Origin of the sequence: Legionella pneumophila subsp. fraseri (assembly GCF_000586315.1) — a bacterium.
GTDB classification, from domain to species: domain Bacteria; phylum Pseudomonadota; class Gammaproteobacteria; order Legionellales; family Legionellaceae; genus Legionella; species Legionella pneumophila_B.
In genome coordinates, this window is record NZ_JFIM01000034.1 from 1 (window position 1) to 44,880 (window position 44,880).

Genomic DNA, 44,880 nt, shown 5'->3' on the forward strand with positions numbered 1-44,880 from the left:
ATGCCTAACGGAATTAGTGATCAAGTCCTCCGGAATACGCACTCAAACAAAAAGCCATTAAAAATAGAGTAATCCTAAGCCTATTAAGGTCGCTATATATGGATGATGTTTTATGGATAAACTTAATCTCAATTTATTACGCGCTCTGTATGCGCTATTAACCTGTCGTCATCTAACTCTTGCTAGCAAAAAAATGGGCATAAGCCAATCCTCAATGAGTATTTATTTGAAGCAACTTCGTGAGCATTTCCATGATGATTTGCTTGTACGTGGCCAAGGCAGTATTATGCAATTAACTCCTTTAGCTAACTCATTGATCGGTAAAGCCCGACAAGCTCTCTCACTCATTGAAACATTATTTAATACTATAGAGACCTTTAACCCCTTAATTTCAGAAAGAAGTTTCTCAATTGGCATGACTGATTTGATGTCTATTTTGTTGACTCCAAGTTTAATTAAACGATTGGAACAAGAAGCTCCAGGAGTCAAGTTAAATATCAAACATCCCAGTTATTTAAATACGGTGGAAGTGTTTGAGTCCGGTGATATTGATTTAATGATTGGTATGTTTGAGAGAGTTCCAGAAAGCTTAAAGCAACAAAAATTGTTTCAGGATGAAGCCGTCATCGTTGGGGGAAGCAACCATCCAGGAATCCAAAAAGGGAAAATTTGCATTGAAGAACTATTTAAGTACCCATTAATTCAATTTTCATTAAGAGAAACTCCTTTTTACAATTATTTCGATCGCTATTTACGTCAACTAGGACATGACAAACGAGTTTCTATTAGCTTAGGACAGGGGATCATGCCTTTATTTGTTCTTACTGACTCTCATTATCTTACATTAAGTATTCGAAAAGTAGCTGAAAAGCTTTCCCATTTGATACCATTAAGTATTGCCTCTGTACCCTTTGAGGTTGACAGTTTTAATTGCTATCAATATTGGCACCAAAAAGATGATGCTGATCCTGGCCATCGTTGGTTACGGGAAATGGTTCTCAGTATAGCTAAGAAATCTCATCTGAAATAATCAGTTAAAACCTACTCTACGAACTAGCTATAGATTGATATAAAACACAAATCTTAATTAGAAAATCACAGAAAAGGTCTCTTTTAATAGGCCATGACCAGGGGGTATTACTCGCAAATCGCGAATAATAAAAACTAAATGGCGATAAAATGCACCATGAAACCCACATTATAAAATGTCCCCAGTGCACTAAACAGGGAAATTGAAGGTGGGGACAGGGCTGGACCTATGACTTTTTTGTTATCCTCGAATAAATTTACCGCCATAACAGTAATTTTATAAATTTAACATAAATAAATACACAGAAAATTAGAAAATCGAGTAAATTTACCGCCATAACAGTAATTTATGGTGAATTAATGCAAAAAAATGCAATAATAAATTTATTTTAATCATTTTTACTGCTATAACAGTAATATATGATTAATTTATGGTGTTCCATGCGCACACACGAGATAGCCAATTTAGTCCACTACTACCGCAAACAAAGCGGCTTATCGCAACAAGAATTAGCCCGGTTAGCGGGTGTCGGCAAGACGGTTATATATGATATTGAAAAAGGGAAAGAATCAGTACGGTTGAACACCTTGCTAAAAGTGTTAGATGTTTTAAATATCCAAATGAAATTTGAAACGCCTTTTCCTCAAACAACGGATAATAATTCATGAGAAAAGCATACGTATCAGTGAATGGCATTAAGGCTGGAACATTAGAAGAATTACAAGGTGGAAAATATCAATTTACCTACTTTGATGATTATCAGGGCGCGCCTGTTTCTCTCACAATGCCGTTAACCAATAAGGTCTATTATTTTGACGTATTCCCTCCTTTCTTTGAAGGATTACTTCCTGAAGGCATTATGCTTGAAGCACTATTACGTAAATATAAAATTGATAGAAATGACTATTTTGGTCAATTGGTAATAGTTGGCCAAGATGTCGTAGGCGCAGTGACTATTGAGGAACTAAGATGAAACGCTGTCCTATTACTTATGAAAGGATTAGTGACCAGGAAAACTACTCGCAACGTGGATTGCATTTGCTTTCTCCTCAATTAAAAAATCTTAGCCCATTAGATTTAAGTGCTGATGAGCAGCGTCAGGAAGCAATTGCTCGAGTAGGAAAGATGTCTATTCAAGGTGTCCAAAAGAAACTAAGCGCAAAACTAAAGATTAAAGAGGGATGTTTTGAAATTGTGGATCAAAATGGCCACTATATTTTAAAACCACAAAGTGATATTTATCCAGAATTGCCGGAAAATGAAGCCATTACTATGACCCTAGCAAAAACCATTGGCCTTGAAGTTCCGGTTCATGGTTTAGTTTATTCTAAAGACAACAGTTTGACCTACTTTATTAAACGGTTTGATCGAATAGGCCATAATAGAAAGTTAGCTTTAGAAGATTTTGCACAGCTATCAGGTGAAGATCGACATACAAAATATAAAAGTTCTATGGAAAAAGTCATTGCAGTCGTAGAACAGTTTTGTACATTCCCCAAAATTGAATTCGTGAAATTATTTAAGTTGACGTTATTTAATTTCCTGGTCGGCAATGAAGACATGCATCTAAAAAATTTTTCCCTAATTACTAAGGATAGAAAAATTTCCATATCACCAGCCTATGATTTACTTAACTCAACTATTGCTCAAAAAAACACAAAAGAAGAAATAGCCTTGTCTCTAAAAGGGAAAAAAAATAATTTAACAAAGAGTGATTTTCTTAAATACTTCGCCATTGAAAAATTAGGATTAAATCAGAAAGTCATCGATGGGATCGTACAAGAGTTCCATCAAATAATACCTGAATGGCGAAAGCTGGTTGGTTTCAGTTTTTTATCTCAACAAATGCAGGAAAAATATCTCCAATTGCTAGAGCAACGATGCAAGCGATTAAATTTTTTTGATTAACTTGATATCAGCCGTCTTCCTCATATGCTCAAGTATAAAATTAGCTACTTGTCGCATAGGTTTCCTCAGCCGTTCAACATCTTTCATGATATATGCGGCTACATCGTTATTCATTTTATGATTGAGCAAACGCTTTAACGCATAGGCTGGTAAATCAAGGCTTAGCTAGATCCCACTTCGATTTTTTTGGTCGCTGGACATAGTGAGATAACCAAGATGGCACTTCTTATTAATTGATTTGCGAATGCAACATATGTACAATATGGGCGACTTTGATTCATTGGATAAATAAATTGTACTCCCTCCCCCTTAAGTCCAAATCCTTACGTTTTTTTAATCTTGTTTTCATTGCTCTGGTTCTATCTTTCTATTTATTAGCTAATGCCAATGCAGCAGGAATTAAGCGTTATGATTTTGGGGAGATGTCCTCAAAAGTGACTAAAGCTTGGGATCAAGATGTTGCGCTTTATGTTGCCAGACGTTTTGCAGCAGAAAATGGTTTTGATGAAAAGGAGATTACGGTCAAAAAATTAGAAGCAGGAGCGACCAACCATTTTATCTATTTGATGTTTATCAATAACCAATTGAAATTTGTTCTCAAAGGCCTGGGCACGGAAAAAGAGGCAGAAGCATTGTTTGCTTTACAAAATTACTCAAAAATTCCTGATATTCAAAATAATCCACAAGCGGCTACTGTTACATTAAGTAAAACCATTAATTCATATGAGGTTAAGAATGATCGGAAGACTTATTACTTTGCAATTTTAGAAGCAGCTCAAGGAAAAGAATTATTTAAGATAATGACTTATGAATTACTACAACATAAAGATATTAACACCTTAAAAGATGTTTTTTATCGAATAGGTCAACAGACGAGTGAATTACATAAAACGATTATTGGGCATGATCAATTTATAACACCAAGAGATTTAGTGACCGTTATTCATGATGATTTTCACCCTGAAAATACGTTTTATAATCTTGAAACCAATGTATTCTCATTAATTGATAACGAAAGCATGGGAGATAGTATTACAAATCCTTTACCGATTATTAGAGAATTGTATGGGTTTTATGAAGTTCCTATCATTCGCTGGCCCTCAGAAAAAATAACTGTTGACCTCTTAAAAGACGCGGATCCTCATGATATAGCCAGTATCTATTACGACTTTGTGCTCGGCATGGCATCGGTGTATCACGATTCCCAAGATGCAAAACGAGTGTTAATTGCGGCTATTATTGATTTAAATAATATGGCCATTGCCTTTCTGAAGGATAGATATTCCGAGCCATGGATGCTTAACCCAAGCGATAAAAATGAAGCACATATTGTTTGGGGCAAGTTAGCAAAAGTCGCTGATAACCCGCAGCTGGCAGAACTCTACATCAACAAATTAGCCATTATTAATACTGACTTGCAATCCCTTTCGGGACTTTGGTTGCAGCAGTTACACTGATGAGCCATCTGTGCCAATTAAAACGTAGCTTTTTAGCCGCAGAGAAAATTGATGCAATACATCCAGGCCTGATTGTTCCGCCTTTTTGCACCATTGGTTTAAAGATTCAATTAACTCCTTTTGAGAGGATACTTTTTTTAACCAAATCTGTTGCAATGATTGGCGATAATTATAGACAAGCTGTAATTGCTCAAAACGATTGAGCAAGACTTGCAAATGAGCATTAGCTTTTGTAGTTTCTTGGCGTAATAGGCGTTTAGCCTCTTTAAATAAATGCCATTCTTTTCTATTTTTAATATAGTTACAGTTGCGTTTTTCATTTTTCAAAATAGGAATAGTTACCCTTTTGTAGTAATCGGACATAATTTGAAAACGGTTACTAATGATGGCTTTTACAGTATTTAAATCAACACATTGTTTGGTATCTTCCCTGGCCAATTTGGGAGGTAATTTTTTTACCTTGGCAAGCCCTAGAAAGGATAGACAACGTATATAAAACCAACCCAAATCGAATTCCCACCATTTCACAGAAAATTTAGCAGACGAAGCGTAGGTATGATGATTATTATGAAGTTCTTCTCCACCTATTAGAATGCCCAAAGGAAATACGTTAGTTGACCTATCAGGGCATTCAAAATTGCGATATCCCCAATAATGACCGAGTCCATTCACTACACCTGCTGACAGTGGAATCCAAATCATTTGTATTGCCCAAATAGTAATTCCAGGAAAACCAAACAGCAGCAAATCAATTAGAAACATAAGCAGTATACCCTTGCTGGAATAACGAGAGTACAGTTTACGTTCAATCCAGTCGTTTGGAGTGCCATGAGAATACTTTTCAATCATATCTTTATCTTTTGCTGCTTCCCGGTACAATTCAGGAACTTGCCAAAAGACCTTTTTAATACTAAAAATTTGGGGGCTATGAGGGTCTCCTTCAACATCTGTCATTGCGTGATGTTTACGATGGATAGCAACCCATACTCTTGTCACCATACCTGTTGTTAACCAAATCCAGAATCGAAAAAAATGGCTTACTATTGGATGCATGGTTAAAGCACGGTGGGTTTGATAACGATGCAAATAAAGAGTCACCGCGGCAATGGTGATTTGAGTTAAAACAAAGGTTGCTAAAACATATCCCCAAAGCGTTAGGTTTAAAATGCCAAAAAACATGAGAGCCTCATTATCTGTGCTTAAGCCAACCTCTTTACCACATTACTCTCCTGATTGGATACTTTGCTTTCCTACAATTTTATTGATTATATGGCATATTCTGGTTGTTTAAGGCTAATTCCAATTAGAACCCAATAGGTACTTTACCTAATAGAACAAGTATCAGATAGATAACCAGGATAAGTCCAATAAGACCCATCGGTGTATATCCCCAGCTCCTGCTATATCCCCATCGCGGTACGCTACCTAAAAGCAACAGGATGAGCAGAATTAGTAAAATTGTTCCTAACATGATGGTTTTCCTTAAAGAATCAGTTCATACTTTAATTATAGTTTAATTTATGCTCAAAAAAGATAATTATTGATCTATAATTAAATGAATGGGTGTAAAGGTCGATAAATCATGGAAAATGAACAAATAAGGGAATCTCTTCAAGAGATTATTAGGTATTTGGAGAATTATGAAGAGATGGAACACTTACCAGTAAATCCTTCTCACCCCCCTAAACAAACCCGATTTTCCTCAATAAGAGATGTCGTACGTAAGTTAAATGAAATACTTAATTCCATCCATTAATTTTATGTGCTCTCGTAACTCCATGAAAGTGTCATATTCATTTACCTTATCAGTTCGCGAACAACTAAAAAGGAGACTGTTTGTATGGGAGTACTGATGATGAATAGGCAAGAGCGCCAAAGAAAGGCTGTGTTAGAGATGGTAAGGCAAAGACAGATTAGTCTGGTGCAAGCGTCACAGCAATGGATTCGATATTTTTATACTATAATTTATTTAAACTCAAACGGAGAATGTCATGCCTTTTCAACTTCCTTTTGAAAAAAAGAAAAACCCATTAAATCCAGAGAGGCTCTGTCCTTCGGATATTTGTTTCGTGAACCTGTCAGTATTTTCTGCTTCGGAATTATTCGCAGGGGCAGACCCTGAAAAGGTCATACAAGAATTAACTATGGTAAGCAAATCATATGGCTCAGCAATAAGCTATCATAGATTGCCCGCTGGCTCTACAAAAGATCTGTCAGAGCATTCAAAATATTACCTTAATCTTATCGATAAGGCTATTGAGGATGTCAATTTAAGTCTGGATGACAATAGCAAGGCAACGTATTCTCTCAGATTTGCTCTATTACAACCATTACTTGTGAACCTGGTAGCGGCTGCGGAAGTATTGAAAAACGAAAAAACTCAAGAACAGGAACAAAAATCAAGTCATTCTGTAAGATTCATGTAATTCCTACCTTTTCAGCCAGAGTTGGGGAATTCATAGAAAATTATTGGGCATTTTTCATTGGACGACTGAAATTTTCTTGTGCGATTTGATTAGCTTCTTCTTCATTACATAAACAGGAGTCTCGAGTTAAGCCAGCAATTATTATGCGTAATTCTCTAGGCATGGCCTCGCTAAAAAAGAATTGTCCACTATGAGTGCGTTCCGCTTGAGCAAATAAACGCGCGTTTTTTCTAATTTCCGCACGAGGAGCATTTGCCAAATACAATTGGCGGTTTTTTTCATTTTCATCAATAGGTACATTGTTGGCAAATATTTTTTCGTACTTGGATAGCAAGCAATGATATGGACTCATCTGGCATTTAAAAACACTATCCAGGCTTCCTTTTGGAATGGTTAGTGATGCATACAGAAATAGAAATGATTGAATGATGAAGCTTATCAGAATGAATCTCATAGTTGACATTAAATTGATCTAATTCTGAAGTGATAAATGTTTTTGGTGCACGTAATACAATTTTATTGAAATGATCAAGCACATAACTGATCAATTTACTTCCATTCGGATTAAAATGCTGCAAATGAAATTCTTCTATCTTTCTGTAACGAGGCCATCCCCATGGCGGGTCGATAAGGACAGCATCCGCTTTTATCTCAGCAGCAACATCGAAAAAATCTCCATGAACAAACGTGATAAGATGTTCAACACCATAAACACGAGCATTATTTTTAGCCATTGCTAAACGGACGGAATCCATTTCGATAGCAATGACTTTTTTACCTGTTCTTGCAAGAGCAATAGCCGACCCGCCAATACCACAAAAACCATCTACAACAATCTTCTCATTATTGAATAATTTGGCTTGAGTAAGCGCAGCCTCTTCAGGCATAACGGTATGCAAGCCTTCAGAGTCTGTCTGAATCCCCTCATCAAAGCGATGAAAATAATCGTATCGCTTATCCCAATATTGTTGTAATTTAGGGCCAAATGGGCAAATTTCAGATGATTTCATTTTTTACCTGTATCAAGCAAAACCGGCAGTGCACCCCATATAGCAAGCCTGCCTGCATAATCGAGGATTGAAAATTTTAGAGTTTCCTTGTTTGTATGGAATAGAGTTGTTTGATTGACGTTCTGCATAGAGGATACCTCAATATTGTTATATTTAAGTATCCCTCGACACATAGCCACTTATTACATCAGCATCGGAGGGATCGAGAGTTGCTGATTAAGCTAACTATTAAGCTTTGATAGGCTATCGTGCCTTGTAACATAATTCAAGTAGAGAACAGATATTTATTTTGTGGATGCAACAGCTATTGACGTAAACCATTTAAATTTGAACGGATTGCAAAAAAGGGAAAATCGTCAATGGGGTAGTTTTTTGTCTTCAAGCCTCATCTGGTAATTTATGATTATGGCGAGTTAATAGCTTTTAAGCTGAACGGAGTCACTGTGTATGACCATATACCTATTGAGGCTATCAGTCAGTTAATGAGCAGCTTAAAAAGCCTTCACTCGACCTTGCTCGGCAAGACTCATTCTTGCCAAGCGCTTATTTACTACAATTTGAAAAGTACTTAGAGTATCGCTCATCGATAACACTACTTTTTTCATTATTATCAACAGCAGTAAAAAAAGGTATTTTACTGGTGTTTTTTTGATTAGATGGTACTAATATCTTTGCCAGTTTAGGGATTGGGTTTTGATCAAAAGGATTTGCCCATGAGTCACACCATGATTCCACTGCATCAGCATTGTCTAGTGCTTTTTCGAACTCTTCCCGTGTTTGCCCGAGATCTTCTCTGGAATAATAGTTATCGCTAAGAAATGCTGGTCTTAATTTATCACGTTCCCAATAGTAAAGATCTTGTGATTTAGACACACGGCGTAATCTGAAAAGTTGATGCAGTTCCTCTTCGCTAAGCCAATCTTTATAAATTGCATCTTGTCTTCTATTTTCCAGATACAATTCTTCCTTGTCAGAATAACACCACACTACTCTCAACATTGGATATTTTTTACATTTTTTCTCAAAAACCGCTTTGAATTCTGCTTGATTTTTGAATGGGATCATATACGACTGATTAATTTTCACTAATTGTCGTAATTTTTCCAAACCATTTAAACTAACCATCATATTAGTCAAGTTGTGTGAGTTGAAATTAAGAGGAGCTTTTAATAAGTCTAATCCTCCGCAAACCAAAGTTAACATCATTCGGCTTCCAATGTTTGATAGACGATTATCAGAAGTGAAACTGACCAGGCTCACAATCCTCGCCAAATCGCGATCAGTGAAACCTGCCGCTTTAAATCGTTCATAATAGCCTGCTAACATTTCTATATTTTTAGTCAACTCTATAGAAGTGGCGGCTCGCTTTTTAAGGCGCTCCAGGTAATCCGGGTTAAAACCAAGTTTTTCTAATTCGGACCAGGGATCTTGTAGTGGAGGAAACATTTAATTCACCTTAAATTAATTAAAAAGGACAAAAAATATATCACATGGTTATTTATTTTACTATTTCTAATTTCGAAACCGTTTTTTTCCAAATGAGCACATTCTAAAAAAACCCAATATGTGTAAAATACACACACTTAGATTTAAATTAGGTTTTTAATATGAAAAATAAAACAAGGGCGCTAAATTTTCTTAACCGTATTGAGCGATGTATTGTACCCCAATCAAATCCTCAAATAATGAAGCAATTATTATCAGCGCTTGGGCTGGATAATATAAACACTGGTAATGAAGAATATAAATTTTTTATCCAAACAATTAAAAGAAAAGCAATTGATCTGAATCCGTTAATTAATAAGATCAAATCAGATATTTTAAAAAATAAATCTTTATGTACTTTACTTGCCTATATCGAAGAAAACGAATTAATTGATGACGCTGAAATCGAAAATGCTTCTTCTACGATACAGCTACAAATTAATTTATTATGCCTTTTAGAGGCAATAACCATTACTATGGCTAATAGTAACGATTTCGCTCATGATATTTATAACCATATGATGAAGCAAAGGGGGGGAGGCGCCACAGGCAATCCTTTCTACAATTTTTTATTTGGAATACCTTCTCGTGCCACCTTATTTGAAAGATTAAAACTGATTTCCATAGATCCTGGTTTGACAAGCATTATATTTCATCGACAGATGGGTGCAAATCCGGAAACTCAGGCTGATCTCAATGATTTCGTAAGTCAAAATCGTTTATCTGGATGGAATGCTGATATCGAATTGGCTAATTTTGATGTTGCATCAACAAGCACTTTACCTGCTATGGGGGTTAACATTTTAGAAGCAGTATGGGAGGACTCTACAGGCCACAATAAAAATACCAGTGGTATTCCAAACGCGCAAGCTGGTTTGGGATTAATTGCTATAATGGAAGAAAAAGAATACACCACTTCTTTTAAATTAGCTGAAACTACTTTACCTCAAGGTACTAAGCTTGATTCAGATTTAGGTTATTCACTGATACCTGAGTTAAAAGTTGATAACTCACCAAAGAAAGTATCTCAGTTTCATATCGATGAACAATGGATGAATTTATACAATAGCTGGAATTTATGTTTTGTGATTGCAAATATAGATCCTGTATTCGTACCACTTAAATTGTTAATACCCAGTGTTTTTTCAGCAGAACCATCCAATTATAAAGAAACGAGAGTACTCACCTTATTTCTTGTTGCCAATCTCTTTTTAAACCAACAAACTCTTAATAACCCTCTCTTTTCCAATAAATTTTCCTTTCAAAATGGTGCTGCCATTCTGAAAAAATGGGGTGAAATCAATAGAAATCATGCCAGTGAACTAATGCAGCAATGTTCTCCAAAAACAGGCAAAGAGCCCGAAGCTTTATATAATCGTGTACTCGGTAAGCACGCTCACTTAAACTTTGGATTAAAACTTCTCTCTTATTTTCAGGATTCTCATCAGTTTAGACTCACTAAAAAAGCAAAACAAAGTGCCTTGAATGATCATTCATTTTTCTCAGGCACTGCCGCATCTGCGGATAATTCAGATCAATTGAATTTAGCCTCTCAACCTTCTTTGAATAAGGTATAAAAATTTTATGCTTTCATCTCATTGAATAAGTACTTGGAACCGGAGACTTGTTATAGCTAGTCTCCGTTAAAAAAATTTCCTTTTGGAATCGCTCATGAGGTAATGTGACTAGAACAGGACTTACGAAAAACTCCAAGGTCAAGGCAAAAAATGTTTTTAATGAGGGAGTTTAGATAAACTAAATGACCGAATTAAAAACCTTTTTTAACGATGAGATTGGAGTTTTTCGTAAGTCCTGCAGAATTTTAAGCTGCTGTTTTAAAGATAATATCAGCTTTCTCTGTCGGAGAAATCATTGTTGTTGATTTACAAAACCGTCATCCAGGTCTATACCATTTAAAAAGAGTTCAATTAAGAAAATTTCAAGATGAATATTTTATCCTGTTTGAAAGGCTTTATTGCAACCGTTGATTGCAAAAGTTTTTCAAAGGCAGCACAAAAATTATACATATCCCCCTCTAAATTGAGTAAGCAAATAACCTGGCTGGAGGAGGAATTAAAAGTTACCTTGTTGATACGCTCTACAACACGATTAATTGTGACTGAATCAGGCCATAGGCTGTATGAAAAGGCATTAGATCTTTTCGAGCAACTAGAAGTAGTCAAGGTCATTGCAACACCCGATCAGTTCGAATTAAACGGTGTAATCAAGCTCTATCTTACTGTTACTCCGGCGATTCCCTACTTAACCTCATTATGTGTTCAATTTATGCGCAAATCCCCCAGGATTGCAATAGATATTATTGTAGGTTCGGATACAAAAGAGCTCTATTCCTCTACCTTTGATCTGGCCATTTCATTTGATGATGTTAAACATGCAAAACTGGTTTGCAAAAGATTATTTTCAATCAAGAGAAATGTCTTTGCTTCGCCAGGGTATATTACTCGATATGGACTTCCTCAGACAATCGACGAGTTACCAAAGCATAATTGTTTGATTAACACTCTCTATGGTCTTCAAAATAAATGGGTTTTTAATAAAAAAATCATTCATGTATCGGGAAATTTAAAAAGCAATAATGCTGGTGTTTTAAAGCAAGCTGCAGTTGCAGACGTAGGGCTTCTGTGGGCTCCTTATTTTTCAGTTTATGAAGAAATAAAAAATAAAGCATTAATTCCAGTATTACCCCATGAATCCTCACCAGATATTAATCTTTACGCAATCTACCCAAAATCTATGGCAGATGAACAAAAAATAAATTTACTTTTGAGCTTTATTTGCGAAAAAGCCTTGTCAGAAAACATTGCGACATCCTTTATTTATAAAAATAATTAAAGATGGATAGACACTTTAATCTATTTTCTATTGCAAATTCAAAGAATTAGATTAATTTATCTAATATCAAAGTGCCACCTATTGGAGGTAGCCCCTCCTTTTAGGTTGAGCCAAACTTAATAAGAGAGCCAACTCAATGCCCTCAACAAAAAACATTGAAAAACAGAAAGACTCAAATCCTACATTGCGAGCATTGAGTCTGTCAGCCTTAGGCATAGTTTACGGAGATATTGGAACAAGTCCTCTTTATACTTTTAAAACAGTGATATTGCTGGCTGGAGGGGGAACCCCAGACGTAAACACCATAATGGGTTCCGTATCATTGATTATATGGACTCTGATAATCATTGCTTCGGTTAAATACATCCACTTTGCTTTACGGATTGACAACGATGGAGAGGGAGGGATTCTCGCGCTAATGTCCCTTTTAAGTTTAAAGCTAAAGCAAAGACCTTTCATTATTGCAGTGGGACTTATGGGAGCCGCTCTAATCTATGGAGATGGTACAATTACCCCGGCTATATCCGTGCTCTCTGCTGTAGAGGGACTGGAGATCTTTTCCCCGTCACTTAAGTATTATATTTTGCCTACCGCAATAATCATTCTCATTATTCTTTTTGCTATTCAACCTAAAGGTACCACCACTATTGGAAAAGCATTTGGTCCAGTGATGGCCTTTTGGTTTTTAACCATTGGTATTTTAGGGGCAAGAGGGGTTATCCAACACCCTTCTATATTAGCGGCGATTAACCCCATCTATGGTTTAAGTTTTTTATTTTCAAATGGCACAACAGGATTTTTTATTCTATGTGGAGTCTTTCTTTGTGTCACTGGGGCAGAAGCTTTATACGCCGACCTGGGACATTTTGGTACTGCTCCAATTCGCTGTGCCTGGTTTGGCCTGGTTTTTCCAAGTCTTATCTTCAATTATCTGGGACAAGCCGCTTTGGTTTTGGAAGGAGCATCCACAGAGCATAATATTTTTTACATGCTGTGCCCAGGTGATTTTTTATTACCGTTAATAATTCTCTCCACCGTCGCAACAATTATTGCCAGCCAAGCCATTATTACCGGAGCATTTTCCATGACGAGACAAGCAATGCAACTGGGTTGGCTGCCCAGATTACAAGTCACACAAACGTCTTCAGAAGGTTATGGTCAAATTTATATAGGAGTTGTTAACTGGCTTTTAATGCTGGCTACCCTTGGACTTACTATTGGATTTGGTAGTTCTGAAAAATTAGCTGCTGCCTACGGCATTGCTGTTTCAGCCACTATGCTCTGCACCACTATTCTTTTGTTTATTGCTCTGCATAAACTATGGAAATGGAGTATCATCAAATCAGGGCTTGTTGCTGGATTATTCCTGGTTGTCGATGCTTCTTTTTTTGTGGCTAATCTCACAAAATTTGCCAATGGCGGATATATACCAGTGACATTGGCAGTCTTAATTTATTTCATGATGTATATTTGGCATAAAGGCTATCAAACCATCGCAATCAAACAAAAAGAAAAAAATATAACGATCGATTCCTTTCTGGAAAGTATTCAAAAAGAGGGGGTAGTGCGTGTGGCTAAAACAGCCGTTTTTCTTACATCCAAAGACCAAGACATTCCTCCAATCCTGATTTGGCATGTAAAGAAAAATCGTGTATTGCAGGATAAGGTGATTATTTTAAAAATTAACAACTTGTCCATCCCATGGTGTAAATCCGATGATCAATTACAAATTATGGAAGTAGCAAAGGGCATTTGGCGTGCTGTGGCCAATTATGGCTTTATGGAACATCCAAACATTCCCAAATTGTTAAAAAAATTACAAAATCAAGGCTATGACATCAATGTCAAAGACATTACCTATTATATTGGTCACGAGACAATTATTATCCGAAATGATAGTAATGTTCTGTTAAAATACATTAAAACCGTCTTCATTTTTATGCATCGCAACGCGCTTCCCATGAGTAACTATTTTCATCTTCCCCCTGAATCGGTTTTTGAAATAGGGCGGCAGATAGAAATTTAGTGGAAATAATTGACCCCACACATGGAAAACTCTGCGGGTGAGTGCAATTTTATGGTCAGGATTGAATTTTGCACTTAATCTTATAATCCATGTTGGTAAATCAAGATTAAATCTTGGCTATCACTCTTTTGCAGATTATACCCAAGAGCCTGGAAAAGATTAAAAACATATCAAAAAAATGTCCTATAATAATTATAAAATAAACACTGTGGATGATAGAAATGGTTCAATTTGCCAAACCATCTATTGGCCCTCCGGCTGATTTTGGACGAATAAATCTCTTGATTGGACATGAGTTAGGGCAATATCAAAATATCATTCAAAAATGGATTGCTAATCTCGAAGACAACGCGAAACAAAAACCTTCTAATATTTCTTAATTTAAATTTGGAAAAATTTTAGGATATCTTTTACTTCAAAGCTTAAAGAAAGCAAATTTACACCCAGACAACTTCAGATCTTTCGGTTCAGACCCTTGGGAAGAACCTCATTATCAATCGGCACGAATCGCTGGAAAATATGTGGTAACTCAAGATACGTACCGAATTTACTTTTCTATACCAGGAGCTGATCGTGCAGACAAGGAAAAAATAAATGCCAATAAGGAGCAGGCACAAATACATCATTTCACAACTATGACTAATGATGGCCTTATGGTTTTTTCCTTTGAAGATAAAATAGAGGAAATAGAGCCTGAATTATTTGTGGAGCTGGCAAAAAATATAGAAGTAGACTCAGAAGCGTGGAGACAATTAATACAATTTACCGAAGAGAATTTTCGACATTTTGAAGATGAGAGGACTAATTCGAAAATTCCTCAAATATTAGGTTTAATCTTACATGAAAGTATTGTTCCAGAGCACAGAGATGATATTTTTAACAACCTTTGTTCATTACTTTTAAAATCAGAAAAACCCTCCTTTAATTCAGTTGCTACAAAACTGCTTAAAGATATTATTCCTGATTATGAAACCAAAGTGATGGCATTCCTCCGCAAAAATAACAATCCAATGCGTTATAAGGAAAACGACATCAGCGAACAAGGAGCCCTTTTAGGTCTTTCAAGTGAAAAAATTGACGCAGTAAAAAATGAAATGAGAGAACGTAAGTCATTGGAAGAGCAAAACAACAATCGATCACAAGCCATTGAACTTAGAAAAACTCTGATTGGCGCAGTAGATGAATACCTTAGATGGCGCAATAATGAAAGCAAAGCAAACGATTATCAAAAAAGCTCAGGTGCTTTCACCTGGTTACGTAATTATACTGATTTCGGCAAAAATCGGGCCAATGATTTAAAGAATGATCTGAACAAAGCGCAAGATTTACATACCATGCTGGATGTTTTACAAAAACATTTCGCAAACAATTCCCGGTTACATAATCATTCTCTTGACAGCTACCTGTTAAGAGCCATGTACAAAGATTTTAATAAATTCAATATTTAATTTTGAACATCTTACAATTAAAAATGATACAGATGCTAACCGTGAATGGCTAAGAAAAGAAATGTTGCAGATGGCAACAAAAACAAACATGAATATTACATTAGAAAATCCAACAGTCAGTAGGCAAGAGAGCCCAACTCTACCTAATAAAGCAAAAGTCCGTATCAGTATAATGAAAATACCTGCCAATGAAAGAGAGGAAAATATTTTGGCAGTCTACACAGTACTAGAGAATGATGAATTGCTGAGAAATCAAGGTGGTTCAGTTCCAACTATCATAAAGGAAATATGAGACATAGTGGGGAAGATCGATCCATCAAATGAAGAAAATATAGCCAATGCTATTATTGAAATCAAAAGAAAAATAGCTGACAACAGCGATAATAATTATAATGAAAATGCGCACGACATCATCAACGCATTGAATAATCCAAGTTGTTGCGATTTTCGAAAAATCCGCGCTGCCTTAACGGCCAACTCAGCAATGGACGAAATAATGAATCCTGTCAAAGTAGGAATGCAGCTAAACTAGTTCAAATTATTTTGTCAAAGATTATTTTTCTACTTCGCAGCTATACTGCTCCCAAGACGGAATTGTTCGGATTTACCAAAAGACTGGTTAACACTGAAACAACCATGATTCGAAAAATGCGCAAAATACTTTTAAATATTATAATTTCAGCAATATCAGTTGAGCGTTGGACCGCCAACAAGAGGAAAAGGACAAAAAGATAATGGAGGAACAACAACATATTTCAGCTCCCGCTTGGCATGAGCAATCAGTAGAAAAAATACTTGTTACGCTAAACACTACAGAGCGAGGGATAAGTGAGCAAGAATCTAAAAAGCGATTAGAATATTATGGTTTTAATCGCTTGCCAGAACCAAAAAGAAAAAGTATTTTTTTACGCTTCTTGCTCCAGTTCCACAACATACTCATCTATGTATTAATAGGTGCGGCTGTGGTGACCTCCCTCCTGCAACACTGGGTAGATACCGCTGTTATAATAGCTGTTGTTATCATCAATGCCCTGATAGGTTTTATCCAGGAAGGAAAAGCGGAAAAAGCGCTGGATGCGATTCGAAAAATGCTGTCTCCCGCTGCCACAGTATTACGCGACGGGGAGAGACGGCGTATTAGCGGTGAGCGGCTTGTGCCAGGCGATATTATTTTTCTGGAGGCAGGAGATAAAATTCCTGCTGACGTACGCTTAGTAAGATCTCATGGTTTGAGGGTTCAGGAAGCTATATTAACAGGCGAATCCATTCCTGTTGAAAAACAAATTCATCCTGTCGCAAAAGATACAGAATTAGGCGACAGGACTTGTATGGCCTTTAGTGGAACATTGGTAACCAATGGCCAAGGCAAAGGGATTGTTGTAGCAACAGGATCATCCACCCAAATAGGACATATTAGTGGCTTATTATCCAAAGTAGAGTCATTAACCACACCATTAGTCCTACAAATTGGGCGATTTGCAAAATGGCTCACTTTATTTATTCTGTTGATTGCTGCACTGCTTCTTTTTTATGGTTATTTTATCCAACATCATCCGTTTGCCGAATTGTTTATGGTCGTGGTCAGTTTATCAGTTGCTGCTATCCCTGAAGGTCTTCCCGCCGTTCTTTCAATCACTCTGGCCATTGGGGTACAGACGATGGCGCAACGACATACCATTGTGCGCCGATTACCCGCCATCGAAACCTTAGGCTCCGTATCGGTTATCTGTACTGATAAAACCGGTACCCTGACTCTGAATGAGATGATTGTCTCTTCTGTCCTCACCAGTAATCATCTATTTATTTTGGATGGCATCGGTTATGAGCCTCAAGGAACAATTACCTTAAACGAACAAGCCATTGATAACAATGAATATCCTTTGCTTAAGAAACTCGCGCGTGCCGCCATACTTTGTAACGATGCTGCACTTCACAACCAGGAAGGCAACTGGACTGTAGAAGGCGACCCTATGGAGGGCGCCTTACTGGCATTTGCCGGTAAAGCAGGACTGGCTATGCAAGAAGAAAACGTTTTGTGGGTACGAACCGATGTGATTCCTTTCGATGCCAAACATCGGTTCATGGCCACTCTAAACCACGATCATTTGAATCATGCGATGATCTTTGTTAAAGGTGCCCCTGAGCAAATTTTGAAGATGTGTCAAAATCAACAAATCAATCAGGGAAAAGTACAGCCTTTAAATGAGCCTTATTGGAAGCGACAAATGGAGCAGGTTGCCGCAAGAGGACAGAGATTACTAGCCTTTGCGGTTAAAAAAACAAAGCCAGAACACACCGTTTTGGAATTTGCCGATATTAAGGATGGTTTGACATTACTTGGGATGGTTGGGTTAATTGATCCTCCAAGACCTGAGGCCATTGAAGCTGTAGCACAATGTCATACAGCAGGCATTCAGGTCAAAATGATTACAGGAGATCATGCCAGCACAGCATTAGCCATTGGTCGCCAAATAGGACTTAAAAACCTGGATAAGGTATTAACAGGCATTGATTTGGAGAATATGGATGATGCGATACTTAAGAATGCTGTGTTGGAGACAGACATTTTTGCCCGAACCAGTCCTGAGCATAAACTAAGGCTGGTGATGGCATTGCAATCGCACGGGATGACTGTGGCCATGACCGGTGATGGGGTGAATGACGCTCCTGCGTTAAAACGAGCAGACGCAGGAATTGCCATGGGCAAAAAAGGCAGCGAAGTAGCCAAGGAAGCTGCGGAATTTGTACTTGTGGATGATAATTTTGCTTCTATTGTCGCAGCCGTTCGTGAAGGTCGTACTGTTTATGACAACCTAAAAAAAGTCATCAGTTGGACTTTACCTACCAACGCGGGTGAGTCAATGACCGTTATTTTAGCTATACTTTTGGGACTCAGTTTGCCAGTTTCACCAATTCAGATTTTATGGATTAACTTAATTACCGCAGTCACTTTAGGGATTGCGCTGGCTTTTGAACCAACGGAAGAAAGCACCATGCATCGTCCACCACGTCCTCGAAATGAACCTCTGCTAACCGGCAGTTTAGTATGGCACATTATTCTGGTTTCCATTTTATTCATTTGCGGGATTTTTGGACTCTATTTCTATGCACTCGATCGCGGTTACTCGATTGAGTTGGCTCGCACAATCGCTTTGAATACTCTAGTGGTACTTGAAATTTTTCATCTGTTTTATATTCGTAATATTTATAGTACCTCACTCACTTGGAAAGCAGTTCAGGGGACAAAAGTAGTTTGGATAGCAATCATAGTGGTTACTGTAGCACAGTTTGCAATCACCTATTTCCCACCTTTGCAAACAATATTTGTTACCGAAAATGTTCCATTTGGGGATGGAGTATTAATCGTTCTAACTGGAGCTACATTTTTTGCTGTGATTGAAATTGAAAAGCAGCTTCGTTTGAGATTAAGGGTTATAAGCCCTCCAAGTGCAAGAGAAAAATGCTCATTATAGTGATAAACTTCTGTGATGGATTGGTTATAAATCCATCGTCTAATTCTGACAACCAAGTCCTCTCTGGTTAGGCAATGACTAAGAAAGTACACATTTCCATGATTTTAAGGTATGTTTATTCACTTACCTGATATGAAAAACATACATTACAAGGGTTATGATCAATGACCATCTATTTTTTGTTTGGCAAAACTGGCTCGGGCAAAAGTTATATTGGAGATCTGCTCAGACAGCTAAGTATCGTCCATATCGATGGTGATAACCACATCACCCCAAAAATGCGTGACTGTCTAATCGAAGATGAACAAATGACCCCAGAGATGATCGATGAATTTGTCGATGTCTTGATTGATGTTATCAAGATACAAAAAACTAAAACACCGAACGAGAGTTTTGTTATTTCACAAGCCATGTATCTCGACAAGCACCGTCTCAAGTTATTAAACGCCATATCCGAGCTCAAATTTGTAATGATTGATGTCACTCCCGTACTGAGGGCAAGCCGCATCACCAATCGATTTCGCAACCAGGAAAGCAAAGTAAGCCTGCGCTATGCTAACAAAATGGATATATTTTTTGAGTATCCTTCACATGAAACAATTCGGCTTGAAAACAATCAAAGCTCAGATGAAACGCTTATAGAGCAAATCCGTGAAAAAATGCCGGCACTGTTTAACATGGAATCAAAAGAAGAATTAAACTCGGGCATACAGCTTCAGTTTGCATAATTTCAGATCCATATCCGGATACTGTTGAAATAACAAACGCATGCAGCAACTGTCTTGAAGCCAGAACTTAAGAAGGTTGCCGCTTGCTAATTGGGATTAGAGAATTTGAGCCTTTTAAAAAAGATATTGTAAACCAAGAGCGACGGTATAGTGTTTATTGGATAAACCCGCTGAGTCACCGAAATAACTGCGCTCGCCCGTGTCATTGTCAATTATTTCAGTATCCGCTCTCCCATTAGAATAATGATTGTAAGAGGCCTCGACAAAAATTTTCGTGTTAGATTTCAAAAAGTAGCCAGAATGAACCGTTGCCGCATAATATCTGGAGCTATTTCCTCGCTCATTGAATGTTAAGTTGCGAGCATAATGCTCATCATGATCTCGAGCTGAAACCCAATCGCTAAATTTTAAAAGAGCACTAAACTCAAAATTATTAACAAAATACTTCCCTGCCAAACCAACATAAGGAGTTCTAAATTTTTGTTGGTATCCAATTCCAGGTTGATCACTGGGAAAACAACCGGCATAGAGCCCTCCGTTATATTGATAACAGCCTCCAGTAGCTTGCCAGTCAAAGGAATTCCATTGATAACCAGTGGCAAGACCTAACTTGTAATTTTGTTTTTGCATCAACCAGGCCCTTAAGCTCATATCTAACTCATTCGCATAATTGAGATACGTATCCTCATGATGAGACCAGTGAGTCCAGGTTTCTTGATAAGGATTGAACCAATCATAATCATCCATAGCAGCCTTATTTTTTACCAAGGTTGTCCAACCTCGACCATTCATGCTAAGCCAATCCAGGACATCATAATTTAATTCCCCTTTTATTATCGGAGCATTTTTTATGCGCCAATCCAGCTGGCTTAACTTGGTGTCTGTCTCTGGATGGTAAACATATTCATGGGCGTTACCTGACAGAATGCCTAGAGAAGCACTTAATGACAAACCATTAAATTCGTAATCCGCAGCATAAGTAGGGAATGAGAAAAGAAAGGATAAAGAGATTGGAGCCAACAAAACTATTTTATTTTTCATATTTTTTCCTAGTTAAGGCTGGCAATCCTTGCAGCAAAGTGACTTTAAAAAACCAATCGCATTATTGTGATCCACAATGATCTTGTCAAGATCAATATTGAATAATATTGATCATTAAGGGCTCTAATCAAGCAATATCATATCGCTCAATTGAGAAAGCAGGAGCAGTTATATTAGTGTGTGTATTTTGGGCAACCATGTTTTGAGTGTGGGCACTGGGCTTTCTGGACAATAGAGCAAAACCAAATACAAGCAAACTGAAAACTAATAAATACAACAAATCCCAATACTGGGGAAGGATATGCTTACCACCATAATTACCAAGAAATGAGAAAATACCAAGTCCAAAAAGATAGAATATAAACCATAGTGCTTGTTTGCTATCAATCTCCCGATGTGTATTTTTCATAAGACAATAGAGGAAAGAACACACTACTCCCAGAATAGTGATCACCAATAACTTTCGTACGCTATGGAAACCTGCCCAATAAACACCGACTGTACAAACATAAAATCCGAGAAAGCCAATAAGGTTACTCCCCTGCAAACGAAAAGGACGCTTATAGTGCGGTAATTGCTGACGTAAGCAAACCAGTGCTACAGGCCCTATGGAATAGCTAATCATTAATATTGCCACAAGAAAAGCCGACATTTCTTGCCATCCGTGCAACACGAGCGACATGGTGGCAGCGAGTAAGAAATTTACGCCTAAACTAACCCAGGGCACTTGATACCTGTTTTGTTTGGTAAGAATTACAGGTGCAGGAACAACTGAGCCCATACTGCTTAGCATGTGAGCTGCTGTGGTTGAATAAACAAGACCAGTGGAATAAGGTGATATAAAAGCATCGGCGTACAATAAAATGCTCAACCAAAGCATGCCGGCCAGTGCAGCGAGAGCGGCAAATGGTCCTGCATCACCAGTAAAAGATAAATTCACCCAACCTTTTTCCAGCGCTTGTTCGCTAACACTCCCAATAAAGGACCATTGTAAACCAGTGTAAAGTAACGTCACGAACACTAGTGAACCACCCAAAATCAGAGGTATGTATTGTCCTGGTTTCTCCAATTCACCCATCATGATAACCACTTGTCGAAACCCTAAAAGTGAAAAAAGCACACCTCCGCTTGACATTGCTGCCATAACGCCCTGCCAGCCATAAGGCATAAAACCACCGTGCTGAAAAAAATTACCCGGGTGATAACTCATGGTTACCAAGCTTGCGATAGTAAGAATAGGGATTATTATCTTCCAGATAGTAAATGCGGCATTAATACGGGCAAACAAACCAATACCAAAATAATTAAACAAAACAAAACTCATTAATACAACCAGGGACAGCATATAACCTGCTGGCGTATTTCGATAGTGCAAAGCGTCATGGGATACCAGATCTGGAATGTAATTACTGGCATATTGAATGACACCTTGCGTTTCAATCACTGGCAAAATGGCCAGGGAAAACCAGGTCATGACATTCATAATAATGCCAGTCAAACGTCCATGAGTGTATAAAGGCAGGCAAGCCAGGCTGTCAGACTGTGGAAACATCGTACCTAACTCAGCGTAAGACAAGGCAACAAACAGAAGTAAAAAACCTGCCAGTGGCCAAGCGATAATGGCAGCAGGACCAGCAAAATGAGCAGAATATAAAGAACCAAATAACCAGCCTGAGCCTACCATGCTGGTAATTGAAATCCAAAGTAAACTCAAAGCACTTAAATTTTTATTCATCTGATTTTCACATGTCCTTATGATTTTGATGCAGGCAAACAATTCGCCAGTCAGCAGAGCGAAATCATTATATTTTTGCATTGTAAACAGAAATATCATGACTACCAACCCTATAAGAGTCAAGTTTAACCAGGTAGGTTACGAATACCTTCCAGCATCAGGAAAAATGAAAAACAAGAACTAGCAGCAGTGATTTTCTTTGCTACGGATTCGGCATTTTTCACTCTGTAATCTCTCGCTTGACAGTGTCTTAGCTTCGATTGCTTAGCTGCCCTCCCTTAAGCTATAGTTAGGTCTCTAGTGAATTATGATCTGCGACCAGGAGTGTCTATGGATGGAAAAGTTGGGAATACAGCAACCGGGTGTCCGGTGATGCATGGCGGGATGACATCTGCAGAAACATCCAACACGGCATGGTGGCCCAATGCCTTGAACCTGGATATATTGCATCAGCATGACACCAAGACAAATCCAATGGGAAAAGATTTCAACTATCGTGAAGAAGTCAAGAAACTGGATTTTGAAGCGCTCAAAAAGGATTTGCACGCTTTGATGACTGACAGCCAGCCATGGTGGCCTGCTGATTGGGGGCACTACGGTGGTTTAATGATTCGTATGTCCTGGCATGCTGCAGGTTCTTATCGTGTTGCGGATGGCCGCGGCGGTGCTGGTACAGGCAATCAACGCTTTGCTCCATTGAATTCCTGGCCTGACAATGTGAACCTGGATAAAGCACGTCGCTTATTATGGCCCATCAAGAAAAAATATGGCAACAAAATCAGTTGGGCAGACTTGATTGTCCTGGCTGGCACCATCGCTTATGAGTCAATGGGACTAAAAACTTTCGGTTTTGGTTTTGGCCGCGAAGACATTTGGCATCCCGAAAAAGATGTTTATTGGGGTTCAGAACAAGAATGGTTAGGCGCCAAGCGTTATAATGATAAAGACCGCCAATCCCTGGAAACCCCGCTGGCGGCAGTACAAATGGGATTAATTTATGTAAACCCTGAAGGAGTGAATGGTCAACCTGACCCGCTGCGCACAGCGCAGGATGTTCGTGTAACCTTTGGGCGTATGGCTATGAACGATGAGGAAACCGTTGCTCTGACTGCCGGAGGACATACTGTTGGCAAATGTCATGGTAATGGCAATGCAAAATTTTTGGGCCCCGATCCCGAAGCCGCTGATGTTGAGGACCAAGGCCTTGGCTGGATTAACAAAACCACCAGAGGCATCGGCCGTAATACCGTTTCAAGCGGTATTGAAGGCGCATGGACGACTCACCCTACCCAGTGGGACAATGGCTACTTCTATTTATTGCTGAATTACGATTGGGAACTGAAAAAAAGCCCCGCTGGTGCCTGGCAATGGGAGCCCATCCATATTAAGGAAGAAGATAAACCAGTAGACGTTGAAGACCCTGCCATCCGGCACAATCCGATCATGACTGATGCTGACATGGCAATCAAAATGGATCCTGTTTATCGTAAAATCGCCGAGCGCTTTTACAAAGATCCCGACTATTTTGCAGAAGTTTTTGCACGAGCCTGGTTTAAACTGACTCATCGTGATATGGGACCGAAGACGCGCTACATTGGCCCTGATGTTCCTAAAGAAGATTTGATTTGGCAAGATCCGGTGCCTGCTGGTAACAGGGCATATGATATTACTGCCGCCAAAGAAAAAATTGCGGCCAGCAATCTGACCATCGGTGAAATAGTTTCTACTGCATGGGACAGCGCGCGCACTTTTCGCGGCTCAGATAAGCGCGGTGGTGCGAACGGAGCACGTATACGACTAAAGCCACAAAAAGACTGGGAAGGCAATGAGCCACAACGCCTGACTAAAGTCTTGCGAATTCTTGAAGGCATCGCTGCTGATACAGGCGCAAGCGTGGCAGATGTGATTGTACTTGCCGGAAATGTCGGTATCGAGAAGGCTGCCAAGGCAGCTGGCTTTGACATTATCGTTCCCTTTGCTCCTGGCCGTGGGGATGCAACCGATGACATGACGGATGCAGAATCCTTTGACGTTCTGGAACCACTTCATGATGGCTATCGCAACTGGCTTAAGAAGGCATATGATGTCCATCCTGAAGAGCTCATGCTGGATCGCACTCAGCTCATGGGACTGACAGCCCATGAGATGACAGTCCTTGTTGGAGGCCTGCGCGTGTTGGGTACTAATCACAACAATACCCAACATGGCGTATTCACCGACCGCATCGGTGCCCTGACTAATGACTTCTTTGTCAACTTGACCGATATGGCCAACGTATGGACACCGTGCAACAATAATTTGTACGAAATTCGTGACCGTAAAACGGGCGATATCAAGTGGACAGCGACTCGAGTAGATCTTGTTTTTGGCTCTAATTCGGTTCTGCGCTCCTATGCTGAAGTCTATGCTCAGGATGATAACAAGGAAAAATTTGTAAAGAACTTTGTTGCTGCATGGACAAAGGTTATGAATGCCGATCGTTTTGATTTGGCATAATCTTTTGCAAGTTTACATGCCACAGATAATTGCAGAAGAAAATGTTGCGCATATGTTTATGCTTTGATTACCTTTTACCGTATCAAAGCTAAACATACAACATTATCACAAAATGTTATTTTCAAAAGCGAACGTTTAAGATAGTTTGTATTAGACCTTACTTGCCTAACCTGACTCTTTCATTTTATTGCTGCGTTGCAAACGTTTCTGCAGTACTCATTTACTGCGTGTAAACTCTACTCCTCAAAACGTTTGTACCTTGCCCTAAAACAAAATAATCAGATCATGCAAGAGATCTACTTATATTATGTCTCAGCACAAACGACATGCCTGAGCATTTACATCAATATAGGAGATGCCTCTTCATTGTCTTTGTTTTGTGCCAAAGTCGAATGCATTTCAGGTGATATTTCAGGTTGTGCTGATTGAAAGAAACCAAATGCTTCTTTAGCCTTTATATTTAAACTACGTGAATCACTTAAAATTTCACTGCAAACCAGGCTCTTTTTTTCTACCATCTTTGCATCAAGAGCCTGCTCTGCAATAATGGATGCGCGCGCTTGTATTTTAAATGCAAGCTCTACTCGCATTAAAGCATCCTCTTCAATACTCACATTACTTGATAAACGCCTTATTTCTGCACGACTCGGAACCTCTTTTCTCTGTGTACTGGAATGACAAATAACCTGAGGATAATTTTCCTCCAGTATTTTTTGCATATTAAGACCCATTGCAATACCACAACCTTCTTGGCTAAATTGTTTCGCTTGACAAAAATTGACTTTATCAATTGCTGGATAGTGAAATTTAGCCAATAACTCATTGACCTGTGGAAAGATATGCATTTTATAATCTTCCATGTAATACATATAAGTGTAGTAATCAAATGAAACTAATAAGTTTTCTGATTCAATATAATAAAGTGAAGGAATATTATTTTCATCAATAAATAACATACACAAATTCCAGTGATGAAGACCGCCTTTTGTTGCCACTGGGATTAATAGCTGCCTAACCACAGAACTGTTGTTTAGCGAACACATTTCCTGGACATATGGAAGAAGAACTTTACTCACATCTCCATTATTTTTTTGATTAAATTCATAATCCCCATCTCCGCCAGTTCCAGGTAGATGAATAAAAGGAGTGATTGTTTGCAAACAGGTTGAGTTACTCTTGGGATGAAAATTGTTAAGAACCATATGCATTAACAAATTGACATCACGGATATTAAAAGTTTCATCCATATCCAGAATATTGTTATCTTGAAAAATTATGGGATTTCCATCAACTTTTACTTTAATTCTTCGGTGCCTGTTTTCACCTTCTTCAACTTCAGGTATTTCTATTTCAATTCTCTTGCTAAATGGATCACCGTCCAGATCAATATCTTCTTTATAGTAAGTGATAATTTTTGATTGTTTTTCATAATAATCGAGTGGTCTTTCTGAAGAAGAATCCCAAGGAATAGGATAGTAAGATAGAGTGGTTATTTCTGTATCAATACCACCTACCTCTTTTTTTTCCACATAAATATATTGGCTGGATTGTTGATCTGCATCCTGATTATTTATTTTATTATTTATCTTCATTTGTTTCTCTTTGAAAATAGTTATATTTATTACTTCAATACATTAGCCCTCAACCACTTCTTGATAATTGACAAAAAATTTCGGAATACGTTCATCCCTCTAATGAATTGCCGACGAGAAAGCACTGAAGTGCACTTAGCCTCTTATATCTAGCGGATTTGAAATTTTTAAAAAATGAGTGTTTTTACTGTGCTGAAAAACTGTTTTTTGTTATGGCAGGACTTACGGTAACCCCCCAATCTCTTTGTTAAAAAATATTTTTTGCCTCGACCTTGGGGGTTTTCGTAAATCCTGTATGTATTAAATTGAGAATCCTTTTCAGGTTTTGCATTTCTTCCGGAGAAATAAAAACTGGTGCAGTATCTGGCAAATCAATTGGCTTGAGAATCCACAATTTTGGAAACTATTTTTTTCATAAATAGAAATTTTTTATAAGGGCAAGTATTAAAGGTACGATTTAAGATAAGCTATACAGAAAAAATATTATAGATTTTTAATTTATAAGGTGAGTCCAAATTCCATATGGCCACAGTCAGGATAAATATATTTTACGCAACCAAACTGGGCACATTTTTGTGTTAGATCACTGTTTTTCGTACCATAAACTAATAAATTAATTCGTGCCTTTTTCTTGAATCAACCACAGGGCAGGAAAAGTCAATAAAGCCATTACCATCAAATAAATAGAAAATGCAAAATGTATGTACACATAACTTAATAGCAAAATAATGAGTGGTGCTGTGCCCCCAAATAGAGAATTAGACAAGTTAAAAAATAAAGTAAAGCCGCTGGCCCGCTCTTCCAGTGGTAATTGTTCAAGGCTGGCGATAAATGCGCTTCCAATAAAAAAAGAGATAATGATAGCTAACACACTGCAGGCGATAATAATCTGCAATAATGTGCCTGTATTAATTAAATAATTTATGACTACAACACTGCATAGAGTTGCAATTAAACTCACCGCCAAAGGGAAGCGTCTGCCTAAAACATCAGAGGTGAAACCTGATAATAAGAGACCCACGCTATAAGAAATCATCCCTATGATAATGACATCCATCGCTGCAGTTAATGGCAACTCCTGCTGTTGCAGATAGGAAGGCATATAAACAAAGAAGGTATAAAAGCTACTGTTACAATAAATTGCCAAAAGAAAAATAGCAGCAATTGCTTTTTTCCGATAACGCCAGGCATTCAGTATGGGATGAGATTGTCTTTGAGCAACTACTTTTGCAAAATCGGTTAATTCTCTGGTTTGACTTCGCAAATAAAGTCCGGCAAAACCTACGAATATGCCTATTAAAAATGGGAAGCGCCAGAAGGAATCGAGATGCTGTTTGGAAAAAAATATCATGGTTATTTTGCTTACTATTATTGCAAGCAACAGCCCACAAATCGAACCCAAGGTGACAAAGCTGACTGCTAAACCTTTATGGCGCATGCTCACATTTTCATAAATGTAAATACTGGCTAAGGTCATTTCTCCTGCTACAGAAACCCCTTGAGTTAATCGACAGAGCGTGAGCAATATTGGAGCAAAAATGCCAGCCTCTTGGTAAGTAGGTAATAAACCAATAAAACCTGATGAAAAAGTCATAACCATAAGAGTCATAGTCAATGTTTTTTTGCGGCCAATTTGGTCACCCAGATTCCCTAACCAATAAGCAGAGAATGGCCGAACAAGGAAACCTGCGGCGAAAACACCAAATGTTGCGATGAGAGCAGTGTGTTTATCGGTAGTGGGGAAAAAAAGCGGCGCCAAAATAGGCGCCATAAACCCATAAATGGCATAGTCGTACATTTCAAACAAGGTACCAAAAGAGGCTGCCGCAATAATCCTTTTATCCATATCCAAGCTGTTGTTTTTGTTTTACGGGTAAGTGGTACAGCCTACTTTAACTCAATTGATTTCTGCTCTTGCTTCTCTGTCTCCACCTCCTCTATGGCAGGTGTATTACGACTAAAGAAACCAGCTATACTAGGTCTTGATGGTAACACAGACACAATCAATTGTCTTAGTGAAACTGTTTCAGACTCAAGAGGTCTGGGTAATTCGTCAAGAGAAAGTTTTTGCGGGTGACTTGCAATATAGTCATTACTGTCTTCGAGGTATTTACAAATAAAAGACTCATAAACCCCTAGACCCGTATCATACTTTAGCAAATATAAATCGGCCAGATGCGTATCCAGTTGGCCATCACTGTTTCTGCCATATTTTGTCTCAAGAAATGTTATTCCTTGTTCGCTTAGTGAAGCCCAATGCCACTGCTTATAGGTGTCTCTTTTAATACGGTAATCTTCAGGACAGGGATCAACGAAATGTTCAAGCTGAGAATTGGATTCAACACTTTCTGCAAGCGTTGCATGCCCTGCCCCTAAAGTAAGATCACCTGTATGATTGATATGAATTTGGTAGGGTGTGTCCTGGCCATAGCTCTCTCCTGGACGAATATCCCAACCCGTGTAACGAAGCAGAGGACGCACTGTATAACGCAAAGTGGAGAACAGCCCCAGATTTCCTTCGACAGCAGCTTGAAAGGTGGAAAAGGTATTATTCATAATGCATCTTACGGTAACATTGGATTGCAGTTTGAATTGATCACTGACTTTTTTTGCTACCGCTGCACCAAAGGAGTCGCCTTGAAAAAGGATATCATCAATTGATATGCCTTTTTCAAGCAAGGTATTGGCCAATGCTATTCCAGTGTTAACCATATCATTGGCTTCCAATACTTCACCTCCCAGTTTTTTCATGCCCGGGTATTCAAAAGCGTAATAATGTGCTCCCGTTATTTGCACGGCTTTTGCTATATCAATCAGGCAATCTTGGTATTGCGTTCCTATTCCAGTGAAGTAAATCACATGCTTTCCCTTTCCAACCACCTTGAACTTCTCATTAAGTGTGGAGCTTGATTGATTGGAATTATTCTGAAAACCTATCACCTCGGTCATACATGTTGTTTGATTGGCCAAGGTCACTTCTATTTCAAAGCGCTCAAATTCAATACTGGATAATTGTTCATGGTAGGGAGAATCCACTTGACGTATTGCTTCTACAAAACAGGCAAAACGCTCTTCCAATGACATCTCTGAATTACCGAACCCATTTTTGACATACCAGTCTTCTCTATTGGGAGGAAAAGTTCTTGCGGCAATTTGTCTTTGTAACCAGATTTGTACTCTTGAATTCGGCATAGTGAACACCCCCTGTTTTTTTGAACAACAATTGTGCATATGATTTCTTAATTAGTCAATGTTTTTTGCCTATTTTCAGAAGTAATTCCTATCTTCTATGCAGTGGAGGTTTAAATCCGATTTCACCAAATCAAACTCGCTTTAGTACAGCCTGTATAAGAAGTTTGTATACACAACATACAAACAATTTATTTTAATTATATTCAATAAACATATATTATAACCATTATGAATAAACAATAATCCATTAATTGGGAGATTTTCATAATGCTTTACGAATTAGTATTAACCAGGAGAACCAACCTGAGGCAAGAGTTTCTCTCTATACCTTATGGCGTCACTTCGCTTGATTTAGGTTTGAATGAATTAGGCAGTATAAACAATGCTGAATTAATAAGGGCTTTTGCCAATATACCTGACAGCGTTACTGCGTTGGATTTGGCTAACAATCACTTATGCGATAAAAGCGGTACTGAGTTGGCACAACTCTTGGCCGCCATCCCTGCCAATGTCACTTCTCTTGATTTAAGCTCTAATAATCTCGACAGAAGAAGTGGTGCTGAGTTAGCAGAAGCCTTTGCTGCTATCCCAACCAATGTAACTTCGCTTTATTTGTCTTGTAATGGCATGGGCAATATCCATGGTGCCGAGCTAGCAAAGGCCTTTGCGGCTATCCCTGCCAGTGTGACTTCACTGGATTTAGGAATGAATTATTTCGACCTGGAAAGCAGCAATGACTTATCACAAATTTTTACCAGTATCCCTCCTCACGTGGTGTCACTTAATTTAAGCTTCAACTCCTTGAATGAAGTACCCTTTAAAAAGTTAGTACTCCTTAAGGATTCGTTAAAGCATGTGCAAACTGTGTACTTGAGCTTTTATAATGTCAAAGAAATGTCCAAAGAACAACGAAAAGCACTGGGTTCTGTATTTCCCAATGTGCAAAAAATCATTTTGCTGGATGATTATGGCGATGAAATTCAACCATCTATAACAATCGCTAACCTCATTAGGGAAGTTTCTGGAAAAGCAGATGCTCCATCATTGCTAAATCAATGCATTCTTTTTGCCCGAAGACATCAAACAGGTTATATGGAAAAGAATATCCCTGAGGAATTAAAAGAAAACATTCGAACTTTCAATTCTCACTGATTGATAGTCTTGAGCAATCTTTGTTTACTCTTGTCAATAAATAAAAAATACCAAAAATTTGTTTGACTCTTCGTAGTCAAACAAGAAATGGAATAATCGACAAGGAGAAACAAATCTTGTTAATCTTTGAAATTAATCTTTGAAAGTTGCGGGGGAATTAAGCATTTTGGATATTTCGCCAAGATGCATTTCTTCTTCTTGAATCATTTGTCTTGCAAATTCTTCAACTAACACCGACTTGTTTTCTGCATATTGTAATAATTGATAATACAAATCCAGGCTTTGCCTTTCATGCTCAAGCGACTCTTCTAAAATATTACTAATATTATGTTCATGGGTCTCTAATAACTTACCAATTTTAAGCGTAGGATGATAGGAAAAATGAGTAATGAGTTCACCGATTAGATGAGCGTGGTTCAAACTCTCTTGAGCCTGATCACGCATCCATTTACAGATAGGGATGCGATTAAAACCAAACACCATAAAGGAATAATGGGTATAGCGCACTACCCCTGCCAACTCGATCTCTAATAATTTGTTTAGAGTTTTTATGATGGCATCATCAATGTCTTGAGTTTCAGATCGTTTATGTTTCATATGCTAACCTGTTATTTTACTTATGTAAGTATAGAATAATTCCAGGAAAATCTCGAAGCGTTATCAATTATTGAGAATTGTCTCTTATATTCAAGCCGGATACGAAGACTACCTTTGAGGAACTAATGTTCTTTTTATTAACTATTGAAAGATTAATAGAAAACATGGCACATAACCTGATCTTAATGATCTATATTAGCGATAAAAACATAAAATTTATAAATATTGAAAAAAACATTTGCATTTAACTCAAGATTTGCATTAATCTGAATGGGACTCACAAGGAAAAGGAGATCACCATGAGTAACAAAGCGAAAAACACTCACCTCAAAGATGGAGATAATCAAACCAAGCAAACTTATTCCAATTCGGGATCACCACTTTTTTTTAGTCAAAAGCAAATAACCCCCTCATCGGGAACACTGGAAACAAAAAAACCACAGGAAGGAAAACAACCCACGCAAGAAATCAGCCTGGAAACAACTACAGACATTTTATTAGCCGCTATTTTGCAAGAATTAAAAACGCAAAATATGATTGAACTCATGAAACTCAAAGCTCAACAGGAACAGGAGCAAGAGGAGTTAGAAACCATTGAAAAAATGAAAGAGAAAGATGATGCCCGGTTTAATGAAATCCGGCAAACGATGTATGCCTGATTAACAGGACATCCTTCTTAACCAATTAACAGTGAACTGTTAATTGGTTTGTCCACTGACAAGAGTACATGTTACCTCAAAAGAAAAGCCCCAAACGTCATTAGACTTCTTGTATAATCTGCTTATTTTATTTACGCATCACATAGTAGGTATTCATGATGTCATGTTCCAGATAATGCTCTTCAATTTTTCCAAAGCCCGCTTCAACCAGCATTTTTTCGGCAAGCTCCTCTCCCCAGGCCGCACCAAGACCTAAGCCATTTTGAGACAGAGACACCGTCATACAATGCATACAGGATATGGTATAAATAAATGCCCCCAATGGATGATGAACATTGCCTGCCACGTCACTGGAAGTTTTGATATCCTGCATCAGGAAAATACCTTGAGGCTTCAACGCTTTGAACACATTACCCAGTACCTGCGCTGGTTTGGCCTGGTCATGAATCACATCAAAACTGGTAATCAGATCATATTTGCCCAGCTCATCCCAGACCGACAAATCCATTTTTTCAAAATGGATATTGTGCACATTATTTTCCTTGGCTGAGTGTAAAGCATGAGCAATGGTTTCATCACACAGATCATAGCCGATAAATTGGCTTTGAGGATACGTTTTAGCCATTAATATCAAAGCACGCCCATAGCCACAACCAATATCAAGCACCTGAATTCCCTGGTTCAGTTTATCAACCAGACCGTCAACCATAGGCAAAATTTTGTCGGTCAAGGAAGATAAAATCGTTTGCCCACTCTCTTCTGCCATGACTTCATGAAAACGATGGTAAGCCTCATAAGGAACACCGCCACCGTGTTTGAAAGCGTCTACTATGCCATTTTCCACATAGGCCAGAACAGGAATAAATTGAGCTATCACTGCCATGTTCTGTGGTGAAGAATTTCTGGTCAGAAAAGAAGCATGTTCTGCTGGTAATTGATAGGTCTTTGCGTGCGCATCATAATCTACAATGCCTCCGACCACGAGGGCATTAAGCCATTCCCTGGCATAACGCTCATTGCAGCCAGCCGTCTGTGCTATGACTTCACTGCTTGCAAAATCAAGCCCGTCCATGACATCAAACAGACCGGTTCGATGACCGATGGATATCATCAATGTCAATGCGGCATCATTGAGAATGGATAAAAGACGCTCGGCAAACGCGTCAGCTTGGGCTTGATCAAAACGTCCTGTTTTCATCTTGCGCTCCCCAAAATAGGTAATCTTTAGAATCCCATAGAGAAAATAATGTATCTAACGTAATAGATAAGGATTATAAAAGAAGCAGTCGATATCCAGAGGCCGTATGGGTTGAGGAGATGCGTACGCATCGTCTCGAAGCCTTGGCAAGAAACATTAAATTCCATACAAGGCTTCGAGACGGCATAAATGCCTCCTCAGCCCGAACGATTCAAGACAACGACCTGTCTTATCCACAACTCACGTTACCTCATATTATAGACTATGGGACATTCCATGTTATGAGCATCAATTTGCCAGGGACCTATTTAATATTTCATGTATAAAAGCGTCTTCCTAAAATACTCTATTTTTATCGTCTAATATTCGATTATTTTTCTTCAAAATTCATCAAAGCATTTTCATGAACCAGCTCATGATGATGTTCTGTTAATCTCCCCTCATAGACAATAGGGGATTCCCACTCATCGCCGGCAAATCGATATTCTTCTGTAGAAAAATGTTCAAATGCATAGGGTATCCCTTGGCCAATTAAAGGAGATGGTTTATCAATAACATGAAAATGCAAATGCGGTGCGTCGGAATTACCCGAATTACCCAATTTTGCAATCAATTGATTCTTACGAACGAACTCTCCCTTGGTGACCTTAATACTATGAGGAATTAAGTGGGCATATAGAGCATATTGTTGTTTTGCAATTTCAATAATCACATAATTACCGGCCATATTACTCAGTGTAATAGGATAATCACGTCCAGGTGGAGTATTATCAGGAACACCATCGTAAACATCGACCACTTTACCATCTGTAACGGAGTAAATATTCGCGCCATAACTGTAATAATTGTCATTTTTATAAGGGTTTTCTTTATAAATATGACCATCAGACCCGAACTGCATAAAATCGATTGCATACCGCTCGGGGTAATAAACAATCCCATGGGCTGCAACTCTTGCACGGCGATGTAAAGAATGATTTGATGGGCCGTTAATTGCCATCCAATGCTTTCCATCCAAAGGATTGGCAATGACCAAAGGCTGAGTAGTTTTTACATGAGTGGGAGCAGCCAGGAAAGAATACCTGATTTCTTCTTCGGATAGTTGGGTTTTCGATGAGTAAAGATGAAAACGATGCGTTAATTTTTTAGGTATTTCACCAAGACTATCGAATTTCACCATAAAAAATAATAAACCACGCTCGCCCGGTCTTAAAGTCAGGTCTAATTTTAAATTCTTGGAATGACCACCAAAAGAATAAATCATCTTTCGCAGCTGTTCTTGATTATAGGAAAAAAGAACTTTACGAGGTTGCCTACCATTTAATACCTCAACGTTTTCCAAAGAAAAGGGATAGTCACCCACATTGGTAAGAAAAACCTCATACGTGAGATAAGGATTTCCCTCAATAGTCACCGGTTTTGGAGAATAAAATGTTTCGGCCTCCAACTGAAAATAAGCCAGTTTATCCTGATTGGACCCCGATGGAGTGGGAAAAGCTTGTAGATCCCGTGCGAAAATCAAACAACTTGCAAGAAATAAAAAAATTGTGAAACGAAATAATTTTATCATTTAAAACCCTTGGTAAATTTCCAGAACAACGTCCTATTTTCAATAAGCTCATCATTAATTCCCTGTAGTCAATGGCAAGGGTTTTATCATGATGAGATGGTTTGGATCCTGGCTGAAATCTGTTCTCTGAAAGCCCGCTTTTTCATAACAACGAATGGCTTGTTGGTTATTAACATCTGGGTCAATAACAATGGCTTTGAAACGAGTCAGAAATTTATTAATAAAACAATTAATGAGTTCTACTCCTAACCCTTTGCCTCGCCCTTGGCTTTCGGCGATGAACAAATCGATTCCAGCTAAATCCCCGGGATTGTATTGTTGAAAAAGAAGACTCTCATAACCATCAATTCCATCGGGTAAAGAGTCTTCTGTGAGCGAATAAAACTGGATGAACCCGAAAGGCAAATCGTCTTTATATACAATGAAACTTGGAACATGCTCCGTACCTACAATTCTTGGTTCATATTTTTCTTTGATGTCATTGATTGACCAGTTTTTATCTCTCGCATACCAGTGATTAATAATTGGCTCCTGAAACCATTGATGAAGCTGATTTAAATCATTGATGCTCAGAGGTTGAAATTTAAAATCACTCATGACCTGGCTCTTTGAATTGTTTATCAATGTAATAATGAATCACATCCGATGTATACCAGATTAGCTTCCTGTTTTCAGGTCTTCCGATAATCATGATTCACTATGCAGCGGGCAAAAAATTGAGTGCTTATTCTACCACAGTTTTCATCGCCTGGATTTTCTTGTGATTGAGATAGATTATCATCGCATCAGTGCAGGTTGGGCTGATTGCCCAACCGCAAATCTAATTCAATAACGCTGGATCAAATGGCTGACCATTCACTGTAAATTTGGTGTGTTCAAGAGTAAAAGAAGCGTGATAATAATCGCCTTCAACCTTTAAAACACCTTGACTCACCAATTTTTGCAAGAGTGCTTCTGTTTGCTTATCGGCATCTGCATCGACATCAACCGACTGGTCAGAATCAGGCTGTGTGGCCTGAGATTGAGACACATCAGCTGGTGTAGCTGTTTTTGATTTGATTGATTCCAATAATAGCTGCTTGACCAGTTTGATTGGCGCTTTAAACTGACCATTGCCTTTCAGATTTTGCCAGAGGTCTTCAGGATTGCTGAATGAATTCGTGGTTAAAGCCATGTTCATCGAACTGGACAAATGCCCATGTGGTGTATCCAGCTCCTGATTCAGACTGAGTGTCGCACCTTTGGAAACCAGATTAAAAATTTCAGCCAGGATCGCGATTTGATTGGAAGGATAGTCATAGTTCAATTGATTGAGCTTGGCCATCGCTTTAGGATCCAGATTTTTAAGCTCGATTTTTAATTGGCCAGGACCATAGCTGTTATTGTTCATTAGAAATTTATTCAGGGATAATTGCAAATTAAAATCCAGTAAATTGTTGTTGATTCCAGCCCAGGCATCCATACTCAGATCTTGCAAATCAAACACTGGCTGTGAATTAGTGATGGTAGAAACAGAAGACAGCAGGATAGATGAATCACCAAGCCATAAATCGTCCGTGTAGCGATTCAATGCAAAACTGACTTTGACTTTACCAATCCTGACATCGGTTTCTTGCACTTTCGTACTCATACCGTACATAGTCACATGACCAGAGGCCTTGTCAACCTTGGGATTGACTTTGAGGTTTGCACTTAAGCCTTGCCAGACGAAAACAAAGTTGCCTTGATCACCATTGTTCGTGCCTTGCATATTAATTGAGGGCAAACTATAGCTCACAACGGTTTGATTTAAATAGTTGATCAAAGCCCCATAATGGGTTTCCGGCTTGGTTGTGACCCAGGCGAGACCAAAACGCAAGCCATTATTAGTCATGATGACAGGGCCATGGTGTACAATCATAGGCAAATCCAGACTCAAATGAAGCGCCGGCTGCACTGTAACATTACCCTGTGCGTCTTTGTTTTCCTGGGCAGGCAAATTAACAAGTAAATTCAAAATGGCGGTAGAGCAGAACCATCCACGTTGATTATCTTTTAATTGCCAAGTCAGGAAGGGATTCTTGGGAATATTATCGACGTTTTTTTTCGCCGTGCTTAAGGCCATTATGCCAATAATGGGGTAGGAACATAAGACGATGACTATTAACAGCAAAACACTGATAATCCATTTTTTCATAGCTGTCCAATATTAATCCTTAGTAATTAATATTTAGACCAGAAAAAGCCGCTTGTAAAATAGACCACTGGCATAACCTGATTTTTCAATAAGGCAACTCACTTTGCCAAAAGACATCAAACAAACATTGAGGACTTGAACATTCCTGATGAGTTAACGGAAAGCATTCAAACCTGCAAACCTCTCTGATTGATGGTCTTGAAGCTTCTTTCTATTGCTTTTGTGAACAAGTTCAAAAGCGATGAAGTAGGGGTTAATTAATCGTCTGCATTATGTTGTAGCAATGCAGCAAAAACCGAGGTATTAACGGGTTTTTACGATATTTTTGCGAAAAAAAATTTTTGAGTAAATCGAACACGTTAATACCCAAAGTATAATTTATGACCAAATTATTTTTTGAGTGAACTTATGTCTTACATGAAAATAGAAGAACTTCTTTTAAAAGATACCATGAAAAAAGCCCAGATCCCGGGTGTATCCATTGCTTATATCAATAATCAAGGAATCATTTCCACCCAGGAGATAGGGTTTACAGATGGATGTGGCCTTGTCAAAATGTCTAAAGATCCCACCCAGTGCCCATTTCAGGAGTTGGTTCTTGGATCTAAAAATGAATTAGGTATCGGGACTAAAAACACGGTCATTGCATTTAACAAGGAACTTTATTATGTTGACCAGGCAGCAAAAATGGTTCAGAAAATTGCGTTAACAGAGGCAAATAAAATAGCCTATGAAATGTTGCATGCAAAATGCACCGAAACCTATCAATTGGCTGATGGCAATGAACATGAATTCATTGCAGCTCTAACAGGTCGCATGCCACCAACCGAAGTGAAGCCAGACACCGTTTTTGGCGCAGCATCTCTAAGCAAACCGCTCTTTGCTTATCTGGTACAAAAATTGGTACAAGCCAATGCAAATAATACATCTCAAACAGGCTATGATCAATTTATTCTGCCTGACACTATAAAGAGCTTTGATTTGGATACTCCCCTTTTCCATATTCTCCCCCTGGAAGAATTCAATATTGACGGCATGACATTTGACCTGTCTGACGAATCTGTCGTTGCTCTTTCTAAAGCACTAACCGCCAGGATGGTGCTGTCGCATACGAGCGGACTGGCTCATGGGGAAATGAAATTTCAGTTCCTGCCCAACTCTCAAGAAAAAGAACATGGGTATTCGAACGTTGGAATTATTTATTTGCAACAAGTGATTGAAAAACTGACTGGTTCAGATCTTGGAACACTGGCCCAAAAACATGTGTTTCAACCTTGCGGTATGGTGCATAGCACTTATGGGCCCAAACCATGCGCAGCCAATTCTCTATGGACTACAGCAGGAGATTATGCCAATTTCGTCAAACACCTAATCCATGACAGTACGATTGAGAATCCCTTTGTTCCCCACACTGACATGACAAAAGATAAGGGGTTGGCAGGAGCAATCGGAATAGCCAAAGGCAACATACCCGATACTATTTTGCAACGTGTTGCATGGGGCTTAGGCTGGGGATTACAAACCAATGATGAAGGAAAAGCTATCACAGCCTACCATTCAGGCGATATGAATGATTACAGAGCCTGGGTCATAATCGACTTGCAGGACAAGGATAAGAAAAATGCCGTGGTATTTTTCGCTAACTCGCATAATGGGCACATTCTTGCCGAACAAATCATTCCTAAGACCATGCGAATGGAACAGGCTGCCAACTACTTTTTTGCAAAATGGGGCTTTGCCAGAAATTTCACTGAATTAGGCGGAAAAACTACTCGACTGGGTATTAAATCATCCTCAGGTAGCTTTGATAGCTATCCTGATACGTCCATTCAGGATGAACCTGTTGAGATAAAGAAGGAGACAGAAAAATCAGATATCTCATCAATCGAGACCTATACTGCAGGAAGGACTTTTAATACTTGAACTGACCAGTTTGGCTAACCAGGCGACGCCTTCATCATACTGACTCTTGCTATGGGTCACAAGGTAAATAGGTGTTGGCTCCAGATCGAAGGGTAAAGGTTGCATTCCCAGATTAAATTGCCCGGCAAATATATTAATTAAAAAACTTGGAGCCGTGGAAATCACAGCATCTGAATTGGCTACGGCAAAAATAGCAGGCAAGATATTTTTTACAAAGAGCATGTCATTACGTACCAGCTTTCTTTTATACAAATACTCAGCGGAGTGACTATAGCGTTCTTGATTAAAACTAAATGCAATATGTTTATTGCTTATGTAATCTTCCAAAGACAGAGGCTTGTTTATAAGTGGATTATTCTTGCTCGCAAAACAAATAATTTCCTCCTCATACAATTTTTTAACTTTGAGTTGTGCTGATAGAGAGTTTTCATTAATAGCTCCTATTGCCAAGTCTACATTCTCATCGATAAACAGGTGTGGATCATCAGCCATTGACTGAATTGTTGTTTCAATCACAATATGAGGCAGTTTTTCAAGAGCCGACATCAGGGAAGGTAACAAAATTAATTCAACGTAATCCGGCAAAGCGATTTTAAATGATCTTTTAGTTTGAAAGGGATCAAATCTTTCACTAGGCTGCAGGATATTTCTTATAAAAAACATCACTCGCTCTAATTGTGGCTGCAACTCTTTAGCTTTTGGAGAGAGAAAATATTCCCCTTTACCAGGAATTAATAGCGGGTCTTTAAATAGCTCTCTCAGTTGTTTTAAAGAAGAACTCATGGCTGGTTGACTGACAAACACTTTCTCTGCAGCAGCACTCACGCTTTTTTCATTGAGTAGAGCATCCAGATGTAATATGAGATTTAAGTTAATTCGTTTAAAAGGAATCGCCATGTTATCCTCTCGGCAATCGTTCTCTCCTAATATTAGTATAAGAAATTTGAAAACATCCAGATGCTTACCTGACTGGTAACACCGCCAAACAGGCAGCATTACCTGATATCAAGCTATTGTTCTTTCTAATGTTATTGCATTAGTCCAAGAGATTTATCTCTGGAAGTAATGTGTAATGTTGAATCATCCTCATCTTTTTTAACTAATTGAAGTTGGTAGTCTGCAACAAACTTGGCAATCATTACTTTAAATAAGGACTCGGTCACTGCAAATGCAGGGCAATTGCGCAGTCCTACTGAAAAGGGAATAAAGGGGAACTGACCTACGGTATGATTTTTATTGTTACTGCTCATACCCCCCTCTTCAGCAACTTGTTCTATGTCCTTTTGTAAGAAACGGGTAGGGTCAAACTCTTTAGGATTAGTCCAGTATTGTTCACCTTTAGCTAAAGCATGCAAATCAAATATCATCATTGTATTCGGTGGTATGGTCATTGAATCCGATGAATAGCCATTTTGAGTATATCTTGGCACCGCTACAGGCGCGTCAAACCGCACTGATTCCTTATAAAAGGCATCTAATAACGGTAAAGATTTAAGAGTTCTTATATCTATTCCTTCTTCGATTATCAAATACGATCGGTCCATTTCATCACGAAGCATCGCAAATTTGTCCGGATCTGATGCGATTTGCTCCAGACACAAAACAATGGCGTCGGTGAGATTGTCTGCTGCTTTTAATATCATCGGAAGTGATTGAACTATAGGATTTTCAAAATATTTTCTAATGTCTTCACTGGATAAAGATCTTAAGGCAGAGAGCAGTTCTTCATTGGAAAGAGTCGGGTTTTCATCTTTAAATAAACTAACCACAGAAGCTGCAATTAAATTTGTGTTTCCTGGCTGAGGATCGGAATGAAGTACTTCAACCAGTTTTTCAAACTCTTGCTCCAGAATACCTTTTGAAAAAGCTCGATACACATCCCGTTTTTGCCTCAAGCTCGGCATAAAATTGAGTAATTCAGGAAAAGGAAATGCCCCCCATCTCTTGACATCATTTCTATAAGATGCCATCACATCGTAAGTATTTTCTGGTAATTGCTTGATGCCCAGCATATTTTCCACCATCACTGCGCGAACAATTCCACAGATTGTATGTCGAAGTTGGATATCTGCATCACAATCGACACGTTTTTCTACTTCTTTAATAGTGGGATTAACCAGTCTTGAGGGCACAAGAAAACGAGACAGGTTCTTTCGAGAAGAAAGGGCTGCGTGTCCAGTATCTGAAATAATAAAAAAATCATTACCAGAAAAAAACTTAAAAGATGCATGCCCTCTTCGACCAGATTTTTCCTGGTCAAATTGATTCAATAATTCAGTCAGTTGAGATTGAGACTTTGGTGTAATGACCGCGTAGTTTCCCCCCAAATATCCCAAACTGACAACACTATATCCTGCTTCACTGCTTCGTGCTTTAGAAGTTAATGACTGGATCATCGATTTAGGATCACGAATAAATTCTCTGGTATAGCCAATACCAAATCGTTCTATTTGCCCCAAAAGACCTGTTACAGCCTGATACGCCTGATTTGAGTAATAACGAATACCCAACACGATTGAACTTGCAAATAATTCACCAAACATAAACCATCCAAAACAAAAGGCCAACCAAGTTGGTCTATAGTAATACATTTAGAAAATATTGGATACACTAAGGCGTTTTTTATTTCGCATAGATTGATTATGTGATACTTATCATTCACACCTATAAACTACCAGGAAATGATTCAGATATCGTTGCTTGTAAAGAATCAATAGTAGCGATACAATGACCTTGCCTATAAAGTTATGATCTTCAGCAAGTCTCGATTCCTCCGGTGCTGGATACAAAGACATAATTTTGGTCGAGGGATACTTTCGTTTTTAATACGAGGTATCCTATGGCGACGACAGAAACTCAAACATCATCTTATACCAAAAATCTGACACTCAACCTTGATCACTACCCGGGAGGGGTTGCAATTTGGGGTGCATTACCCGCTCTTTTTGACACGTCAAACCAAGGCTTTGATCGAGGTGTCCATGTTCACGCGCGTCTTGCCGATTCGTCTAAAAAAGTGATAGACGCAACCTATGACCATGTCACAGTTATTTCCGGATATCGTATTTTTACAATTACAGAGGAAGCTGCTGTTCATTTCAGCATGTCCGCCATTTTTGATATCAAAATTACATCATTAACATGTCAGCACTGCTCTCAGTTGATTACTTCCGTTGGCTACGCTGCAGTCAGGCCATCACGCCAGCATCAATGTAATCATTGTGGTGAAATCACGACTACAACTACAGACTGCATCAGCAATCCAATTATGTTACTTAAAGAATTGATAGGAGATGAGCAAGTTAAAAGGCCTGCAGTTATCCCCAACCGCACCATTGTAATTGATCCCGAACGCTACAGTGGCGGCATTCAAATTTGGGGTTCTAATCCATCAATTATTTGGACTGCTAAAAGACTGGAAGAAAGCGCTATCCATATTCATGCTTACAATGACAGTGGCAAAAGAGTTATAGATAATACTTATGGTAGTGTTTCTTTAGCTGGTTATAAACTGGATATCGAAATGATTCGAGTTCTGCAAATCCAACTGGCATTGCCCAATTTAGCATTACACCTGACAACCGTGTATTGTCCTCATTGCGGTAAGGAACAGTTTGATCAGGGGATTTGGTCTGTTTGCGCCCATAAGCACAGGGTTTGCTTACTATGTAAACAAACTTTTATATCTCAATACGTGATCAGCAACCCCGCTTTTGACGTACTAACCCATGTTTCTGGAGCGATCTCTCAATGCGCACATTAAACACAATATTTAAAGTCGGTGCACTTATTTTTAATGAACAAAATCAGTTACTTGCTGTACATAAAAAAGGAAAACCACCCATGGAATTTATTGTTCCAGGCGGCGTTATGGAAGAAAATGAAACTGATGAAGAGACTCTGCGTCGAGAAATCAAAGAAGAACTTGACTCCGATATCATATCATTTCAGTTTTATAAGCAATTTGAAGACAAGGCAATCTATGAGGAAAAATGGCTGGTGATGCGCACTTATATTGTCACTCTGGACCGTGTTCCTAAACCTGCGAATGAAATTGATCAACTGGTATGGCTTGGGCATGATTATCATGAAAGTGGCTATCGTTTTGGATCCATTTTAGGCAAACAGATTATTCCTGATTTCTTTAAATAAACCATCGCGATACATTCACAGGAACTTTTGGTTCGAACCAGGATATGAAGTCCGAACCTCAGTAGGTGCCTTTGGAGAAGATTCTTTAAAGAACCCCAACCTTTTTCCAGAAAAACCTTCATGATGGGCTTTATCAGCCATCATTTTACGATTTATCTGATTGGCTAATCTAACTTCCTCAAATAAAAAAACCGCAAAAGCTTTGGTAGGAATTTGAGCCACTCTTTGTATGTCACGCTGAGAGGTATCTTGCTTCAAAAGAACAGAGTCAGCCAATTCCGTTTCAGTTAATGCGATCGCATAAGGCCCCACAAAGAAAGAGTCTCCATGGATTACATTACTGGCAATTTTCATGGTATAGCCAAATGGTATTTCAAAAGCGGCGAAATCAAATGCCCCGTCTTTGCGCTCAAATCCCAGAATCAATGCGCCGCGGCACTCAGGAGATAAGGGTGTAAAAACATGAGGAAATGGGTGTGTTTCTACAAACAATCCACCACCACCTCGTACATTCATTACGTAGTCTTGAATATAATCAGCATCCCATTGATACTCAACCAGATACAGGTTTTCCAGCGACGATTTATCAACAGCATCCAGGGTAAATGGTTGCTCCAGAGGGATCAGTTCGGCACCATATTTAGCTAAAAATGATGCAGGTACAGCCAATGCATTCATTTTAGGGATATTCATTACTTTCATATCAGGTGAGATAATCAGTACCCCCAAGCCACCAAAAACACTGGCATCCCTCCCACTGCCCCCTCTTTCCTGGTTTTTATTTTTCCAGGTTGCCTTCAGAGTTAATTCTTCCGGGGAAGTTAAGGAAATAGCGCCTTTTGCAGAAGGTAAATCATCCTCACTTATTCCAGTGGCAGTTAACATATCGATTTCTGTGCCCGTTTTAAGAATGGCATGAGCCTTTGCTGCTTTCATTAGTGGTTTACTATCAGGCAGATCAGGATTTCGTCGGTCAACCATCGTGGATTGCAAGCCATGTAAATGCTCTGCTACCACCTCAGATGGTAATTTGCTTTTCATGCATATGGAAGAGGTGCATATTTCATTATTTTTGCTGGAAGAAGTTATTCCGGATCCCGAATTGTTTCGGGCAGTTTTATCGAAGAGTACTTTCATAATTATAACCACATATCTTATAGATTAAAAAAAGTCATTACTGATTTATTTAAATAAAAATTGTTCTAATTGTAATCTAAAAAGATTAAGTAATTATTAAATAAAGAACTATATGTTTAAAAATTATAAATAATTTCAATCGAAAGATGTTTAAAAAGAGAACTGCTTGCGAAGTAAATTCGACCACATAGATTGATTAATAAGCAAAAATTAAATTATGGCTGGCAAAATTTAAGAATACTCTACTACCTTTTAGAATCAGGCTGGCTATACTTAAATAATGCATTATAGTTTTTCGGGTATTATGAAAAAGAAAGACGAGCAAAATAACCTTACCAAAGGTAAGGAGAATGAACACAATACAATCAGCACTAATTGCGTATTCCGGAGGACTTGATCACTAATTCCGTTAGGCA

Annotated in this window: 35 protein-coding genes and 2 pseudogenes; 18 read left to right on the forward strand and 19 right to left on the reverse strand. The window is 38.5% G+C overall.

The genetic code is table 11. The features are described from left to right. Window positions 1-112 precede the first annotated feature (112 nt). The 4 genes from CC34_RS0108520 to CC34_RS0108535 all read left to right on the forward strand — a co-directional run bounded on the left by CC34_RS0108520 (window position 113) and on the right by CC34_RS0108535 (window position 2,938). A complete protein-coding gene (locus tag CC34_RS0108520) occupies window positions 113-1,030 on the forward strand; it encodes a LysR family transcriptional regulator (RefSeq protein WP_027227414.1) in 918 nt (305 codons plus the stop codon). A 440-nt stretch (window positions 1,031-1,470) separates the two neighbouring features. Continuing rightward, window positions 1,471-1,698 (forward strand): helix-turn-helix transcriptional regulator, encoded by a 228-nt coding sequence (locus CC34_RS0108525; protein ID WP_027227415.1) that lies wholly within the window; start codon window positions 1,471-1,473, stop codon window positions 1,696-1,698. Beyond that, window positions 1,695-2,003, forward strand: a complete 309-nt coding sequence (locus CC34_RS0108530; RefSeq protein WP_027227416.1) for a HipA N-terminal domain-containing protein — start codon at window positions 1,695-1,697, stop codon at window positions 2,001-2,003. The genes CC34_RS0108525 and CC34_RS0108530 overlap by 4 nt, the downstream gene beginning before the upstream one ends. Continuing rightward, window positions 2,000-2,938: a lpg2370 family Dot/Icm T4SS effector gene (locus CC34_RS0108535; protein ID WP_027227417.1), complete on the forward strand. Its 939-nt coding sequence runs from the start codon at window positions 2,000-2,002 to the stop codon at window positions 2,936-2,938. Before CC34_RS0108530 ends, CC34_RS0108535 begins: the two co-directional genes overlap by 4 nt. Here CC34_RS0108535 and CC34_RS1000000117765 read toward each other — a convergent pair. Beyond that, window positions 2,921-3,100, reverse strand: a pseudogene (locus CC34_RS1000000117765) (hypothetical protein); the annotation flags it as partial. The gene CC34_RS0108535 and the pseudogene CC34_RS1000000117765 sit on opposite strands and share 18 nt — an antisense overlap. Window positions 3,101-3,231: 131 nt before the next feature. Here CC34_RS1000000117765 and CC34_RS0108545 point away from each other — a divergent pair. After that, window positions 3,232-4,395, forward strand: a complete 1,164-nt coding sequence (locus CC34_RS0108545; protein ID WP_027227418.1) for a hypothetical protein — start codon at window positions 3,232-3,234, stop codon at window positions 4,393-4,395. On the opposite strand, the gene CC34_RS0108550 is transcribed toward CC34_RS0108545, so the two are convergent. Both CC34_RS0108550 and CC34_RS1000000117035 read right to left on the reverse strand, forming a co-directional pair. Further along, on the reverse strand, window positions 4,387-5,574 hold the full coding sequence (locus tag CC34_RS0108550) for a DesA family fatty acid desaturase (RefSeq protein ID WP_027227419.1): 1,188 nt from the start codon (window positions 5,572-5,574) through the stop codon (window positions 4,387-4,389). The genes CC34_RS0108545 and CC34_RS0108550 overlap by 9 nt on opposite strands. A 124-nt stretch (window positions 5,575-5,698) precedes the next feature. Beyond that, complete coding sequence (locus CC34_RS1000000117035) at window positions 5,699-5,866, reverse strand: DUF3309 family protein (protein ID WP_011214444.1); 168 nt, start codon at window positions 5,864-5,866, stop codon at window positions 5,699-5,701. Between the two features lie 520 nt (window positions 5,867-6,386). On the opposite strand from CC34_RS1000000117035, the gene CC34_RS0108565 reads away from it, so the two are divergent. Further along, window positions 6,387-6,821: a hypothetical protein gene (locus tag CC34_RS0108565; RefSeq protein ID WP_027227420.1), complete on the forward strand. Its 435-nt coding sequence runs from the start codon at window positions 6,387-6,389 to the stop codon at window positions 6,819-6,821. Window positions 6,822-6,861: 40 nt separating this feature from the next. Here CC34_RS0108565 and CC34_RS0108570 read toward each other — a convergent pair whose 3' ends face one another. The 3 genes from CC34_RS0108570 to CC34_RS0108585 form a co-directional block, all read right to left on the reverse strand. Beyond that, entirely contained in the window at window positions 6,862-7,173 is a 312-nt protein-coding gene (locus tag CC34_RS0108570) for a hypothetical protein (protein WP_027227421.1), read from the reverse strand. A 16-nt stretch (window positions 7,174-7,189) separates the two neighbouring features. After that, entirely contained in the window at window positions 7,190-7,831 is a 642-nt protein-coding gene (locus CC34_RS0108575; RefSeq protein WP_027227422.1) for an RsmD family RNA methyltransferase, read from the reverse strand. 543 nt (window positions 7,832-8,374) lie between these two features. Then, window positions 8,375-9,277, reverse strand: a complete 903-nt coding sequence (locus CC34_RS0108585) for a hypothetical protein (protein WP_027227423.1) — start codon at window positions 9,275-9,277, stop codon at window positions 8,375-8,377. Window positions 9,278-9,438: 161 nt separating this feature from the next. Between CC34_RS0108585 and CC34_RS0108590 the strand changes: the two genes are divergently transcribed. The 6 genes and pseudogenes from CC34_RS0108590 (at window position 9,439) to CC34_RS0108620 (ending at window position 19,844) form a co-directional block, all read left to right on the forward strand. Beyond that, on the forward strand, window positions 9,439-10,893 hold the full coding sequence (locus CC34_RS0108590; protein ID WP_027227424.1) for a lpg2382 family Dot/Icm T4SS effector: 1,455 nt from the start codon (window positions 9,439-9,441) through the stop codon (window positions 10,891-10,893). 367 nt (window positions 10,894-11,260) lie between these two features. Then, window positions 11,261-12,169: a LysR family transcriptional regulator gene (locus tag CC34_RS0108595; RefSeq protein WP_027227425.1), complete on the forward strand. Its 909-nt coding sequence runs from the start codon at window positions 11,261-11,263 to the stop codon at window positions 12,167-12,169. A gap of 136 nt (window positions 12,170-12,305) precedes the next feature. Beyond that, a complete protein-coding gene (locus CC34_RS0108600) occupies window positions 12,306-14,195 on the forward strand; it encodes a potassium transporter Kup (protein ID WP_027227426.1) in 1,890 nt (629 codons plus the stop codon). 221 nt (window positions 14,196-14,416) lie between these two features. Further along, window positions 14,417-16,175 (forward strand): annotated as a pseudogene (locus CC34_RS1000000117770) (hypothetical protein). 202 nt (window positions 16,176-16,377) lie between these two features. Continuing rightward, window positions 16,378-19,116: a cation-transporting P-type ATPase gene (locus CC34_RS01000000116275; RefSeq protein WP_050598211.1), complete on the forward strand. Its 2,739-nt coding sequence runs from the start codon at window positions 16,378-16,380 to the stop codon at window positions 19,114-19,116. Window positions 19,117-19,280: 164 nt separating this feature from the next. Further along, window positions 19,281-19,844 (forward strand): hypothetical protein, encoded by a 564-nt coding sequence (locus CC34_RS0108620; RefSeq protein WP_027227427.1) that lies wholly within the window; start codon window positions 19,281-19,283, stop codon window positions 19,842-19,844. A 114-nt stretch (window positions 19,845-19,958) separates the two neighbouring features. Here CC34_RS0108620 and leo read toward each other — a convergent pair whose 3' ends face one another. Both leo and CC34_RS0108630 read right to left on the reverse strand, forming a co-directional pair. Next, the gene (leo, locus tag CC34_RS0108625) at window positions 19,959-20,885 is read right to left on the reverse strand and encodes an omptin family outer membrane protease Leo (protein WP_027227428.1); all 927 of its coding nucleotides are present in this window, start codon (window positions 20,883-20,885) and stop codon (window positions 19,959-19,961) included. Between the two features lie 127 nt (window positions 20,886-21,012). After that, on the reverse strand, window positions 21,013-22,620 hold the full coding sequence (locus tag CC34_RS0108630) for an APC family permease (RefSeq protein ID WP_032832017.1): 1,608 nt from the start codon (window positions 22,618-22,620) through the stop codon (window positions 21,013-21,015). Window positions 22,621-22,950: 330 nt separating this feature from the next. On the opposite strand from CC34_RS0108630, the gene katG reads away from it, so the two are divergent. Then, window positions 22,951-25,116, forward strand: coding sequence for a catalase/peroxidase HPI (gene katG / locus CC34_RS0108635; RefSeq protein ID WP_028378587.1), 2,166 nt, complete (start codon window positions 22,951-22,953; stop codon window positions 25,114-25,116). A 338-nt stretch (window positions 25,117-25,454) separates the two neighbouring features. Here the strand turns inward: katG and CC34_RS01000000116280 are convergent, their stop codons facing one another. From CC34_RS01000000116280 to sdbC, 3 genes are all read right to left on the reverse strand, one after another. Further along, on the reverse strand, window positions 25,455-26,708 hold the full coding sequence (locus CC34_RS01000000116280; RefSeq protein WP_229309764.1) for a hypothetical protein: 1,254 nt from the start codon (window positions 26,706-26,708) through the stop codon (window positions 25,455-25,457). A gap of 613 nt (window positions 26,709-27,321) precedes the next feature. Continuing rightward, a complete protein-coding gene (locus tag CC34_RS0108645; protein ID WP_027227431.1) occupies window positions 27,322-28,554 on the reverse strand; it encodes an MFS transporter in 1,233 nt (410 codons plus the stop codon). A gap of 41 nt (window positions 28,555-28,595) precedes the next feature. Next, window positions 28,596-29,900 (reverse strand): Dot/Icm T4SS effector SdbC, encoded by a 1,305-nt coding sequence (sdbC, locus tag CC34_RS0108650; RefSeq protein ID WP_027227432.1) that lies wholly within the window; start codon window positions 29,898-29,900, stop codon window positions 28,596-28,598. 267 nt (window positions 29,901-30,167) lie between these two features. Here sdbC and CC34_RS0108655 point away from each other — a divergent pair, with 267 nt between their 5' ends. Beyond that, window positions 30,168-31,052 (forward strand): leucine-rich repeat domain-containing protein, encoded by an 885-nt coding sequence (locus CC34_RS0108655; protein ID WP_027227433.1) that lies wholly within the window; start codon window positions 30,168-30,170, stop codon window positions 31,050-31,052. A 132-nt stretch (window positions 31,053-31,184) separates the two neighbouring features. On the opposite strand, the gene CC34_RS0108660 is transcribed toward CC34_RS0108655, so the two are convergent. Next, window positions 31,185-31,649: a ferritin-like domain-containing protein gene (locus CC34_RS0108660; protein ID WP_027227434.1), complete on the reverse strand. Its 465-nt coding sequence runs from the start codon at window positions 31,647-31,649 to the stop codon at window positions 31,185-31,187. 299 nt (window positions 31,650-31,948) lie between these two features. Here CC34_RS0108660 and CC34_RS0108665 point away from each other — a divergent pair, with 299 nt between their 5' ends. Continuing rightward, window positions 31,949-32,308: a hypothetical protein gene (locus CC34_RS0108665; protein ID WP_027227435.1), complete on the forward strand. Its 360-nt coding sequence runs from the start codon at window positions 31,949-31,951 to the stop codon at window positions 32,306-32,308. A 127-nt stretch (window positions 32,309-32,435) separates the two neighbouring features. Here the strand turns inward: CC34_RS0108665 and CC34_RS0108670 are convergent, their stop codons facing one another. The 4 genes from CC34_RS0108670 to CC34_RS0108685 all read right to left on the reverse strand — a co-directional run bounded on the left by CC34_RS0108670 (window position 32,436) and on the right by CC34_RS0108685 (window position 37,252). Next, on the reverse strand, window positions 32,436-33,506 hold the full coding sequence (locus tag CC34_RS0108670) for a class I SAM-dependent methyltransferase (protein WP_027227436.1): 1,071 nt from the start codon (window positions 33,504-33,506) through the stop codon (window positions 32,436-32,438). A 370-nt stretch (window positions 33,507-33,876) separates the two neighbouring features. Further along, on the reverse strand, window positions 33,877-35,076 hold the full coding sequence (locus tag CC34_RS0108675) for a M23 family metallopeptidase (protein WP_027227437.1): 1,200 nt from the start codon (window positions 35,074-35,076) through the stop codon (window positions 33,877-33,879). Window positions 35,077-35,130: 54 nt separating this feature from the next. After that, window positions 35,131-35,673, reverse strand: a complete 543-nt coding sequence (locus CC34_RS0108680) for a GNAT family N-acetyltransferase (protein ID WP_032830195.1) — start codon at window positions 35,671-35,673, stop codon at window positions 35,131-35,133. Window positions 35,674-35,896: 223 nt separating this feature from the next. Continuing rightward, window positions 35,897-37,252 (reverse strand): YdgA family protein, encoded by a 1,356-nt coding sequence (locus tag CC34_RS0108685; protein ID WP_027227439.1) that lies wholly within the window; start codon window positions 37,250-37,252, stop codon window positions 35,897-35,899. 408 nt (window positions 37,253-37,660) lie between these two features. Here CC34_RS0108685 and CC34_RS0108690 point away from each other — a divergent pair, with 408 nt between their 5' ends. Further along, window positions 37,661-39,175, forward strand: a complete 1,515-nt coding sequence (locus tag CC34_RS0108690) for a serine hydrolase domain-containing protein (protein WP_027227440.1) — start codon at window positions 37,661-37,663, stop codon at window positions 39,173-39,175. Here the strand turns inward: CC34_RS0108690 and lelA are convergent. Together lelA and CC34_RS0108700 are read right to left on the reverse strand one after the other, a co-directional pair. Then, window positions 39,134-40,072 (reverse strand): LysR family transcriptional regulator LelA, encoded by a 939-nt coding sequence (lelA, locus tag CC34_RS0108695; RefSeq protein ID WP_027227441.1) that lies wholly within the window; start codon window positions 40,070-40,072, stop codon window positions 39,134-39,136. The genes CC34_RS0108690 and lelA overlap by 42 nt on opposite strands. Window positions 40,073-40,203: 131 nt before the next feature. Further along, a complete protein-coding gene (locus CC34_RS0108700) occupies window positions 40,204-41,718 on the reverse strand; it encodes a cytochrome P450 (RefSeq protein WP_027227442.1) in 1,515 nt (504 codons plus the stop codon). A 296-nt stretch (window positions 41,719-42,014) separates the two neighbouring features. Here CC34_RS0108700 and CC34_RS0108705 point away from each other — a divergent pair, with 296 nt between their 5' ends. Both CC34_RS0108705 and CC34_RS0108710 read left to right on the forward strand, forming a co-directional pair. Continuing rightward, window positions 42,015-42,938, forward strand: a complete 924-nt coding sequence (locus CC34_RS0108705; RefSeq protein ID WP_027227443.1) for a hypothetical protein — start codon at window positions 42,015-42,017, stop codon at window positions 42,936-42,938. Continuing rightward, entirely contained in the window at window positions 42,926-43,327 is a 402-nt protein-coding gene (locus CC34_RS0108710) for an NUDIX domain-containing protein (protein WP_027227444.1), read from the forward strand. Before CC34_RS0108705 ends, CC34_RS0108710 begins: the two co-directional genes overlap by 13 nt. A gap of 15 nt (window positions 43,328-43,342) precedes the next feature. Here the strand turns inward: CC34_RS0108710 and CC34_RS01000000116285 are convergent, their stop codons facing one another. Next, a complete protein-coding gene (locus CC34_RS01000000116285) occupies window positions 43,343-44,464 on the reverse strand; it encodes a hypothetical protein (protein WP_050598212.1) in 1,122 nt (373 codons plus the stop codon). Window positions 44,465-44,880: the final 416 nt, after the last annotated feature.

Bases quoted from the DNA above. Each gene is read 5' to 3' on its own strand.
- CC34_RS0108520 (WP_027227414.1), top strand. From the start codon at position 113: ATGGATAAACTTAATCTCAATTTATTACGCGCTCTGTATGCGCTATTA.
- CC34_RS0108525 (WP_027227415.1), top strand. From the start codon at position 1,471: ATGCGCACACACGAGATAGCCAATTTAGTCCACTACTACCGCAAACAA.
- CC34_RS0108530 (WP_027227416.1), top strand. From the start codon at position 1,695: ATGAGAAAAGCATACGTATCAGTGAATGGCATTAAGGCTGGAACATTA.
- CC34_RS0108535 (WP_027227417.1), top strand. From the start codon at position 2,000: ATGAAACGCTGTCCTATTACTTATGAAAGGATTAGTGACCAGGAAAAC.
- CC34_RS0108550 (WP_027227419.1), bottom strand. From the start codon at position 5,574: ATGTTTTTTGGCATTTTAAACCTAACGCTTTGGGGATATGTTTTAGCA.
- CC34_RS1000000117035 (WP_011214444.1), bottom strand. From the start codon at position 5,866: ATGTTAGGAACAATTTTACTAATTCTGCTCATCCTGTTGCTTTTAGGT.
- CC34_RS0108565 (WP_027227420.1), top strand. From the start codon at position 6,387: ATGCCTTTTCAACTTCCTTTTGAAAAAAAGAAAAACCCATTAAATCCA.
- CC34_RS0108570 (WP_027227421.1), bottom strand. From the start codon at position 7,173: ATGAGTCCATATCATTGCTTGCTATCCAAGTACGAAAAAATATTTGCC.
- CC34_RS0108575 (WP_027227422.1), bottom strand. From the start codon at position 7,831: ATGAAATCATCTGAAATTTGCCCATTTGGCCCTAAATTACAACAATAT.
- CC34_RS0108585 (WP_027227423.1), bottom strand. From the start codon at position 9,277: ATGTTTCCTCCACTACAAGATCCCTGGTCCGAATTAGAAAAACTTGGT.
- CC34_RS0108590 (WP_027227424.1), top strand. From the start codon at position 9,439: ATGAAAAATAAAACAAGGGCGCTAAATTTTCTTAACCGTATTGAGCGA.
- CC34_RS0108595 (WP_027227425.1), top strand. From the start codon at position 11,261: ATGAATATTTTATCCTGTTTGAAAGGCTTTATTGCAACCGTTGATTGC.
- CC34_RS0108600 (WP_027227426.1), top strand. From the start codon at position 12,306: ATGCCCTCAACAAAAAACATTGAAAAACAGAAAGACTCAAATCCTACA.
- CC34_RS01000000116275 (WP_050598211.1), top strand. From the start codon at position 16,378: ATGGAGGAACAACAACATATTTCAGCTCCCGCTTGGCATGAGCAATCA.
- CC34_RS0108620 (WP_027227427.1), top strand. From the start codon at position 19,281: ATGACCATCTATTTTTTGTTTGGCAAAACTGGCTCGGGCAAAAGTTAT.
- leo (WP_027227428.1), bottom strand. From the start codon at position 20,885: ATGAAAAATAAAATAGTTTTGTTGGCTCCAATCTCTTTATCCTTTCTT.
- CC34_RS0108630 (WP_032832017.1), bottom strand. From the start codon at position 22,620: ATGAATAAAAATTTAAGTGCTTTGAGTTTACTTTGGATTTCAATTACC.
- katG (WP_028378587.1), top strand. From the start codon at position 22,951: ATGGATGGAAAAGTTGGGAATACAGCAACCGGGTGTCCGGTGATGCAT.
- CC34_RS01000000116280 (WP_229309764.1), bottom strand. From the start codon at position 26,708: ATGAAGATAAATAATAAAATAAATAATCAGGATGCAGATCAACAATCC.
- CC34_RS0108645 (WP_027227431.1), bottom strand. From the start codon at position 28,554: ATGGATAAAAGGATTATTGCGGCAGCCTCTTTTGGTACCTTGTTTGAA.
- sdbC (WP_027227432.1), bottom strand. From the start codon at position 29,900: ATGCCGAATTCAAGAGTACAAATCTGGTTACAAAGACAAATTGCCGCA.
- CC34_RS0108655 (WP_027227433.1), top strand. From the start codon at position 30,168: ATGCTTTACGAATTAGTATTAACCAGGAGAACCAACCTGAGGCAAGAG.
- CC34_RS0108660 (WP_027227434.1), bottom strand. From the start codon at position 31,649: ATGAAACATAAACGATCTGAAACTCAAGACATTGATGATGCCATCATA.
- CC34_RS0108665 (WP_027227435.1), top strand. From the start codon at position 31,949: ATGAGTAACAAAGCGAAAAACACTCACCTCAAAGATGGAGATAATCAA.
- CC34_RS0108670 (WP_027227436.1), bottom strand. From the start codon at position 33,506: ATGAAAACAGGACGTTTTGATCAAGCCCAAGCTGACGCGTTTGCCGAG.
- CC34_RS0108675 (WP_027227437.1), bottom strand. From the start codon at position 35,076: ATGATAAAATTATTTCGTTTCACAATTTTTTTATTTCTTGCAAGTTGT.
- CC34_RS0108680 (WP_032830195.1), bottom strand. From the start codon at position 35,673: ATGAGTGATTTTAAATTTCAACCTCTGAGCATCAATGATTTAAATCAG.
- CC34_RS0108685 (WP_027227439.1), bottom strand. From the start codon at position 37,252: ATGAAAAAATGGATTATCAGTGTTTTGCTGTTAATAGTCATCGTCTTA.
- CC34_RS0108690 (WP_027227440.1), top strand. From the start codon at position 37,661: ATGTCTTACATGAAAATAGAAGAACTTCTTTTAAAAGATACCATGAAA.
- lelA (WP_027227441.1), bottom strand. From the start codon at position 40,072: ATGGCGATTCCTTTTAAACGAATTAACTTAAATCTCATATTACATCTG.
- CC34_RS0108700 (WP_027227442.1), bottom strand. From the start codon at position 41,718: ATGTTTGGTGAATTATTTGCAAGTTCAATCGTGTTGGGTATTCGTTAT.
- CC34_RS0108705 (WP_027227443.1), top strand. From the start codon at position 42,015: ATGGCGACGACAGAAACTCAAACATCATCTTATACCAAAAATCTGACA.
- CC34_RS0108710 (WP_027227444.1), top strand. From the start codon at position 42,926: ATGCGCACATTAAACACAATATTTAAAGTCGGTGCACTTATTTTTAAT.
- CC34_RS01000000116285 (WP_050598212.1), bottom strand. From the start codon at position 44,464: ATGAAAGTACTCTTCGATAAAACTGCCCGAAACAATTCGGGATCCGGA.